The sequence below is a fragment of the Formosimonas limnophila genome (assembly GCF_014652675.1).
GTDB lineage: Bacteria > Pseudomonadota > Gammaproteobacteria > Burkholderiales > Burkholderiaceae > Hydromonas > Hydromonas limnophila.
In genome coordinates this window covers 1-57671 of the sequence record NZ_BMZG01000007.1, presented here as the reverse complement: position 1 = coordinate 57671, position 57671 = coordinate 1, and the positions used below count along the sequence as shown (strand labels likewise).

The window sequence follows — 57671 nt, the reverse complement described above, 5'->3', positions numbered from 1 at the left end:
CGGCTCTCGTCAAGTTCGCGCAAGACAACCAAATCACTTTAACAGTGGTCGGCCCCGAAGCCCCCTTATCAAAAGGTGTGGTGGATGCTTTTCGGGCAGCAGGCTTGACCATTTTTGGTCCGACTCAAGCCGCTGCACAACTTGAGTCTTCTAAATCCTTCGCCAAAGCCTTCATGGCACGGCACAACATTCCCACAGCCGCCTACGCTGACTTCACTGATGCAGCGCTTGCTCATGATTACGTCAATACCCACGGAGCGCCTATTGTGGTGAAAGCGGATGGTTTGGCAGCTGGTAAAGGCGTTGTGGTGGCCATGACTCTTGCCGAAGCCCATGAGGCGATTGACGACATGCTTGCTGATAATCGTTTAGGCGATGCTGGGGCGCGTGTCGTCATCGAAGAGTTCCTCGACGGTGAGGAAGCGAGTTTTATCGTGCTGTGCGATGGCGAACATGCCTTGCCTTTAGCCACTTCGCAAGACCACAAACGCTTACTTGATGGCGATGCAGGCCCAAACACTGGCGGCATGGGCGCATACTCACCAGCCCCCATTGTGACCCCAGAGGTTCACGAGCGCGCCCTGCGCGAAGTTATTTACCCAACGCTGGCGGGAATGAAAAAAGACGGCATCACCTACACTGGCTTTTTGTATGCGGGGCTGATGATTAAACCAGATGGCTCTATCAAAGTGCTTGAATTCAACTGCCGCATGGGCGATCCTGAAACCCAGCCGATTATGATGCGCCTGAACTCTGATTTATTTGAAGTACTCCGTCACGGTGCTCACGGCACATTGAATCAGGTGCAGCTTGACTGGGATAATCGTGTCGCACTGGGGGTAGTCGTCGCAGCACACAACTACCCAGCCACTCCGCGCGTCGGCGACGTCATCAGCACACCAGAAAATACCCTAAACTGCGTCATATTTCATGCAGGAACCACCGAACAATTCGGTCAAGTCATCACCAGTGGCGGGCGTGTACTCTGCGTTACCGCTTTGGGTCGCACCTTAAAAGAAGCGCAACAAACGGCGTACACGCAGATGACCAATGTTCAATTCGACGGTATGCAATATAGAAAAGACATAGGTTATCGTGCCGCTGAGCTTATTTAAAATTTTGTATTTCTGTGGGGCGCATTTGTCACATTGAGACAAGATGCGTTTATTGTTAAACACAATTTGAATCATCATGACCAATCCAAACCAACTCTACGATTATTTCACCAACTTGCAAAACGCCATAGTCTCTGAGCTTGAAGCTGCTGATGGACAAAGCTTTCGACGAGACGCATGGAAAAAAGAAGCCGACGCACCTCTACAGGGACATGGCATCACAGCCATTATTGAAGGCGGCAATGTGTTTGAGCGCGGCGGCGTGGCATTTTCTCGCGTCAGCGGTGCTTCACTGCCGCCATCGGCTTCACAACACCGACCTGAGCTGGCTGGCCGTGGTTTTGATGCCATGGGTGTTTCGCTGGTGTTGCACCCATGCAATCCATTCGTGCCCACCGTCCACATGAATGTGCGTGGGTTGGTGGCGAAAAAAGAAGGTGAAGCCGATGTCATGTGGTTCGGCGGCGGTATGGACTTAACGCCTTATTACGGCTTTATCGACGACTGCGTGCACTTCCACCAAACCTGCCACGATGCATTAGCACCTTTTGGTTCAGACAAATACCCCACCTTCAAAAAATGGTGTGATGAATATTTTTATTTGAAACACCGAGGTGAGGCGCGCGGTATTGGCGGTGTGTTTTTTGATGACCAGAGTGCCCCTGATATTGAGACCGCTTTTGCCATGACTCAGTCCGTGGGCAATGCTTTTTTAAAGGCCTATGTACCGATTGTCGAGAAACACCGCAATGACATTTACACAGATGCCCATAAAAACTGGCAAAACTACCGCCGCGGACGTTACGTTGAGTTCAATCTCGTTCTCGATCGAGGTACACATTTTGGCTTGCAAAGTGGTGGGCGAACCGAGTCGATTCTCATGTCCATGCCACCTGTCGCAAATTGGGCATACCAATACACACCAGACGCCAACTCAGAAGAAGCTCGTTTACTGACAGACTTTTTGCCCATCCGAGACTGGTTATAAGCGAAACATGAGTTCACCCATTGGCCTATTTGGCAGCAGTTTTAACCCACCGCACTTGGCACACTTTGCGTTGTTGCACGCAGCTCGTGAGCAACTCAAACTGTCCAGCATACAGGTGATTCCTGCGGGCCAGCCATGGCAAAAACCCCATGTGATTGCCTCAGTGCATCGCGTGGCCATGGTAAAAGCCGCATTAAATGACGACGCGCAAAACTGGGAAAAGCAAGCCCCCCCCCCCTATCCCATCACGCTAAATAGTATAGAAGCCTCGTTGTCTCAACCGAGTTACACCATTCAAACACTCAAGCAATTAAGCAGCTCGCACCCAACAAATACCCCTTTGGTTTGGATTATGGGCTCAGATCAACTCAGTAATCTGACCACATGGCATCGTTGGGACGAACTGCTCAACCTGTGCCACATCGCTGTCGCGCAAAGAGCGGGGCATGAAGTAACGGCAGATGACCTACACGAATCACTCAAAAGTTACTATCTAACTCATCTATCGCAAGCCGATGAATGGCAGAATCATCCAAACGGATATTTTGTGACCTTCAATTTACCAAAAATGCATATTTCATCAAGCGCTATACGTGCCGCACTGAAAACTCCCACAGCTGAAAATCAGGCTATTTTGTCGCAACTATCGCCATCAGTCGCGGCCTACATACAACAACATCAGTTGTATGGAGATAAAAAACAACCTCATCTCTGAGATAAGCACTGATAAGTACTTGATGCACCACCGAAAATGCTACAATGACGCCTATCTCTTACCCAACAACAAACGCAATGCGCCACACGGCGCCATTTTTATTCTCAGCGATGATCATTCGGTGAAACTCGCATTAAAGAATTTAAGAAAGTTTTTACATGGCACGCAAGCAAAATACCCTTACCACAGACAAATTACAAGCCATCATCATAGACGCACTCAATGATTTAAAGGCCACTGACGTCAAAATATTCAACACAGAAACCATCTCTGATGAATTCGACCGCGTCATCATCGCTACAGGCAGCAGTAACCGCCAAACACGCTCACTAGCAGGCCACGTTCACGAGAAAGTCAAAGAAAACGGCGGCGACATTCTTTCAACCGAGGGCGAAGAAACTGGTGAATGGGTACTGGTTGATTGTGCCGATATCGTGGTACACATCATGCAGGCACCGATTCGCGCCTACTATAACCTCGAAGAACTTTGGGATGTCGCGAGCTGAAAAACCTCATGCTTGATGTCATTGAAAATTTCAACCAAAAACACTTTTTCGACGGCTACCCCCCTAGACCTTGAGTCGCAAGAGAAAAACAACAAAACACCCGATTAAATATCGGGTGTTTTGTTGAATGAATCCAAGCGAAATTTGTTTTACGGTTTCCACGGATTGGCCGTGGTGAAGTCAGCATAGGATTTCTCAGCCAAACCAAACCATTGCATTTGATTGTGACGAAAAGTAATCCAGCTATCGAATACTTTCTTGAAGTTAGCATTCTTGGCAGACTCTTCGGCAAAGACCTCTTGAGTGGCTTTAAACGCAGCCATCATCACATCATCGGGGAATTTGTGCAATTTTGCACCGTTGCCCAGCAAGCTCGCCAAAGCCATTGGATTTTTGGCATCGTATTTGGCCTGCATGTCGGTATGCGCTTCGAGAGAGGCTGTCTCAACAATGACTTTATAGGCATCGGGCAGCTTGGCGTATTCTTCGGCATTGATATAAAATGACAAATTCGCACCACCCTCCCACCAACCAGGGTAGTAGTAGTTCGGCGCTACTTTATAAAAGCCGAGCTTTTCGTCGTCATAAGGACCAACCCACTCTGCACCATCAATCGTGCCTTTTTCCAACGCAGTGTAAATTTCACCACCAGGAATCTGCTGAGGCACCACGCCGAGTTTCGATAGCACTTTACCCGCAAAACCACCGATACGTAGTTTCAAGCCTTTAAGGTCCTCAACCGATTTGATTTCTTTTTTGAGCCAACCACCCATCTGGGTGCCCGTATTACCGCCCAAGAAGTTAACAATATTGTGCTGTTTAAAGAACTCGCGCATGACTTCCATACCACCGCCATGCATCATCCACGCGGTGTGTTGACGTGAGGTCAAACCAAATGGCACAGCGGTGTCAAATGCAAACGTCGCATCCGTCCCAAAGAAGTAGTACGACGCGGTGTGGCCGATTTGTACGGTTTTGTTTTTGACCGCGTTCATGACTTCAGGACCTGGGACAATTTCGCCAGCGGCTTTGACATTGATGATGAAGTTACCACCAGAGAGTTCTTTGACACGTTTGGCAAATACTTCTGCCGCGCCGTAAATGGTGTCTAAGTTTTTAGGGAAACTTGACGCCAACGTCCACTCTATCTTTGTACCTGATGCTGCCGCGCCCGCAGCTGCACCCGATTCAGTTTTACCACACGCGGCCAATACACCAGCGCCTGCGGCAACACCCGCTTTTTTTAAAAACGAACGACGTTCCATGTCTACTCCTTTGGTTGATTTAATTATGAGAGATCGTGCCTATAGGCATGACCATCGCCAACGATTGTGCCATATTTTTTTCCAAAACAAAATACTTATTATCCACGATGCGCTCATATTCCATCACGGCGTCTTGGCCGTTTTGGTACAATCATGCTTATTTTTTAAGCAATATTATAAATCAGGCCGCCCACTCTTTTTGGGCGGCTCATTTTTCCAAAATGCGCATCGGCCCACACCTTCTTCCAAACAATCTTTTCGTCGCCCCCATGGCTGGAGTGACGGACAGACCGTTTCGCCAACTCTGTAAAAAACTCGGCGCGGGCTACGCCGTGTCCGAAATGGCCGCCTCAAACCCGCAACTGTGGGCAACCGACAAAAGCACACGACGCTTGAACCACGAGGGCGAAACCGCGCCCATCGCCGTACAAATTGCAGGTTCAGATCCCGCCATGCTCGCGCACGCAGCATCTTTTAATGTGGACAAAGGCGCTCAAATCATCGACATCAACATGGGCTGCCCTGCCAAAAAAGTCTGTAACGTCGCCGCAGGCTCTGCATTATTGCGTGATGAAAAACTCGTGGCAGAGATTCTTGAGGCCGTCGTGAACGCCGTCAATGTCCCCGTGACACTAAAATTTCGTACAGGTTGGGACAGAGACAATAAAAACGCCTTATCCATCGCCCACATCGCTGAAAACACAGGCATCCAAATGCTCACACTGCATGGCCGCACCCGTGCTGATGGTTACAAAGGTGACGCTGAATACGACACCATCCGTGCAGTGAAAGCCTCCGTCAAGATTCCTGTGGTCGCCAATGGCGATATTGCCAGCCCCCAAAAGGCTCGTGACGTTCTAAAATACACAGGCGCAGACGCCATCATGATTGGCCGCGCGGCTCAAGGTCGTCCGTGGATATTTCGAGAAATCGCGGCGTTTTTAGACACGGGAACACACCTGCCCCCACCCACGGTCATTGAGGCAAAAAACGTCCTGCTCGAGCATCTCACGCACCATTATGATTTTTATGGCGAACGCACTGGTTTATTGACGGCACGCAAACACATCGGCTGGTACGTCAGTGATTTGGTGGGTGGCGAGACCTTTCGTCAGCAAATGAACACCCTGCTCGACACCCAAACACAGCACCGCGCTGTGGCTGATTTTTTTGATGATTTGGCCAGTCATCACGAACGACTGCCTTACTTATCATAAAAAATCGCACAAAATACCAAAAACACCAATAACTCTTAAAACCTCACACATCAGATAAAAACAATGAACAGCTTAAGCTTCCAACTCATCGACGAACTCACCCATGACGACATGGTCGACATCTCAGAATGCGTTCAGCACCATTTCAACGTCTATCTCACAGCACTGGATGATGCAGAACCACATAATCTACATGACATGATGCTTGCCGCGTGCGAAAAACCACTGCTTGAGCTGGTCATGGAAAAAACCCGTGGCAACCAAAGCCAAGCCAGCGCGTGGCTCGGCATGAACCGCGCCACGCTACGCAAAAAACTCGTTCAATATGATTTGCTGTAGCTAACACATCCCGTATCGATTTCCACCTCAACCCATGGCAACAACCCAACCCACAGGAACTCCCATGATTAAAACCGCATTATTGTCCGTCTCTGACAAAACAGGTGTACTCGAACTCGCGCAAGCCCTGCACGCACACAACGTCAAACTGCTCTCGACAGGCGGCACGGCCAAATTATTGAGTGACAACGGTTTACCCGTGGTGGAAGTCGCCAACCACACAGGCTTTCCTGAAATGCTGGATGGACGAGTGAAAACACTGCACCCGAAAATCCACGGTGGTTTGCTGGCACGACGTGATTTACCCGAACACATGGCGGCACTGGCTGAACACAGCATCGAAACCATAGACATGCTGGTGGTCAATCTCTACCCATTCGAGGCGACCGTTGCCAAAGCCGATTGCACACTCGAAGATGCCATCGAAAACATCGACATCGGCGGCCCCGCGATGGTGCGCTCAGCGGCGAAAAACTGGAAAGACGTGGTCGTGCTCACCGACGCGGCACAATACGAACAAGTACTGAGCGAACTCAAAGCCAGTGGCGATGTGTCTGATTCGACCAAATTCGCCTGCTCCGTCGCCGCGTTTAACCGCATCGCCCAATACGACGCCGCCATCAGCAACTATCTCTCAACCATCAACCCCGACACACGCGACGTCGCCACACGCGCCGCCTTCCCCGAACAACACAATGCCAACATGGTCAAAGTGCAGGACCTGCGCTACGGCGAAAACTCGCATCAATCGGCCGCGCTGTACCGCGACCTGTACCCAGCCCCTGGCTCACTCGTGACCTCAGTGCAGTTGCAAGGCAAAGAGCTCAGCTACAACAACATCGCCGACGCAGACGCGGCGTGGGAATGTGTGAAATCATTCGATGCGCCTGCCTGCGTCATCATCAAACACGCCAACCCATGCGGTGTGGCGGTCGGTGTCAATGCGCTTGAAGCCTACAGCAAAGCATTCAAAACCGACTCAACCTCAGCATTCGGCGGCATCATCGCGTTCAACGTGGTTTGTGACGCAGCAGCAGCCGAAGCAGTGTCTAAGCAGTTTGTTGAAGTATTAATCGCCCCTGACTACACACCCGAAGCACTCGCCATCTTTGAAGCGAAAAAGAACGTGCGCGTGCTCAAAATCGACATGAGCGGCGTGAAAAAATCAGGTACGAATTGGGAGCAAGGTCGCAACGCGCAAGACGTCAAGCGCGTCGGCTCAGGTTTACTCATTCAAACCTCAGACAATCATTTCCTCAAAAAAGAAGACCTCAAAATCGTCACCAAAATCGCACCGACCGACGCGCAAATTGACGACATGCTCTTCGCATGGCAAGTCGCACAATACGTCAAATCCAACGCCATCGTCTACTGTGCAAGCGGCATGACCCTTGGTGTCGGTGCCGGTCAAATGAGCCGTTTGGATTCCGCCAAAATCGCCTCCATCAAAGCCCAAGCCGCAGGTCTCTCACTCGCAGGCTCTTCAGTCGCCTCGGATGCGTTCTTCCCATTCCGTGATGGACTGGACGTGGTCATCGACTTCGGCGCCACCTGCGTGATTCAGCCTGGTGGCTCAATGCGTGACGACGAAGTGATTGCCGCAGCCGATGAGCGTGGGATTGCCATGGTGTTTACGGGTGTGAGACATTTTAGACACTAAAATACACTAGGAAAACAAACAGTTACATCATTCGGGCTATCAATAAGTAACTAACGAGTGACTGCTCTGAAGTGCTAATCACCCCAAAAATCAAGCTAAAGATTGCTGATTAATCGAATATATTTACTTATTACAGAACCCTCACATTTCTTTTGTAGAAGTTGGGTTTACTACAAAAACACCCGAAGAAAGAGCCTTAGATATAAGTCCTGCTACAGGTGTGATCAACATCCAAGAACATTTGAATCAAGAAGTGAGACGGCGCGAACACGTGATGCCTATATTCCCTAATCATCATGACGTTGTGTTCCGCTTAATCGGCGAGTTGTTTTCGCTGATATGAACGAGGATTGAATGGAGCGACTATACTTGGATTTAACAGAGTTTTATAATGCCATTTGTTGCGAGGCCTTTTCAAAACCTGAAAAGGCCTCGCCTACTCATAATCTCTCATTAAACCTGTGGGAAATTTACAGCAAATTTTGAATTTGACGTAAACTTCTTAACCGTATTCTCAGTAATTTATCGACGGCGAATCGGTGCGGTGCGCACTGCTGGAGTACGATTATTATTTATATTAGAATTAACTCTTTGTCTAGATTCAATTCTTTGTCTAGCTTCTGCCTTTCTTTCCGCCGAACTCATTGCCTCTATATTGCTTTTTTCAGCTGATTTATTAATCGAGTTAGTACGTTCGACATTAGTTTGACGAACCGAGTTGTTTCGCTCAACATTTAATGTATTATTGTCTTTACGAACAATTACATTATTTTGCTTATTAATGTTTACATTAACATCGTTATGATAAACACTTATTGGACGAACGCCCCATGGATGATAAATAGGTGGGTAATAGCCCCAATGCCAAGGTGAATACCAAGGTTGATAAGTAGCCGCCCAAAATAATGTGAAAAACACAGGCGGACTTACATATGTTGGAATATACACATACTCTGAACCGTAGATGCTAGTTTCCCCAACAATCCGCACTGATTTATTACTGGAGTTATTCTCCACTTCAATTGTGGCAACCGTCTGTTTTTTATCTTTTCCAATTGAAGCGTCGATATCCACATAATGGACATTAGTTCCCTTACGCTCAGAAACAATTAAGTAGTCAACTTGACCATCATTATTTAAATCCAAGTTAGACACTTTAGACTTAGGATCGTTCAAACGTCGCTCAAAATCTTCTAAATCTTTCGCTGCACCAAACTCTGCTGAGACTAATTCCAGATTTAAATTATCACCAACTTTATTGGTGGCCACAGCAACCGCTGTATCTTTTGAAAAAGCTGCAAAATTCAGCACCAACAAGGCACACGCGGTTAAAAACTTTATCTTCATTACACAATCCTTAGTATATTTTGATACATCAAATCTATTTTTTGAAGGTTAATATCAAGTTAATTTAATTTTTACGAGATAAGCTTAATACAACAAAACCTATTTGGTTGACAAATTTCTCTGTTTTCTCAAGGGAGCCTCTAAAAACCCCCTATCTTATCGTATCCAATGAATCCGCAGCACTTAAAAATGTGTTCCCTGTCAACTAAAGTGCACACTTGCCCAAGAGATGCTTAGGCTGCATTTGCATAAAAATTAGTTCAAACCTGAGCAGGCGTGGTGTTACCAATTTGAGTGTTCCTGGGTCAAGTCCAAAATTTACTGTAAACTTCCCTCAGGCTCAACGAGCAATCACGAGTTAAAAATCAAGCGATGACTCTTCGATTTTAGTCATCGGAACAAATCGCTTCATAAAACTCAGTCATATCCAAGTGTCGTTGCTCCATCCAAGCCTCATTCATATCTGCCAATACTGCTCCAATTAAACGGAACGCAGCGTCACCGTTAGGGAATATAAGCACCACACGCTCTCTCGCCTTCTCACCTCTTGCTCAATCTCTCCTGCATTTTGGTTGAGCGCCAGGGTTTTGCGATACTTGAGTGCTGAGCCTGCGTGGCGCTGTAGATGTCATGAGCATTCATTTAAACGACAAATGTAACAAAAACTTCATTTGCCAAATGGGTAATAGCACATTATTTGGATTCAGCCTCAATTCCAATTGCAACTGCCTCTGTAATAACAGCATTGACCTCATCCCCTACTTTAACTTTACCCAAATCAATTTGCTGGGGTACATCAATTGTAACCGTCTCATGAGCACCTCGTAAAGTGACTTTACGCTCTTTTCGATTTACAGCTTTAACAATTGCTCTTATTTCCGTTTGATGGGTTTCAAGTGCGCTAGGTTTTTGAGTTAACTCTGCCGTTGCAGCAGAAGAGTTATCAGCACGCTGAGGCATACCTGTACGTTGATTAACAGGCACTAAAGTCAAAACAATCCCTTTGATATAACGAATGACAAGATTATCACCTACTTTAATTTTGTCAAAATTTCTGATCTCTTCAGAGACGTTTAAATCGTACTTAGCACCATTTTCGGTTTGAACCGTCAAGTGACGTTTCTTTTTGTCGATTTTGATAACTTTAGCGCTTAATTTAACCTCTACCACTTCACCTTTGCTATTATCAGCTGATACTGTACTTTCAACTGCAGAGTTAGGTGTATTCTCGGCTTGCACGTAATTGAAAAAGCCTGTCATGAATAAAACAGCAAGCAAGGCAAGGGAACTTTTTTTCATAAAACATCTCCAATTTTTAAAAGGTAAAAATTACAATCAGCACTCGATCATATCACTCACAAAATAATCGACACTCAAAAACGACTCGTTCTAAAATTGTATCTCTATTTGAAAAATAGCGTATCGGAAAATGTAAATTTTTTGAGACCTCATCATATGCGCGCTGAACACACTTATCCAATGCGATATAGAGCACCATGCGATTGGATAGTTGACGCTTGAGCCAGTCATAACAGCCTCTGGGCGATATTGAATAGCCGACACAAGCGACGTTTAGGTAGGCTGCAATCCGCTTTTACAAAGACGTACCTAGCTACTTCATGCTGGCAAAGCACGCCTACTAACAGCAGTGCTGTTACCCTTTTTCAGAAGATCAATCCCCATTTTGCGCAATTCAAGTTCCTTGTGAGCAGCTTTGAATTGGCTTTCAAGTGCTTGATAATCAGGCTTACTTGGTTCTCCAGATTTATTCATTTTGGTTTGTGGCGGCTTGGGCTCGTTCATGGCACCGTAAATCCAGTTCTTTAAAGTCCCGTAGCTTATACCCAAATCTCGAGCCAATTTCGCGTAACTCAGCTTTCCTGATAATGCTAAACTTACCGCTTCTGACTTGAATGACTCATCGTAACTATTGCGTTTCATTTAACACCTCTTTTTTATGTTAATTGGTGTCCATAAATTTGAGGGCAGATCAGTTGTGTAGCAACTGGTCATTATGGAGCAAGACATAGTACGTAACTTTAGAAAGTCTATTTTGAAACCATTTCGCTACTATTTCCTCACTTATTTCAAACGCGTCCCCTCAGCTTGGTTGTTGTTGACACAGTTATCTATTTTGATTTCTTTGCCGTTGCTCAATGACAGTTTTGATGGTCAGGTGGTGTCGTGGGTGCTGGGGATGGTGGCTTTGATGATGGTGGCGTTGGTGATTCGCAACAGTCCGATTTTTACCAAAACAGGTATGGGTTTGGTTTTCATCTCACTATCATTGTCTGCTTGGGCGTTTATCAGCGGGCGTTCAGAGCTATTTGCGCTGGCGCATATTTTCGAGGCGGCGGCGTATTTCTATGCAGCAGCGGGCATGGTAATGTATATGTTCAAAGACCATGAGGTTTCGCGCGATGAGTTGTTTGCGGTGGCGGCGGTGTTTACTTTGCTCGTGTGGGGGTTTGCGTTTTTGTTCTCGGTTTGCCAGCAGTGGTATCCGCAAAGTTTCATTGCGTTTCAAAACGCGGATTCGCCGCGCTCGTGGTTAGAGTTGTTGTTTTTAAGTTTCGCCATTTTGAGTGGTGTAGGCATGACAGATATTTTACCGATTTCACCGCCTGCGCGCGTATTGGCGGCGATTGAGATGTTTGCGGGTGTGATGTATCTAACAATGGTGGTGACACGCTTGTTGGGTATGGTCGCGTCGCACAAGGTCAAACGATGAGTCAAACATTCACCCGTCTACTTGGCATCGATCCTGGTTTGCGGTTTACGGGATTCGGTGTGATTGATGTACATCAGCACACAATGCGTTATGTCGCGAGCGGCGTGATTAAGGTGGCGGGTGAGGGTTTACCTGAACGTTTGCGCTCATTGATTGATGGGATTCATCAAGTAGTAGATACTTATGCGCCGCAAGAGTCTGTGATTGAAAAAGTCTTTGTCAACGTGAACCCGCAATCAACTTTATTGCTTGGACAAGCTCGTGGCGCAGCCATCAGTGCCTTGGTTTTAAAAGATTTGCCCGTCCATGAGTACACCGCGCTGCAACTCAAAAAAGCCGTGGTCGGTCACGGCAAAGCGAAAAAAGAGCAGGTGCAAGAGATGGTGGCTCGTCTATTGAGCTTACCAGCGAATCCACAAGCCGACGCGGCCGATGCACTCGCAGCGGCGATTTGTCATGCACAAAACCGTGTGCAGATTGCACTGCTATCGCAAAATGGCGCGCTTGGCGGTCTGAGCAAAAAAGGCATGCGCATTAAAAACGGACGATTGGTGAGCCTATGAGCGTGGTTGCGAAAGACAAACCCATTTATATTTTAGACACGAATATTTGGCTCGATTGGTTGATTTTCACCAACGATAGCTTAGATGATTTAAAAGCGGCTCACGCCAGCGGTGAGATAAGCATCATTTATACTGCACCCATGAAAGCTGAGTTTGTCGACGTCATCAGCCGCCCACAGTTTAAACTCAGCGAGATGCAGCAACAAGCCGCATTGACCCAATTATCAGCAGTGGCAAAAGAGTCGGAGTGCTTAGATAAGCCGTCCATTCCCATTCGCTGCAAAGATAAAGATGACCAGGTATTCATCGATATGGCACTGGCGCACCGTGCGGATTGGTTAATCAGCAAAGACAAGCATCTTTTGACACTGAAAAACCGTGCGGCCAAGCAAAATCTTCGCATCGGCACGATTGATGACTGGCGAAAATCGCTAAAATAGTATTGGTCAGATTCAGTTTAGTACGGCTAATGAAGGCTTTATTAACCCTCACAAAATAATTTTGCATTTTTTTGTTTGGCATAGGAACTATGAAACAGCTCACCACCACCATTTTCACCACAATGAGCGCATTGGCCAATCAATCCAATGCGATTAACCTTGGTCAGGGCTTTCCGGACTTCGCCGCTGACCCTACGCTGCTACAAGCCGCATTTGATGCCATGACGCAAGACCACAATCAGTACGCGCCGATGATGGGAACGCTAGCTTTGCGCACAGAGATTGCGAATTTGGTCAAAAAGCACTACGGCTGTGATGTGCATGTGGATAAAGAAATTACCGTGACTGCAGGTGCGTCCGAGGCGTTGTTTTGCGCGATTCTGGCCATTGTTCAGCCTGCCGATGAAGTCATTATTTTAGAGCCCGCCTATGATTTGTATCGTCCTGCCATCGTCAACGGCGGCGGTGTGCCTGTTGCGGTCAACTTGAGTTTAGAATATGACAAATTCATCGTTGATTGGGATAAGGTTAAAACCGCCATCACATCGCGCACACGCGCCATCATTGTCAACACGCCCAACAACCCAACGGGCAATATTTTCACAGAGCGTGATGTCATCGAGCTTGAGCAGATTGCCGAGCAACACAATCTTTGGGTCATCAGCGACGAGGTATACGAGCACATGGTGTTTGATGGCGCTTTGCACCAATCTGCTTTACGTCGTCCCGCTTTGGCTGCGCGCACGATTCATGTGGCGAGTTTTGGTAAAACGCTGCATGTGACGGGTTGGAAAATTGGCTATGTCATTGCGCCAGAGAAGCTCACGAATGCGATTCGCGCCGTGCATCAATTCAACACATTCACCGTCGCGACGCCTTTGCAACTGGGCATTGCCTCCTACCTGAATACACAGCCGAATGCGACTGATGAGTTGCCTGGCTTTTATCAAGCAAAGCGCGACAAATTCAAGCAAGGCTTACAAAACACGCCATTAACCACATTGCCAACAGAGGGCACGTACTTTCAGTTGGTCGATTACAGCCACATCAGCACTTACGCCCACATGAGCGACACGGAGTTTGCCACACACTTGACCACGCAGATTGGCGTGGCGGCGATTCCTTTGTCGTCCTTTTATGGCACACCACCTTCGCATCAAAAAATCGTGCGCTTTTGTTTTGCCAAAAAAGACGGAACCCTCGAACAGGCCTTATCACGTTTACAAGAAGGTTTAGCAAAGTGAAGAGGTGGTGTGTCGCTTTACTCAGCGGTCTGTTAGCGGCCTGTGCCAATGTGCCGCTAACCAGCATCTCAACCGCCGAAAAAAGTCCCGAAATTGACACCACAGACACTGCCCTTGCCGTGATGACTCGACTCGCACAGCAGCGTGGTAAAGCGTCCATGCCTCAAATTGAGAAACTGAGCAAAGAGACCACCCCAATCTGTGAAGACGAAGTAGAATCTACCGCATATAAACGTACTGATGATGCCTCAACCCAATCGACACCCAATCCAGTGAAAAAGACAACCCCTTCAAAATATGATTTAGTCACAGCCACGGCGAATCTGTCGGATGAACAAGATGATGCCTCAGCATCCGGTGTTTACCCACTGGTTGATGGAGTCGAGGCGTTTGCCGTGCGCAATGCATTGATTAAAAATGCACAAAAAACACTGGATTTACAATACTACAGCCTGCAACGAGGTTTAAGTACGCGGATTTTGATTCGTGAATTGGTGTTTGCTGCGAATCGTGGGGTGCGCATTCGCATTTTGCTGGACGATATGGAGACATTGGGGCGCGACCAAGAAATGAGCTTACTCAACGCCCATGCCAATATCGAAGTTCGCGTGTTTAACCCCATTCGTCGTTGGCGCGGCACGCGAATCACGCGAGCCTTGATGTTTGTAGGTCATTTGCCGACAATGCACCGACGCATGCACAACAAACTGTGGTTGGCGGATGGCGTGCTCGGTATCACGGGTGGACGCAACTTGGGGGATCGCTATTTCAATGCCAGTGAGCACGATAACTTCTCTGACTTGGATGTGCTGCTCAGTGGGCAAGTAATTGAACCGATGAAGCAGATGTTTAACGACTATTGGCAATCGAGCAATACCCTACCCATCAGTCAGTTTGCAAAAGGTCCGACCGAGTTATCTCAAAATGCGCTCAAAAACCTCATCCTCAAAACCAACAAACTCACCAAAAAAGAACGGGTTCAGCATCACCCCTACCTCACTGCCTTGATACAAGCAGAAAGCCATATCCTACCCGATGTCCTGCCCAACATGCTTTGGGGGCAAGTCGAATTCGTCAGCGATGCTGACGACAAAATCAACCATAAGCCAATCAGCACGCAATTGGCTCTACCAAACCAGACAAGCAGTCATACCGACACCCCTGTGTTCAATGCATTGGTTAATGAAATCACACGAACACAAAAAGAATTGATACTCGTCAGCCCCTACTTCGTGCCAGGTACAGAGTTTACCAATCTACTCATCGACTTAGTCAAGCAGGGCCGTCAAGTCACCGTCATCACCAACTCGCTCGAATCAACCGACGTGCCACTTGTCAATGGTTCATATGAGCCATATCGCCAACGCTTACTCGAAGGTGGCATTAACCTGTATGAGTTGCGCGGTTTCCCAAACGCCGGCAAAAGCCCGCAGTGGCGCCATCCGATTTTCAGCTGGAAAGGTTCTCGCGCTGCACTACACAGCAAAGCAGCCATCATCGATGGACAAGTGAGCTTCGTCACCTCCATGAACATTGACCCACGTTCCGTGATTTGGAACACAGAGCTTGGCCTCACCATCCGCCAATCTCAGTTCGCGCAAAGACTGCGCAAAGACCTACTCACAGCCACAGACCCACGCTACAGCTACCATGTTAAACTCAATAAAAATGGCAAACCGGAATGGCAAAGCAGCTCATTAGAGGCTGGCAGCGAAAACCTCAGAACTCACATCCGAACCAGAGAATCAGGCAACTTATGGCGATGCTTACAAAAATGGATAGGCAGACACATTGTGCCTGAGCGTTATTTGTGAGTTTTCACCATGCGATTGATGGTTAATCGCAAATGAGAATGAGAGGCTTTGCGCAGCTGGGTCACACGAAATCTTGGGAAAAGGAAATAAATTCTGCCTTATAACATGAGGCCATTGGGTCAATCGACTAAAATCCATCCAAGTCGTTTATGCAAACCTCATAAAAAATCCCGCTGTCACCAGCGGGATTTTTTATCACAGATTCACGAAGTCACCACTCGTACCCACTCCAGCAAAATATTTTCCACCCGCACCAAACTTTGTTCACGCAACATTCGCCATTGCTGCAAATCATTCGCAGCCTTGCTAGCGATACCTGCTGCATAATTGGTGCAAACCGTCAATGCAGCATAAGGCAAACCCAGCTCACGAGCGAGGACGGCTTCTTGCATGAGCGTCATACCAACCACATCAGCACCATCATTGACCATTCGTCGCACTTCAGCACACGTCTCAAGACGTGGGCCATTCGTGCAACCATATACTGCTTCAGTGAGAAGTGTTTCATCCACTTGATTTGCCGCTTGTATGAGCGATTGACGCACATTGGCCGAAAATGGTTCAGCAACATCAGTATAAACAATCGGCTGATCAGGGCCTTCGTAATACGTACCATCGCGACCGCTGGTGTAGTCAATCGCATCGTGCGGTAAAATCAACCGACCAGGAGTGATATTGACCTGCAAACTCCCCGTACTGCCAATCGCACACACCGTGTTAACACCGATTTTTTGCAACGCCCAGACATTCGCTCGGTAGTTAATTTGATGAGGCGCCAAGGTATGACCATAGCCGTGGCGATTCACAAAGACCACATCAACATCGCCCATTTGACCAATGGTCAACGCACACGATGCCTCACCAAACGGCGTTCGCACAATCTCACGACGAACATTGGTCAAGTGAGTCAAGCGTTGTAACCCACTGCCTGCAATAATGCCCAACATAGGCTTCTCCAAAAATTTATAAATGATTCAGTAATTCCAGCATGGCCGTTTCGTCAATCACCGCCACACCCAATGCTTTTGCTTTTTCAAGTTTAGAACCAGCGGCTTCACCCGCCACCACATAATCGGTTTTTGCTGATACGCTGCCCGCGATTTTAGCGCCGGCATTTTCAAGCAATGCTTTGGCCTCGTCACGCCCCAATGTCGGCAATGTGCCCGTGAGCACCACAGTTTTACCTGAAAATGTGCCCGCTGTCACAGTCGTTTTGTCCACAACTGGCCAGTTCAGGCCAGATTGTAACAAACCTTCAATGACAGAACGATGACGGTCATCAGCAAAAAAGCCCACAATCGCTTGTGCGACCACTGGCCCAATGTCATCAATCATGCATAGCTCATCAAAGTCAGCATCAATAATCTGCGGTAAGTCGCCAAAATGCTTGGCAAGACTTTTTGCCGTTGCTTCGCCCACATGGCGAATACCGAGCGCATAGATAAATTTTGCGAGTGTTGTGCTTTTTGATTTGTGCAAACCATCGAGTAGGTTTTGTGCAGACTTCTCGGCCATTCGCTCCAAACCAATGAGCTGAGACAGACTTAACTTGTATAAATCATTCGGGGTGTGAACCAGTCCAGCATCGACCAATTGGTCAATTAGTTTTTCGCCCAAACCATCGATATTCATCGCGCGGCGCTGCGCAAAATGCCAAAGACTTTGCTTCACCTGCGCGGGGCAAATCATACCCCCTATGCAACGAGCCGCTGCCTCATCTTCTCTCACCACAGGTGAATGACATTCAGGACAATGTGTCGGCATGACGAACGGTGTTGTATCAGCAGGGCGCTTTTCGACAACCACCATCACCACTTCAGGAATCACATCTCCCGCACGACGTACAACCACAGTATCACCGACACGCACATCTTTACGCGCCACCTCATCCGCGTTGTGTAGCGTGGCACTGGTCACCACCACGCCACCCACCTCGACGGGGGCGAGTCGTGCCACTGGTGTCACAGCCCCCGTGCGACCAACTTGTACATCAATGCCTTGAACCATCGTGGTCATTTCTTGGGCTGGGAATTTATGTGCAATCGCCCAGCGCGGAGAGCGGGAAACAAAACCCAAAGCCTCTTGCTGAACCACAGAGTTGACTTTGTAAACCACACCGTCAATATCAAAAGGCAATTCGTCGCGCGTTTGCATCACCGTGTTATAAAACTTCAGTAGGCCATCCGCACCACGCACGACATTGTCTTGCGAATACACAGGCAAGCCGAGTTTGACCAACTGCACCACAGTGTCATGAAACGTGGTTTGCACAAAAGAACCATCCGCATCTGAGTTGTCCACCACACCAACTCCGTAGGAGTAAAAGGACAAACGGCGTTCTGCTGTGATGGTAGAGTCAAGCTGACGCAATCCACCTGCTGCTGCATTGCGTGGATTGGCAAATAGTTTTTCACCTTTGGAAAGTTGAGTTTGATTGAGTCGCTCAAAATCAGCACGCTTCATCAAAACTTCACCACGCACTTCAAGCACGGCAGGTGGATGCTTGGCCTCTAATCGCAATGGAATCGAGCGTATGGTACGCACATTGGCGGTCACATCCTCACCTTCCTGACCATCACCACGCGTTGCTGCCTGCGTCAATAAGCCGTGTTCGTAACGCAAACTAATCGCCAAGCCATCAAACTTCAGCTCAACCGCATACTCAACCAAATCACCAGTAGTAATCAAGCCTTGTGCCAATAACTCATCAAACATGCGCTGATCAAATGCACGAATATCGGCCTCATCAAACGCATTGGCCAATGACAACATCGGAATGCTGTGCTGTACTTTTCGAAAGCCATCAAGTGGTGCACCGCCAACACGCTGAGTGGGTGAGTCAAAGGTTGCCAATTTTGGGTATTGTTTTTCTAAAGAAAGCAACTCCTGGAACAACGCATCGTACTGAGCATCGCTAATCACTGGGGCATCATTGACATAATAAGCCGTATTGTGGCTGATTAATTCTTCACGCAAGGCATTCACTCGCGCCTCGACACCAGACGCTTGGGGGCTTGAGAACAAATCAAAATTATCAGAACTCACGACGCCACCCTTTCACGAACGAGTGGAGAGTAATCGACGCATGGTAACAGAACCAGCAGGCACGCCGATTTGCTCTAACTGAGCCAAATAAGCAGGCACATGCACTTCCGCATGTGCCAACAACGCTTCAGACAAAATCTCTTCACCCTGCCCATTGAGCCACTGCGCATCAAGTGATAATGCCATCTGCTGCGCATCATGGCACATCCGCATCATTGGTAGATACTCAGCGGATACGCGTGATACATCCAAACAAAAAGACAACGTGTGTGCATGCATGGTCGGTAACTGGTCGCGAAAAAAATCCTGCGCCCGGGGATTACCCAAATCATTGCCCACCTGATAAATCGTGCGTCCATCATCCGCGCGAGCAACATATTGCCCATGCTCACCCAGTGTCAAACCTTGTTGCGTCATGTGCTGATGCACTTCATAAGCAGGCCACAGACCTTGCTTTTTGTGCAATTGAATCATCAATGGGGCACTCAATCGCTTAGACAAATCGTGTAAATACATGGCATAGCTGCCCAATGCAGCAGGATCAGGCATCGCTTGCACCTGCGCGACCAAGCGTTTGGCCAGACGCTGCGCCAACAAAAACCAATCTTGAATCAAGTGTGGCTGCGCATACTCATCACGATTGGCGAGCTGGAGAGTCAATCGCAAACCGCTGTACAAGACACTCGGCTCCAATGACTGCCAATTTGGTACAGCGTCCATTGAACCTGATCGACGCCCATATAGCCGCAACGGCAAATCGGTATCTAAGCTCAAATCGTATAACGCTTTTTCAATATCCTGAGCATGTTTGGGTTGCGGCACGACCAAGTCAATCACGCCATCAAGTGCATGGATGGCCGATGGGTATGTCGTTTGCACCCATGTTGAAAAACGAATCAATGGTTCAAAAACGGCCAAACTAGCCTGTTCACGAAAGTCTTGAGGGGCATAGTGCACCACTGATTCAGGCGAATCAATAGATTTTTGACTGTACTCAGCCTCAGAAGAATTAAGCACAGCTTGAGGCGTAGACGGCTCGAACAAGTCAACAGGCGTGTCCGCCACGGGTTCTGAATGAAACACCACCTCATGCACTGTCTCGTGAACGCCTTCATCAACCGCTTTATGAGTCAAAGGCTCTGAGACTTCATCAGCCAAATGATAGTGCACATTACTCAACGGTTCGCCCGTGTGCACAACCACGGGAGGATGTGCACTCACTGGGGCAGCCACGGTAATCGAGTGGTGAACGGGCACGTAAGAGACAGCCGCATAATCGTTGGCTGCTTTACTCAAAGGGGAAGCGGAGGCAGCAGGGACAGAGACCTCAACGTCTCGCGCCGTTGGCTCTGTTTCAACCAGAGGTAATAAAGATGGTTCACTGTAATGCTCGTCATGCAACGAGACCTCATCGTCATAAGTCACTCGTAGGGCAGCTTGCTGCGCTCGTTGACGCCGACCTGCGCGGGCAATTTGCCAATAACTATAGGTGGCTAACCCAACCAACAATAACGCCAACACCACCAAAGTCGATAATTCAAACTCACTCATGTATTGCTCTCAAAATATTGCGTCCATAAATCATTTTATTTTTTTGCATGTCCAAGGCCTGTGAAGAAAGCTTCAGTACCGCTTAATTTTCAGATGACGGTTACAAGCCAGCCATCTCCAACGCAGACTCCATATCAACGGCCACCACACGCGAGACGCCCTGCTCTTGCATGGTCACACCGATGAGTTGTTGTGCCATTTCCATCGCGATTTTGTTGTGAGAAATAAACAAAAACTGTGTGTACTCTGACATTTTTTTCACAAGGTTGGCAAATCGTTCGGTATTGGCATCATCAAGCGGCGCATCAACCTCATCGAGCAAACAGAATGGCGCAGGATTCAAACGGAATAAGGCAAAAACCAGAGCAATCGCCGTCAATGCTTTCTCACCACCTGACAACAAATGAATCGTCGAATTACGCTTACCTGGTGGCTGTGCCATCACTTGCAAGCCTGAATCAAGAATTTCTTCACCCGTCATAATCAACTTTGCCTCACCGCCGCCAAACAACTCGGGGAACAACTCACCAAAGTTTTTATTCACGGTGTCAAAAGTACCTTGCAACAAATCGCGCGATTCTTTATCAATCTTGTTGATGGCGTCTTCTAATGTTGTCATCGCCTCAACCAAATCCGCGGTCTGTGCATTGAGAAAGCCTTGACGCTCTTCGGCTGCTTTGAGCTCATCCAACGCAGCCAAATTCACAGGGCCGAGCGCATTAATCTGATTGTTTAATCTTGTAATCTCGGCTTGCAGCGCACTGGCGCGCGTGCCGTCTTTGAGTACCTCTTCGAGACGAACACGCAAAGCATCTTTGTCTACTTCAGCTTCGGAGAGTTGCTCAGCGTATTGCTCTTGATTGAGTCGCGCCGCTTGCTCTTTGAGTTGCAGCTGTGTGATGGCTTCACGTAAAGGTTCAATACCACGCTCCAAAGTCAGACGTGCCTCATCAGCCATTCGCAACTCGTGCGTCAGGGCATCAGCGGCAGCACGAGCTTGCGCGAGTGCCTCCTCACGGGCAACACGCAAAGCCAAAGCCTCTTGTAGACCCTCGTGATGAGAAACATCCGCAAACTCTTCCAGCAGCATCACTTGCTCTTCAAGCGATGTCTGCAAAAATTCAAGTTGCTGAACACACGACTGCTGGTTATATTCAATGTCCGCGATACGCTGAGTCAAGGTTTGCACGCGATACTGCGCATCACGCACACGGTGCTCTGCTTCACGATGCTGCGCACGCATTTTTGCCAGTTGTTCATCCAACTGATTGTAAGCTTCTTGGGCATTTTGAAGCTTAGCTTGCTGCTCAACCAGATGTGCGTCACCTTCATCAAATAAGGCTTGCGCCGTCATTTTTTGCGCGAGAAACTCTTCTTCTTGCAGTGAGATTTCGGCCAACTCATCATCAATCTGTGCATGACGTGCCATCAACTGTTCACTGGCCAGCTTGACTTTCTGAGTCTGCATTTGCAAATCATGTACCAAATTTGTGCAGCTTTGAGCTTGTGCACGCGCTTGAGCTTGCTGCTGATTGAGCTGATCCACTTTTGATTGTAAACGAGCCAACTCACCTTGTGCTTCATCGGTGAGCAAGTCTTGTGCACGCAGCTGCGTTTGGATATTTTCGATTTCTTGCGCTCGAGCGAGCATACCTGCTTGCTCGCTCTCTGCGACATAAAAACGCAGGGCATTTTTGCTTAACTGATGCCCATCACGCGTCACAATCACGCCACCTACAGGCAGTTGTTCGCGCAGTTGATACGCTTCATCCAGAGTTGGCGCAACATAAACCTGATGCAGCCATTGTGGTAACAAGCTTTGCAGCGTGGCGTCATGGGTTTTAACCATGCGCATCATGGGGGTGAGGCCTGAAATATCTGCGGGTACGCTGTTCACTTCATTGGCATAAAAGCTCAATTTGGCAGGCGGTGCATCATTAAAGAAGTTCTTTGCCCAATCCATGCGACTCAACTCTAGCGCGCCCATGCGGTCGGCCAATACGGCTTCCAACGCACTTTCCCAACCTGATTCGATATGCACCTTTTGCCAAAGTCGTTGACGCGTCGCCAGATTGTGCTTTTCCAACCACGGCGTGAGTTGACCTTGAGCTTGAACCTTTTCTTGCAACTGGGTCAAGGCTTCTAAACGAGCGTTGAGCTGGGCAATGCGCTGCTGTTCTTTTTGGGCCAACTCTCGAGCTGAGCCCAGTTCATCTTGAGCCTGCGGTAGTCGCTCGTCAACGTCGAGTAGTTTGGCTTGCGCTTCTTCTTGACGATATGTCGCATCATTGAGCTGATGCTCCAACTCCATCAGCTCACGGGCATCAGCTTGACCAGGTGCAACTTTTTCAAGCTGTAGGCGTTCGCGACGCTGAATGAGCAAATTGATTTGTCGGTCCGCATTGCGCTGATCATCAGCTGCGCGTGCGACTTTTTGTTCGACTTGCACGTACTGTGCATGGGCGCTCTGCATGGCCGTCAATGCGTCACGGTGGCGAGCTTCTAACTCTGGCACTTCCTCAGAGTCCATGGTCAGTTGCTCAGCTTGTGCTGCGTGCTCTTGTTCGGCTAACTCACGCTCCGTTACTGCGTTATGAGCTTCATCTTCTAACTCTGATTGACGGTTTTGCCACTGAGACAACTGCGCTTTGATTTGCTCCATCTGCGCTTGCACACGGGCACGGCCCTCGGTGATGTATTTGATTTCAGCTTCAAAGCGACTCACTTCGGTATTGGCCTCGTACAAACTGCCTTGCGCCGCATGAACCGCATCTGATAGCTCATAATGACGTGCACGTTGAACTTCTAACTCTGCTTCGGCATGACGTAGGTTCGCAATATGCCCTTCAAGCTCATTGGTCGCAGCGGATATTTGTGTCGCAATTTTATTTTGTTCAGCTTGAGCCTCGTCATAACGCAGCAACCACAAGAAATGCAACTTATCTTGCGCAGCGTTTTGTAGCTCACGATACTCTTGAGCCACTGTCGCCTGTATTTGTAGGCGTTCGACATGAGAATTCAATTCGCGCAAAATATCCTCAACGCGAGTTAAATTCTCTCGTGTGTCATGCAAGCGATTTTCCGTTTCTCGACGACGCTCTTTGTATTTCGAAACACCAGCAGCTTCCTCAAGAAACACACGCAATTCTTCAGGTTTCGCCTCAATAATACGAGCAATCATGCCTTGCCCGATAATCGCATAAGCACGCGGCCCCAAACCTGTACCCATAAAGATGTCTTGCACGTCACGGCGGCGAACTTGTTGGTTATTGATGTAGTAACTCGAACCGCCGTCACGGGTCAGCACACGCTTGACAGCGATTTCAGCATACTGACTCCACTGACCCGCCACACGGCTGTCGTTGTTATCAAACACCAGCTCAACCGATGCACGTGCAGCGGGCTTTCGATTGCCCGAGCCATTAAAAATCACATCGTGCATCGACTCACCACGCAGTTCCGAAGCCTTTGATTCGCCCAGCACCCAGCGTGTCGCATCCATGATGTTTGACTTGCCGCAACCATTTGGGCCAACCACACCCACCAGTTGCCCAGGCACGTGAAAACTCACAGGGTCAACGAAGGATTTAAAACCAGCCAATTTAATTTGAGTCAAACGCACGGCACACCTTTTTTAGTATTGATTCATTGGCTGAAAAAACCAACGACTGACAAAATAAAACCGCGATTTGGCGCGGTATATGAGGCGTCATCATACCATTTTTAACCTTATTTTAGGTAAATTGCGGGTATTTTTCGCTCAGGCATTCTTTTGTATTTTTCAAACAAATCAACATGTTAGATGGTTAGTGCTCATTTTCACCCCACCAACTCGAAATCAACCCTGCACCAATAATCAAAAGCCCTCCCAACCAAGCTCGAGTCGTCATGACTTCATTGGCCAACAACCAGCTCGATACGGCACCAACCACCAACTCGAAGGGAAAGATCACCACCGCCTGATGCGTGCTTAAATATTTCATGCCAAACTGGTACATTCGATTCGTGAACAACAGCAAGCCACCCATGAGCAGCACCAGTAAAACAGCCCAACCAAAAACCTCAACCCTTGGCAAATGCGGGCCTTCTTCAAACGGCAACCACGCCAATCCCAAAATCACCCCGCCCAAGCTCAAAAAGAACGCTCGTGAATCCTGAGCCATTTGCGGCGTTTTTCGCACAGAAATATTCAAAACAGCAGAGCCCAAACCCGCCACCAAGCCCGCCCACTCTGCAGAAGATTTTGGAAAAGGCGCACCCAACTCAGGGTCATACAACATCAATGCCGCACCAATCAAACCAACCGATACACCCAGCCAACCCGCCCAATTGGTTCGCTCTTTCAAAATAAAATGGGCCATAATGCTCGACCAGACAGGCATCAGATAAAATAACAACATCACCCGCATCACCTCACCATGCACCATGCCCCACGTGAACCCCAAGCTGCTGATTGCAGAACCCGCCATCATCAAGAACAACAAAGATAAAGGCACGACTCTCCATGAACCCGTTCGCAATGATTGATAGCCCAGAATAAAAGCAAACGCAGCCGCAGCAATAGACGCCGCCACACCCGCACTCATTCCGCTCATGCCCATTTGGTGCAAACCACGATACCCAAACCAACTAAGCCCCCAAAATACGGCCACTTCAATCAATGCCCAACGTGCCAATGTTTGTTTCTTCATATATTTCCTAAAATAAAAATGCCCGTGGCACACGGGCTTTATAGTGGTCAACGTTCAGATGATGCGTCTCACCCCTTTGAGTTAGACCAATATTCAACAGCGCTAACCGCCCTTAGCCACTCATCCCGACGGTTGTTGACCAGTTCATTGGTGATTGAACGCTCAAAAACAGCGTCGACCTGCCAATGTTGCTTTAACTCATCAACGCCAGACCAAAAGCCTACCGCCAAGCCAGCCAAATACGCCACACCCAGTGCGGTGGTTTCCAGCATTTTGGGCCGAACGACACAGATGCCCAGCAAATCGGCTTGAGTCTGCATGAGCACGTTATTGGTTGAAGCACCACCATCCACACGCAGATTAGTCAATGGCACACCTGCGTCTTTTCTCATGGCGTCCAACACGTCAGTGACCTGATGTGCAATCGCATCCATGGCAGCGCGAGCGATATGCGCCCGTGTCGTGCCACGCGTTATCCCAAACATTGAGCCTCGCGCTTTGGGGTTCCACTGCGGTGCACCAAGCCCTGCGAATGCGGGCACAAGACACACACCATCACTGTCGGGCACACTGGCGGCCAAAGCTTCAATTTGACTCGCTGACTCAATCAGATTGATCCATCACACAACCACAGCACCAACGCACCAGCAATAAAAATACTGCCCTCTAAGGCATATTGCACTTGACCATCAATCTGCCATGCGATGGTGGCGAGTAACTGATTATTTGATTTAACGGGCACATCACCCGTATTCATCATCATAAAACAACCCGTACCGTAGGTGTTTTTCACCATCCCTGACTCAATACACATTTGCCCAAATAATGCAGCGTGCTGATCGCCCGCCACACCCGAAATAGGTATCGATGAGCCGAGCAATTGGGTATAACCGTAAATTTCACTGGATGATTTTACCGTCGGCAACATCGCACGCGGGATATCAAGCAGCACCAGTAGCTCATCATCCCACTGAAGGCTGTGAACATTAAACAACAATGTGCGAGAGGCATTGCTCACATCCGTCACATGCACTGAACCACCCGTCAGATGCCATATCAGCCACGAATCTATGGTGCCAAAAGCAAGTTCACCACGCTTTGCGTTCACGTGCACCCGCGACGTTATCAAGCAACCACTTAACTTTAGTACCCGAAAAATAGGCATCCAGCAGCAACCCAGTTTTATCTTGAAATGTGTTCAAGTGGCCTTGTTCTTTCAAATCATCACACATCCGAGCAGTTCGTCTGTCCTGCCAAACAATCGCATTGTGAATTGGCTCGCCCGTCACTCTGTCCCAAACCACTGTGGTCTCACGCTGATTGGTGATGCCAATACCCACAATATCAACGGCTTCCAAATTTACTCTGCGTAATGCCAAACGCGCCACCTCAATCTGTGACTTCCAGATGCTTGTCGCATCATGCTCAACCCAAGAGGGCTGAGGATAAATCTGTGCAAATTCCTGCTGCGCACTACTGACTGTGTTGCCTTTATGGTCAAAAACAATCGCGCGCGAGCTGGTTGTCCCCTGACCCAAGGCTAAAATATACTTACCCATGCGTGTGCTCCATCACTTGTTGCATATACGCAGTCAAACGTGCTGTTGAGATATCGTCGGCATACAAGCCAAGCTTGGTGCGACGCCACAAAACATCTTGCGCACTACGCGCCCACTCGTGTTTCATCAAGTAATCCACTTCGACTGCATACAGCCTCGGCGACAGCTCTTGCCCCAGTTCATTCATCTCACTCAAACCATCAAGAAAAACATCCATTCGCGTGCCATAAAGCCGTGCGTAATGCTTCACCAAAGATTCAGACAACCACGCATAGCGAGCAGTCTGTTGTCCGAGAAACATTGAAAAATCTGCATTGGGTATATCACCACCAGGCAGCGGCTTATTTGCGGTCCAGCACGTCTCAGAAATGGGCAGCACCTGTGCAATTTTACTCAACGCGTCTTCAGCCAGCCGACGAAATGTGGTGATTTTACCGCCAAACACAGACAGAACGGGTGCAGCATGCGTATCCAAATCGAGCAAATAATCACGCGTCACGGCGGCAGGATCGCCATGATTGTCCTCGAGAAATGGCCGCACACCAGCATAAGTAGCAACGATGTGGTCACGCGGCAACGGGTGCTTAAAATACTCATCCATCACATTAACGAGGTAACTTACCTCAGCATCATCAATTTCAACCTGCCCTATATCACCGTGATAATCAACATCTGTTGTGCCAATGAGCGTGAAATCATTTTCATAAGGAATGGCAAAAACAATCCGTTGATCCGTATGCTGAAAAATATAAGCATACGGATGGTCAAAGACTTTCTTCACAACGATGTGACTGCCTTTGACCTGACGCAATCGATGGGTTGAAGTTGTGTTCAGCGTGGTTTGCAGTAGTTCAGCAGCCCATGGCCCAGCCGCATTCACCACCACACGAGCACACACAGTACGCTCGATGGTTAGATGGTTTTCGGATGACTCATAAGTCAGCTGCCACAAATTTTCAGAACGCACAGCTTGCGTGACTTTCGTGCGGGTCATGATGGTGGCGCCATGCGCTTGTGCATCCATGGCATTAAGTACCACCAAACGCGCGTCATAAACCCAACCATCCGAATACTCAAAGCCTTTTTTAATGAACGTCTTCAGTGGTTTACCCGCAGGATGGCTTGCAAAATCGATACCTCTCGAAGCCGGTAATATAGTACGTCGAGCCAAATGGTCATAGAGAAACAAGCCCGCACGTATCATCCACGTCGGTCGCAAATGCTCAACATGCGGCATAACGAAACGCAACGGCCAAATAATATGTGGCGCAGCACGCAACAGCACTTCGCGTTCTTGCAAGGCTCTTCTCACCAAACCAAACTCATAGTGCTCTAAATAACGCAGTCCACCATGAATGAGTTTAGAGGAGGCCGATGAGGTGTGCTCTGCCAAATCATGCTGCTCGCACAACAAAACCTTCAATCCACGTCCTGCCGCATCACGCGCAATTCCCGTACCATTGATACCGCCACCGATGATGACCAAATCATAAGTTTCTATATAAGCAGTTTTTGGTTGTTGGTTTGTCATAAGTATTTTGGAGTATTTACATCACCCCAGAGTTGAGAGCCACCAGAGCCCCATACCGCAACCACTCGCTTCAGACAGACTGGTTTTGCATTCTGAATTTTTAGCACAGTTAATATCCTTTTCCTGACGTGATATTCACAGGCTTAGTCTTAGCCTACAAATCACAAAGCAACTCACTCGTACATGAGTCATTCTCAAAGTGTATCACAGCCCCAATCAACTAAAAATTGTAAAATTTTTCAATATCACCACACAGCATTTCACTCGACATCCGACTATAATGTCGGTTTATTGATCACAACCGAACCAAGGACAAAACATGAGCCAACTCGAACAATTCATTGACGCCGCATGGGAGCAACGCGCCGAATTCACCCCAAAAAACGCACCTGCCGACGTGCGCAACGCCGTCGCTGACGTCATCGCTCAGCTCGACAATGGCGCACTACGCGTCGCGAACAAAGTCGAAGGCACAGCAGGCGAATGGAACGTGAACCAATGGGTCAAAAAAGCCGTGCTTCTGTCATTCCGCCTCGAAGAAAACGCCGTCATGAGCGCAGGTGGCTACACCCAGTTTTACGACAAAGTGCCCTCAAAATTTGCTAACTACACCGAGGCCGACTTCGCCGCAGGTGGCTTTCGCGTCGTGCCAAATGCCATGGTACGCCGTGGTTCATACATCGCAAAAAACGTCGTCCTCATGCCCTCATATGTGAATATCGGCGCGTATGTCGATGAAGGCGCAATGATTGACACATGGGCGACTGTCGGCTCATGTGCTCAAATCGGTAAAAACGTTCATCTCTCCGGTGGCGTCGGCATCGGCGGCGTGCTCGAACCCATGCAAGCAAACCCCACCATCATCGGTGACAACTGCTTCATCGGCGCACGCTCAGAAGTCGTCGAAGGCGTCATTGTCGAAGACAACTCCGTCATCTCTATGGGCGTCTATATCGGCCAATCCACCAAAATCCTCGACCGCGAAACAGGTGAAATCACCTACGGCCGTATCCCCGCTGGCTCCGTCGTCGTCTCTGGCAATCTGCCCTCGAAAGATGGCACATACAGCCTATACTGCGCCGTCATCGTTAAAAAAGTCGATGCCCAAACCCGCAGCAAAACCAGCATCAACGAACTACTACGCGGTGTTTAATTTCACCCCTCACCCTACCCCTCTCACAACGTAATAGGGGTAGGGTGAGAGGAACGCACATTCAAATCATCAACCAACAACATGCAGACAAAAAAATCATCGCGTTATTCGTATCCGCAACACTATTCATCAGCTGCTCGTCATTGTCCGCCACCTCAAATCAGACAAATGATTTAATCTTGGGGAAATGGGACTGTTTGACCACCATGCAAATAGCCGATGAAGAGCTTGCTGTCACAATGACGTTTAAGCATAAAGACATACTCACGAAAACCGACTGGCTAAGTAACGCAGAGGGTGTCATTCTAGTAAGTACAGCCACAGAGTAAGAGTCACTACATATTCGAGAGTTTGCAACAAAAAGCAGCTATCGAGCCAAGAACCAACTCATACATAGCACACTCCAAGAGCTCAATCCAACATTAAGCAGTATATCCGAGCCAAAAACGGAGCTGGGCTTTTTGCTCAATACAGTACTTTCCTTAACAAACTTATCCTTACTACAAGACATCGAAAAGCAAACCATAGAGACTTACGAGGTCACAGAAATCACCAGCACAGCACTAAAAATAAAATCCGCCGACAAAGAACTGCAACCCACTGAACAAACTCAAACCACCTGCACACGAATCAAATGATTACTATATACGGCATCCCCAACTGCAACTCCGTCAAAAAAACCCGCACGTGGTTAGACGAACACCAAATCGACTATGTCTTTCACGATTTCAAAAAACAAGGGATTGATGAAAAAACCTTAACAAGCTGGCTCACTGTCATACCTTTAGATGTTCTCATTAATAAAAAAGGCACGACATGGCGCGGCTTATCACCAGAGAGCCAAGCGAAAGCCACTCAAGCCAAAACCGCCATCGAACTCATGATGAACCACACGTCCGTCATCAAACGCCCAGTTGTGGTCAGTGACAAAGGTCTATTTGTCGGTCATGATGAAGTCGCTTTACGCAAAGAGTTCGTTGCCGCAACAGATGAGAACCATTAAATTCATCTTCTTTTAGGCAAAGTCCCAACCTTCTCTCCATACAAACGCAACACGCAAAAAGGGCGGTTCTAAAACCGCCCTCTGACTTGTATTCAAAACACACTTCTTGCTCAAGCTGTCAGCCCCTCGCTTTTTGATAAGCTGAGTATATCCGATAACCAAACAACACAGATAATGCGACCGCGAACACAACAGGCCAGAACACATCTGACTTCACAATCATATAAAAGTGCACGACGCCACCAATGGCGATGAGATAGATGAGCTTGTGCAGTTTAAGCCAGCGTTTCGCGCCGATACGGCGCAGCATTTTGTCTGCTGAAGTGACTGCGAGCGGTATCAAAAGCAAAAAGCTCACCATGCCAACAGCAATGAATGGACGTTTAATGACATCAGCCACCGTGCCGCTGATGCTCCAGCTTCGATCGAAACCCATATAAGTAAGCAAGTGCAAACAGCCGTAAAAAAACGCAAATAATCCGAGCATGCGGCGGTATTTAATCAAAAAGCCCCAGCCGAAGAGCTTGCGCATGGGCGTGACGCACAATGTGAGCAATAAAAATATCAGAGTCAACACACCAAATGTGCGAATCGACAGCTCGACGGGATTCACGCCAATCTGACCATGCGCAAAATCCCACAGCATGATGAGCAAAGGGATGAGCGCATTAAAAAAAATCAGGGTTTTATAAAACTGAATATCAGACGCTGTGGGTTTCATGATGAATGACCTTTAGAAAAATGCTTTTAAATCCATGCCTCGATACAACGAGGCCACTTCATCTGCATAGCCATTAAACATCAGCGTAGGACGACGGGAGAACTCACCAATGCGCTGCTCATCAGCCTGAGACCAACGCGGGTGATCAACCGTCGGGTTCACATTTGAGTAAAAACCGTACTCATTGGGCGCGGCTTTGTTCCATGTGGTGGGCGGCACTTGATTGGTTAAGGTGATTTTGACGATAGACTTGATGCTTTTAAAACCGTATTTCCACGGGACGACCAATCGAATCGGCGCACCGTTTTGATTCGGCATCGGCTGACCGTACAAACCTGTCGCCAATAGAGTCAACGGATGCACCGCCTCATCCAATCGCAACCCCTCAACATAAGGCAGTTCAATGCCCGCGAACCGCCCATTGGGCATTTGCCGTTTGTCATAGTAGCTTTCAAAAGCAACATAACTCGCGCCGCTCTGCGGCTCAACCAACTCAAGCAATTTCGCCAACGGAAAGCCCATCCATGGAATCACCATTGACCACCCCTCCACACAACGAAAGCGATAAATGCGCTCCTCCTGACCCAACGCCAACAACTCCTCCAAACCAAATGCCCGTGGTTTGGCCACCATCCCACCCACCTCAATAGACCAAGGCTGCGTCACAAACTCTGAAGCCTCAACCGCCACAGCCGTTTTGTTGGTCGAGAACTCATAAAAATTGTTGTACCGCGTGATTTGGGCAAAAGTATTGGGTTTATCAGCCATCGCAGCAGCCGTATCAGTAGGACTGGGTGAAACGACCGTTTGTATCGGCTCAGATGAAGCAAGTGGCTCTGGCACAACGGCAGGGTTAAAGTAACGATAAACTCCCGCTGTCGCCGCACCAGTGGCTGCCACTAAGCCAGCCCTCATAAATAAGCGACGGTTTTTATAAACATCTTCTGGGGTGATTTCGCTGGGTTTCAATTGTTGGCTCATAGTGAATGCTCCACGGTTTTGGGTCATGTTGACAATGTATGTTAGACGTTATCACCACAAGAAAATGACACATTCGCGTCAGATTTATCGAAAAAGGCGCATTTTTTGCCGTTTTTGGTATAATGTCTCACTTTTTTCGGTCTGACACAGACTAGAAAATCACGAACGCGACCCACATCCTATACTTATAACAGAGACTATCGCGTTTCACCTCTTAGCCGAAGGCCGAGACAGCGCGATAATGCGCGCGCAGGGAATCACGCGAAGCACTCAATGAGTGCGAACAAAAAGGATGTCTATGCAACACAAACACCTAAGTTCAAAGAAAAAAAATCAATCCCGTAATGCCACCGTTATGGTGATTGACGGTAACAAACCCATGACTTCGTTCGAGATGAACAAATGGGTCTTGCGTCATGGCAAAAAAGTATTTTTTGGCTTGGCAGCCACCACCGTTGTACTCGCTGTCAGCGTTGCCTCGCTCAGTCTCAAACAACTTTCAACAGCCCAAGAAAACATCGCATTAAGCGAGCAAGTCAAAGCGTTGGAGAACTTCACCTCAGCCGAAGCAGCAGCTAAAATCAACGAGCTGAAAAAAACCGAATCAACGGTCAATGCACTGCAAAACTACTTATTAGAGCGTGGCATCAATCCTGACGGCACACTGCCAAACAGCACCAAACCTCAAGACACTAAACAAGACAATCAGCCATTGCCGATTGGCGGCGCTTATCGCCCCATCAGCGTCCAAACACCTTATGGCAATCAGTTTAACCAACGCGCGACTTCGATTTTTGACAGCATCAAAAATGTGCCGCTTGGACTGCCTCACACGGGGGTTATCACATCAACTTTCGGCAACCGCAGCAATCCATTCGGTGGCGGTGGTGGTGAAGACCACAGCGGCATTGATTTTCGTGGCACAATTGGCGAACCCATTCAATCGACCGCTGACGGTGTCGTGGTGCAAGCTGGTGCAGCCAGTGGTTATGGTTATGCGGTAAAAATCGCGCATGGCTATCAATTTGAAACGCTTTATGGCCATCTGTCTGCCGTAGATGTCTCTGTGGGTCAAAAGGTCAAAGCAGGTGATGTGATTGGTAAACTGGGAAACACAGGACGCTCGACTGGCCCACACCTGCACTACGAAGTTCGCCAAGCAGGCATCCCGATAGACCCTGCGAACTTTCTACAACTCAAATAAATACAGCCCTCACAAAAATTTCGCGGTCATCCCGCGAAATTTTTTGCGTGCACTCTAACCCAACGTGGAAATACATTTATGTTCGGCAACAAAAGCACCTCAGAAAACCTCAACCACAGCCTCACACTCATTGGCGAATCTGCAACGATTGATGGAAACCTGTCTACCAAAGCCTCCATCAAGGTGGATGGTCGCATCAATGGTGACGTCAAAGTCGAGGGACGTGTGATTTTGAGCGAAAGCGGTCATATTCAGGGCAACGTCAACGCCTCAGAGGTCGAAATTTACGGCAAACTCGATGGCAATGTGACCGCCAAAACACTCAGTCTACGCTCTGGCGGCTACATCACAGGCAACATTTCGGTCAAAGACCTCGAAATCGAATCGGGCGCAAACTACCAAGGCCACGTACAAATGCAAGCGAGTGTGACCACCACTGTCTAACCACTCGGCTTTGTGCGGCCTAATTGTCATTCAGGCCGCTTCTAGCGTATAATAGCGGCTTTCGGCACACTTTTTGACACGAGAACATCATGCCTATTTACGCTTATCGTTGTGCACACTGTGGACACACCAAAGACGTTTTGCAAAAAATCAGCGATACACCGCTGACGAGCTGCCCTGCCTGTGGACAAGAGACGTTTTCCAAGCAAATCACCGCAGCGGGTTTTCAACTCAAAGGTTCAGGTTGGTATGTCACCGACTTTCGTGGCGGCTCGGGTGGCTCGGAAACCAGCAGCACCAGTGTCGGCGGTGAAACGGCAGTGAGCACTAGCACATCGGCAACCGAATCAACCACAAGCGCAGCCTCCAGCAGTGCCAGCTGCGCCCCTGGCTGTGGTTGCCATTAATCCTTATTTATAAAGTCCGCCATGCGTCGTCATTTCACCAGTGCCAAAATCCGCAACTATCTTGTGACAGGGATATTTGTTTGGGTACCCATCATCATCACCGTGGCAGTCATTGGTTGGGGTGTTGGTGTTTTGCAAGGTATTTTTACCAGTGTGGTCGATGCGATTGCCAGTGTGTTGCCTGCGGCCATGCAGGATGAGTTTTTAAACATTAAAAACATTCCTGGCTTGGGTGTGATTTTGGTCATACTTTTATTGTTCACCACGGGCATGATGGCGGCTAACTTCCTCGGCCAGTGGTTTTTAAAGGTACTTGATCAACTGCTCTCGCGCATTCCGATTGTCAAAAGTGTTTACGGCAGTGTCAAACAAGTGTCGGACACCCTATTTTCCAGCAACGGACAGGCATTTCGCCAAGCCCTTTTGGTGCAATACCCGCGCGCAGGTGTTTGGACAGTAGCATTCCAGACTGGCTCGCCGAGCGGCGATGTCGCGGCGAAACTACCCGAAGACTGCTTAAGTGTCTATGTACCGACCACGCCGAATCCAACCTCTGGCTTTTTTCTCATCATGAAAAAGACCGACGTGGTTGAGCTGGACATGAGCGTGGACGAAGCGCTCAAATACATCATCTCTATGGGTGTGGTCTCGCCCAATGATGGTGAGGCAAATATCAACGCAAAAGCCCCACCAAAAATCAATTCAGTGAAACCAAACGAAGCATTGAACGACTAAAACACACCGCTCACTCAGCGTGAGACAACCATTAACCAAACTTTATCGAAACAACAGAGAGAAACTTATGAGCATGCGCAGTCATTTTTGCGGTCTTTTGACCACAGCACAATTAGAGCAAACCGTCACCGTCTGCGGCTGGGTCAATACCCGTCGTGACCACGGCGGCGTGATTTTTATCGACGTGCGTGACAAAGAAGGCATTGTGCAAGCGGTATTTAACCCAGACCAAGATACCATGTTCAAGCTCGCAGGCACACTGCGCAACGAGTTTTGTATCAAAGTGGTTGGTCGTGTGGTTAAACGAGATGACAAACTCATCAACCCAAAGCTCAAAACAGGCGAAATCGAAATCGTCGCGCAAGAACTCGAAATCCTCAACGCCTCGATCACGCCGCCGTTCCAACTCGATGAAGAAAACTTATCAGAAACCACACGCTTGACCCACCGCGTTCTCGATTTGCGCCGCCCGCAAATGCAGCACAACATGAAACTGCGATATAAAACTGCAATGGCAATTCGTAAATTCCTCGACGCGAACGACTTCATCGACATCGAAACACCAATGCTTACAAAATCCACACCCGAAGGCGCACGCGATTACCTCGTGCCTTCACGTGTGCACGATGGTCAATTTTTCGCCCTGCCACAATCGCCACAGTTATTCAAACAGATGTTGATGGTTGCTGGTTTTGACCGCTACTACCAAATCGTTAAATGCTTCCGTGACGAAGACTTACGCGCTGACCGTCAACCCGAATTCACACAGGTGGATATTGAAACCTCATTCATGTCAGAAGAGGACATTCGCGGCGTATTTGAGGGCATGATCCGTGGCGTGTTCAAAGAGGTTTTGGATGTTGAATTGGCCAATCCGTTCCCAGTGATGACTTACGCGGACGCGATGGCGCTGTACGGCTCAGATAAACCTGACTTACGCGTCAACTTGCAATTCACCGAACTCACCGACGTGATGAAAAACGTTGAATTCAAAGTATTCAACTCAGCCGCCAACCTCGAAGACGGCCGTGTCGTCGCTCTGCGCGTACCGAACGGCGCAGAACTCTCTCGCTCAGAAATCGACGCCTACACCCAATTCGTCGGCATCTACGGTGCGAAAGGCCTCGCTTACATCAAGATCAACGAAATCGAAAAAGGTCGTGACGGTCTGCAATCACCGATTGTGAAAAACATCGACGACGCGACTTTAACCGAAGTGTTGAATCGCACTGGCGCTCAGAACGGTGACATCATTTTCTTCGGCGCTGACCGTGCCAAAATCGTCAATGACGCCATTGGTGCGCTGCGCATCAAAGTCGGCCACGAAAAAGGTCACGCATCCAAAGATTGGCAACCACTCTGGGTCATTGATTTCCCAATGTTCGAATACGACGACGAAGCCAAACGCTACGTTGCCTGCCACCACCCCTTCACCGCTCCGAAAGACGGCCACGAAGACCATTTGAGCACCAATCCAGCTCTGTGCACCGCAAAAGCCTACGACATGGTATTGAACGGCTGGGAAATCGGTGGCGGCTCAGTGCGTATCCACCGTGAAGAAGTTCAATCCAAAGTATTCCGCGCACTCAACATTGGTGCAGAAGAAGCCCAAGAAAAATTCGGCTTCCTCCTCGATGCTCTCCAGTACGGCGCGCCGCCACACGGTGGTATCGCATTTGGCCTCGACCGCATCGTCACCATGATGGCAGGCGCAGAGTCCATCCGCGACGTTATCGCGTTCCCAAAAACGCAACGCGCGCAATGCCTGCTCACGCAAGCACCATCGCCAGTGGACGAGAAGCAACTGCGCGAACTGCACATCCGCCTGCGCAACAACCCTGCACAACTCGCCGAAGTCAAACGCGACGAAGCATAAAAGAGAAAGCAGCCGAAAGGCTGCTTTTTTGATCGTTCGGCGATTTAGACTCACACAGAATTCTCACTCAACCTACGTGTTTATACTGATCAAATCTCGTCAACAATCGCAAAGTCAGGTTTCACTCTGCGGTAGACCACAGAATCACCACTTAATGATGCCGCGCACCACCTTAATTAAACCACCCACGGTAGAACCCCCGTTATCCTTGGCCAAACGGATGAGCGCATCATGAAAGCCGAGATTAGGGAATGCCGCCTCAACCGCTTTGATATTCGCGCGGCTCATGCCTTTACGAACCATCCCTTTATTGGCATCAATCCAGTCCGCTTTGCGGCACGCTTCAATCACCGCCTCATGCGGCCCACGATACGCTGTGATTTTGTGATGCCAGTGAATCGCACCTTGCAGCGCCTCAGGGTTCAGACCCCAGCCATACTTGGCATTGTCCGCCAAAGCAACTGCCTCGGATGGCTCTAAGTACGCCAAGGCATGATTCGTCCACAAAGCAATATCATGATAGACAAAAGCTGTCTCAACCAGCTGCTCATGCTCTGGCGAATTACCCAAAAAATGCATGGCATAAGTCACCGCACGATACACGTGATTGCGGTAACCGGGTAAATCCCCACCAATTTGAGCAGCATAAGGTGCCAAAAGCTCATCAATACGGGTGCGGTTTTGTTGAATAATGATATCTGACATGGTGACGGTACTCTCCAAAAACAATGAATATCGCCCATTATAGATAATGACTGCGCCCAAAACCATTGCATATTGAACGTTCTAACGGCATTTTGCGCACAACTTGAAAAGACTTTATCTTTTAACTGCACTACGCCGTCAACTACACCGCGGATTTAACCCGAAAAACGTATCTTTCATTTCTCTGCGTGCAGTGGTTTTGCCCTATTTTAAAGCGTACAAGAAGAGTCGCAGTTGCAATAAGCTCTCACACATCATCCACATAAAACCATTCCAGTTCTTTGTGAGGCTGCTGACTTTTGAGCTGTTTTTCGTAAGCATCCACTTCTTTTTGCCATTGTTCAGGGTCTAAGCTCAAACTCGCGCGTGTGCGCTCAATCCGCACGGGGCGGTCATCGTAGCTGTGTACCAAATACTTTTGCACACTGAGAATCACCTCTGGGTTAATCGCTGTACCCTCGGCGATTTTTTGCTCCAGTATGTTTAACTGTTTGTGGATGGCATTTTGTCTGGTTTCATCCAACACCTGCGCACGCTCGGTATAAGAATCGAGGATCAAATACTCAGGCTCAATCCCCGTCAGCAACGACGCATACAAACGATCATGCCCATCGAGCAAGACAAACGCATCCAATCCCGACATAAACCACAGCAACAGCGGTGGCAAAGTGCCGCCTTGGTCAGTCGCCTGCATCTCGCGCGCCACTTTACACCAGTACTTCACCCGCCCCGATTCAGCCGCATCCACCAACCAATCAAAAGGCGCGGCAAATAAAGGGATGATGCTGCCATTGCCGCACATCGCCCAATCGATGTAACACAACGGCGCGCCGAAAAACTCAGCGGCTTGTCGCTTATCGTCGTATAAATTGCGCCAATGCCGCTGTAAACCACGGTGCGGCGTATAAGTCCGCTCATCATCACGGTCGCTGTACTCCAAAGCCCACAAACCTTGCGCCAATGGCGTATGCGGCGAATCCATCAACCCGCGCGCAAACCATTTCGCCCAATACTGTCGGCGCTCTAAAGGTGACAAATGCTTTTGTGCCTGAACCTGCGCTGAGTGGATGTGCGGCAGCAATGCCACATCCGTACTGCGAGGCAAACTACGCCACAAATACACCCCGTAATAACCATCCTCAATCTCTGCCCAAAACAGCGTTTGAGCACCCACACTGAGCTTCGTGCGACAGCCGCGCCCGCTTTGCAAAATCAAGGCGGGTTTGCGCGTGGTCTGAACGCTCATTAATAGACCCTGCCATTGGTCAAGATCGTTGCGGGAGTCTTGGAAATAAATTGCAGCCATGATTTTTTTATGAAAACTTTAGCCAAAGTAGTAGGGGCAGCTCATAGCCGCCCCTACTAGCGCCGTCATTAAGTCAACGCCTCCTTTGATGAAATTCACGTGCTATTGAATAGCAAACAACCTAATATTATCGACACTATATGGCTGAACTATAACATCTTGACTTTGTAATTCCATGCTAATTTCATTGATGGCGTCTTTATGTGTATTGCCATCGATTGCAAACAATGTTTGTTTCGGTAATCGATGACGGATGCGCTTTATTTTCCCCACCCAAACATCACCATGGCTGTACACTTCACTGATCTTTTCCTGACCTAAGTACATGGGTTTGATGATTTTATAAGGTTCATCATCTCGAACATTCACAAAAGGAAAAGCGACGCTCAAACCGTGTTCACTAATAGTACGTGTCGTAAAACTTCGGCCTGTCGTTTTAATGATGGCTTTTACATCGTTTTCAACTCGCTTCTCAGCGCTGAGGCGAGCATCAAAATTTTGTCTCACATAGTGTTCAAAAAGACGGCTCAATTCATTACTCGGATCATCTGACATGACAACACGGTAAGCGCTCATTGTGATGCTGGCTTCACGTGGATGCACAAAGGCTTGGAATAATAAGCGTTTACCAGCACCGTCTAAATTCAATCCTTTGAAGACTAAATCTTTAAGTGTTTCTTTAAACTCGCTAATGATTGTACGATAACGCGCTTTATCAAATCGGTCAAAAAACAATGGAACTCGGTTTGCTGCGGGAGACACTATTTTGAAATCAATAAAATTCAAACTTGGGCAGCACGCAAGAACCCCTACGTTTGCAAACTCTTCAGTTTCTGCAAAAGGACGAAAACGCACCAGTGAATACAATACGGGCGCTTCTTGATTATATGGATTGCCAAAATTCTGATTTTTCATAATGGTTCAGTATAGCATCTATATGCTGACGGCTCAATCTTTGAGCAGGTAGATCCTGCTCATCATTTGCCCATTGCCATTCATGAGGCAACGAGTTCCAAGCGCTGTCAAAAGTTTTTAAGGCTTGCTTCATTCGATGCGTGTAACTGTCTCGCTCGACCCAATCATTACAAAAGTATTGCCATTGGTCTCCAAATAAATGCATCTCCAAGAATGTATTAACACTATATTCAGGGTCAAATGCTAAATTGTGGTCAATCACAAATAATTCAAAATCAGAGCTATTAAAAATGAGATTGTGATTGCCAATTGTTCTATCTGTGTTATTTATCCATTTATCAAACACCAAGATATCACGTTTAAGATTATTAGGTAATCGTGCTATTTGATGAGACTCTAACCATTCTATGCCTCTGCGCTCTTGCGACCCGAAAGAATAGCCGACGCCGATAGTTTGGTGATGGGGTGGTAATTCAACATGTAGGGTCTCATCAACGTACAACAAACAAAAAGTGGGAATCGGCAAACCAAAAGATTGTGCCAAATGTGCACATAACCACTCGTTTACTTGACTTTGTCGATTGGCTTGCAAACCTTTGACGAAGTATTTTTGACCGTCGCTCGCGGTGCAGTAAAATGGTGCAGTCATACCCTGTATTGCTTGGGAGTGAATTGATTTAATTTTTATCAAAGTATCACCATGTTTTAATATTATCAATAAGTGTATTGCCCAAATCAAACTACGCACTTTATCAGCACGTAGGGTGCATATATTAAATTCTCTCAATGCCCCCTATGTTTTGAATGATAAATCAATTTCCCAACTTACTCAAATCCCGCACCGCCCCCTTATCCGCACTCGTCGCGAGCATTGCATAGGCTTTCAACGCAGCCGATACCTTACGTGGGCGTGAATTAGCGGGTTTCCAGCCTTTGGCGTCTTGCGCGGCGCGGCGTTTGGTTAATTCTTCATCACTCACTTTGAGGTGAATGGTGCGCGCTGGGATGTTGATTTCGATGATGTCGCCGTTTTCAACGAGGCCAATCGTGCCGCCTGCTGCAGCTTCGGGTGAGGCGTGGCCGATGGAGAGGCCTGAGGTGCCGCCCGAGAATCGTCCGTCAGTGAGGAGGGCGCAGGCTTTGCCCAAGCCTTTTGATTTAATGTAGCTGGTTGGGTAGAGCATTTCTTGCATACCGGGGCCGCCGCGTGGGCCTTCGTAGCGGACGATGACGACGTCGCCTGCTTGGACGCGGTCGTTGAGGATGTCGTCAACGGCTTGCTCTTGCGATTCGGTGACATGCGCTTTACCGCTGAACACGTGGATGGATTCGTCCACGCCTGAGGTTTTGACGACGCAGCCGTTTTCGGCGATGTTGCCGAACAGTACCGCGAGGCCGCCCTCGGTGGAGTAAGCGTTTTCGAGTGAGCGGATGCAGCCCTCTTTGCGGTCGTCGTCCACGCTGTCCCAGCGGGTGGATTGAGAGAACGCGGTTTGCGTGGGGATGCCCGCAGGACCTGCGCGGAAGAAAGTGTGGACGGCTTCGTCTTTGGTCAATGTGATATCCCATTTCGCCAATGCGTCGGCCATGGTGTCTGAGTGGACGGTGCGCACGTCTTTGTGCAGCAAGCCTGCGCGGGAGAGTTCGCCCAAAATGCCGAATACGCCACCTGCGCGGTGCACGTCCTCCATGTGGTATTTTTGGGTGTTCGGCGCGACTTTGCACAGTTGCGGTACTTTGCGTGAGAGCTGGTCGATGTTGGATAAGTCAAACGGCACGCCTGCTTCTTGCGCAGCGGCGAGTAAGTGCAGAATCGTGTTGGTCGAGCCGCCCATGGCGATGTCGAGTGCCATGGCGTTTTCAAACGCTTTAAAGTTGGCGATATTGCGTGGCAGCACTGACTCGTCATCTTGTTCATAGTATTTTTTGCACAATTCAACGATGGTGCGGCCAGCGGTGAGGAATAATTGCTCACGATCGGCGTGGGTGGCCAGTGTTGAGCCATTACCTGGCAATGACAAGCCAAGTGCTTCGGTCAAGCAGTTCATGGAGTTCGCTGTGAACATGCCTGAGCATGAGCCGCAAGTTGGGCAGGCGCTGCGCTCGACTTGGGCGACGGTTTCGTCATCGACTTTGCTGTCGGCAGCCATGACCATCGCGTCAACCAAATCTAATTTTTTAATCTGAATGGTTTGTGTGTTTGGCACCGCCAGACGAACCTTGCCCGCTTCCATCGGGCCACCTGAGACGAAAATCACAGGGATGTTCAGACGCAATGCTGCGTTAAGCATACCGGGGGTAATTTTGTCACAGTTGCTGATGCACACGAGCGCGTCGGCGCAATGCGCGTTGACCATGTACTCGACCGAATCGGCGATTAAGTCGCGGCTGGGCAATGAGTAGAGCATACCGTCGTGCCCCATGGCGATGCCATCATCCACCGCGATGGTGTTGAATTCTTTCGCCACGCCGCCTGCACGCTCAATCTCACGCGCGACCAGTTGACCCATGTCTTTGAGGTGGACGTGACCAGGGACGAACTGGGTGAATGAGTTGGCGATGGCAATAATCGGCTTGCTGAAATCATCATCTTTCATGCCCGTGGCGCGCCATAAGGCACGAGCACCAGCCATATTGCGACCTGCGGTGGATGTTTTTGAACGGTATGCGGGCATGTGAATCACCTTTTAAAATGAGCTGTAAAAGCATAAGGATAGCACAAAGCCCCGAACTTTCGGGGCTTGGGCATCTGTCGTGGCTGCAAATATCTGCTTAGTACAAAAATGACTTGGCCAGCACCAATTCTCCTTGTTTGAGCAGCTGGACGGTGTAGCTCTGCTGCTTTTCACGCGGGGTGTTTTCGTCCGTGATGACGGTCAGGCGACCCGTGATATGGTCTTTCTTTCCGCTGTTGTAATAATAATTGATGTACACCTGATACGTGCCGCGCATGCCGCTGTGCGTGGCGAAAATCTGTGGGGCGCTGCCGTCGTTGGCCGCGTCTTGGTCAATCGCTCCGCCGCTGGGGATGACGCGTTGGCCGTACCATGCGTGCTCGCCGTTGCGCGTGATGACGTGCAGGTCGATGACTGTACAAAAAAACTTTGGATAGCAAAATAAACAACACGAGATAATCGATGAATCAAAACCTTGCCCCATCATAAACTCATTAAAATAGCAGCTCTTATTCATGACGCCTTATTTTGAGGCACATTTCCACTCTATCTTTAATCCTATGACGCCCAAAATTCCCATCTCTGTACTCGTTATTGTTTACACGCCTGATTTACAAGTCTTAATGATGAAGCGCACCCAAAAAGCCCATACAGGCGACTTTGAGAAAGACTTCTGGCAATGCATCACAGGCAGCTTAGATACACCAAACGAGTCACCACGAGATGCAGCGGTCAGAGAGTTGTTTGAAGAAACGGGCTTAATCGCCAGCGAACATGAGTTACAAGACTGGCAACACACATCCGAATACGAAATTTTCCCGCAGTGGCGACACCGATATGCCAGCGGCGTGACACAGAATACCGAACATTGGTTTGGCCTGCTTGTACCAAACACATCGGTACAAATTACCCTCGCACCACTCGAACACACACACCATCAATGGTTGCCTTACAGACAGGCCGCTGATTTATGCTTTTCTTGGAACAATGCAGACGCGATACGAACCCTGCCTGAGCGACTAACGATGACTACTAAGGATAAAGAGTCCTAGACAAGCAACAAAAAAGCCACCGCAATCGCGGTGGCTTTTTGTATTGGCACTCCCAAGGGGATTCGAACCCCTGTAACCACCGTGAAAGGGTGGTGTCCTAGGCCTCTAGACGATGGGAGCTTAGAACTTTTTGCATATTAGCAATTTTTACAGCAGCGAAAAAGCGATTTAATGCTCTTTCGTCAAAATACTTGGCACTCCCAAGGGGATTCGAACCCCTGTAACCACCGTGAAAGGGTGGTGTCCTAGGCCTCTAGACGATGGGAGCCTAAAACTATCACGTTTGGTGGAGATAAGCAGGATCGAACTGCTGACCTCTTGCATGCCATGCAAGCGCTCTCCCAGCTGAGCTATACCCCCGATACGCACAAAAAAAACAAGCTTTTCGTGCACACAAATGCGAAGAAACGAGATTATGCAGGACTTCTGGCTTTTTCGCAAGTCATTTTTATCAATTATCCATTGACAACCCAACTTACGCAGTCCAATCCAAAATTACTTTGCCACTACTCCCCGAGTTCATCGCAGCAAACCCCTGCTCAAAATCATCAACCTTAAAATGATGCGTGATGAGTGGGCTTATATCAAGTCCCGATTGAATCAATGCCACCATTTTGTACCACGTTTCAAACATTTCTCGGCCATACACACCTTTTAATTCAAGCCCTTTAAAAATCACTTGATTCCAATCTATCGCCGTTTCTTCGGGCGGAATGCCAAGTAAGGCAATTTTGCCACCATGATTCATCTGCGTCAGCATCTGGCGAAAGGCAGAAGGATTGCCCGACATCTCTAAACCGACATCAAAGCCCTCGTGCATGTCTAGCTCTTTCATGACGGTGGGCAAATCTTCTCGCAAGACATTCACCGCACGAGTCGCGCCCATTTGCCTTGCCAAATCCAAACGGTAGTCATTCACATCAGTGATCACCACGTGACGGGCAGCGACATGCTTGGCAATCGCAACAGCCATGATACCAATCGGCCCAGCGCCTGTGATGAGCACATCTTCTCCCGTGAGGTTGAAAGACAAGGCCGTATGCACCGCATTACCAAATGGATCAAAAATCGCCGCCAAGTCATCAGAAATATTATCAGGAATCGGGAACGCATTAAATGCGGGAATCACCAAATACTCTGCAAACGCTCCTGCACGATTGACACCCACACCAACGGTATTGCGACACAAATGACGTCGCCCAGCGCGACAATTACGGCAATAACCACAGGTGATGTGTCCCTCACCTGAAACTCTTTGGCCAATCGTAAACCCTGAAACCTCTTGCCCCATACCCGCAACGACGCCAATGTACTCGTGTCCGACTTGCATCGGTACAGGAATGGTTTTTTGCGCCCATTCATCCCAGTTCCAAATGTGCATGTCTGTGCCACAAATGGCGGTTTTGGTGATTTTAATCAGCAGGTCATTGTGACCGACTTCTGGCATGGGCAAATCCGTGAGGGTTAATCCTTTGTCTCTGGTCAGTTTGGCGAGCGCTTTCATGGTGGACTCCTGTTGTACGGGGCAACGATAAATGGTAAATAACAGTGTGCTTTAAATATTGAGAATCAAAACACATTAAAACGACTAAAACTATTGGCCAGATGATATGACACCAAGCTTATATCCCTCAGCGATAAACGCCGCCACTACTTCGTCTATTTGCGCCGAAGTGTGGGCCGCCGACATTTGAGTTCTGATGCGCGCACGTCCTTTGGGGACGACGGGGAACGAAAAGCCCACGACATAAATGCCCAATTGCATCAGCTGCGCGGCCATCAAGCCAGCCAACTTCGCATCCCCCAACATCACAGGGATAATCGGATGCTCGCCTGGTAGCAATTCAAAGCCTGCCTCTGTCATTGCCGAACGGAACTGATTGGCATTGCGTGTCAATTTGGCACGCAGCGCCGCCCCCTCATCTGAGCCAATAATATCCAACACAGCCAAACTAGCCGCCGCAATTGCAGGCATGAGTGAATTCGAGAAAAGATAAGGACGCGAACGTTGACGCAGCAGCTTAACCACAGCAGCATTCGCCGCCACATAGCCACCCGAAGCACCGCCCAAGGCTTTGCCTAATGTCCCTGTATAAATATCCACTTTATCCGACACACCGCAATACTCAGGCGTCCCAGCCCCCGTCGCGCCAATGAAACCAACCGCGTGCGAGTCATCCACCATGAGTAATGCACCATAGCGCTCAGTTAATTCGCTAATGCCTTTCAAATTCGCAATCGTGCCATCCATCGAAAACACACCATCGGTCACTACCAATATAAACCGCGCACCCGCTGCCTGTGCGGCTTGCAACTGAAGCTCTAAATCGGCGACGTCGTTGTTTTTATAACGATAGCGTGCCGCCTTACACAGCCGTACACCGTCAATAATCGACGCATGATTGAGCTCATCCGAAATCACTGCATCTTGCTCACTGAACAACGTCTCGAACACACCGCCATTGGCATCAAAACAGCTAGAGTACAAAATCGCGTCCTCCGTACCCAGTAACTTTGAAATTGCCGCTTCAAGCTGCTTGTGTACCGACTGTGTGCCACAGATAAAGCGCACTGATGCACAACCATAACCATACTCATCCATCCCTTGCTTCGCCGCTGCAATAACGCGCGGGTCATTGGCCAAACCAAGGTAGTTGTTTGCGCAAAAATTCAGTACTTCATTGCCATCCGCCAATACAACTTCAGCACTTTGTGATGTACGGATAATGTGCTCAGGCTTTTCAAAACCATCCGCACTAATTTGATGCAATGTTTTCAGCAAATGAGCGAGGTACCGATTGTTCATGAAACACTCCTAATTCAAAATGGGTTGTGATAGTAAAAAATCGATGTGTGCAAGCAAACTGAGACATTCACGTGGCCACCATCAATGCCGCCGATGATAGGGTAAACACAACCGAACGCACATCAATATTAGATACCGCAATAACTTTCTGACATCTTGATAACGCAATCTAAACCAACAGCGTTTCTGAGCGCAACAGCGACTTCTAGAAGTACACGCCAATTTGGCGGCATACTCCTTCCACAGAATGACCCATATCTTGATGCAGCGCAAAGGCGATTTGTTCCTCCGTAAACTTGCTGGTCTTCATGAGCTTCTCCTCTTCGTTTGGCTCAGTTTAACCGCTTTTTTTTAATTATTAGTGATGCACTTTTTTGGGAGGACGTCAGTCACCGACTGTCAGCGAAAGATAAACATTCAGCAGGTTATGCTGAATGAATCCTCACGATAAGGCTTGTTGGTGAAACTTGCAATATAAATCTGATAATGCCCCTCTGAACATACAGAGAACTTAACACTCAGGGAGAAAAACTACTTTTGGCATGACATCATTTCTGACTTAGCAGACAGAAAACGAATCACAGCTTCGTAGTTAAAAAAATAGGGGTTAAATTTCCCCTATCTTTTGCTAGATTAAAAAACTGCACTGCGTCAAAAATCATAGTAGACACTCATGCAAAATTCAGCACCTTTTTCCCACCCATATATGGCTGCAATGCTGCGGGAATATGCACAGAACCATCGGCTTGCTGGTGATTTTCTACAAGCGCCGCCAAAGCACGCCCTACAGCCAAACCAGAGCCATTTAGGGTATGTACCAATTCAATCTTGTCATCGGCGTTGCGAAAACGCGCCTGCATCCGACGCGCTTGAAATGACTCGCAATTAGACACACTGGAGATTTCACGATAAGCGTTTTGCGAAGGTATCCAAACTTCTAAGTCATAAGTTTTAGCTGAACTAAAGCCCATATCACCAGTACACAGCGCTACGACACGATAAGGCAGCTCAAGTAGCTGCAGAATTTTTTCAGCATGACCACGCATTTCTTCAAGCGTTTCATAAGATTTTTCAGGATGCACGATTTGCACCATCTCAACCTTATCAAACTGATGCTGACGAATCAAACCACGAGTATCTCGACCGGCACTGCCTGCCTCAGACCTAAAGCATGGCGTATGGGCTGTCAATTTGATGGGCAAATCGCCTGCAGACACAATCGTGTCACGAACGGTATTAGTCAACGGAATTTCGGAAGTAGAAATCAAATAAAGCTCTCGTTGATCTTCGCCACCGCCTTTGCCTACCCAAAACATGTCATCCTTGAATTTAGGCAACTGTCCTGTACCCAAAAGGCTTTCAGAATTAACAATGTAAGGCGTATAGCACTCAACATAGCCGTGCTGCTCCGTTTGAGTATCCAACATCATTTGCGCCAATGCACGATGCAGCTTAGCCACCGAACCACGCAAAAAAATAAATCGAGAACCAACCACTTTCGAAGCCGCATTAAGATCCAAGCCACCTAATGCCTCTCCAAGCGACACATGATCTTGTATGTCAAAATCATAAGTCTTGGGCGTACCCCATCGTGACACCTCAACATTACCACTCTCGTCATGACCTACGGGAACCGATGCGTGAGGTAAGTTTGGAGTTCGCATCAAAATATCACTCAACGTCAATTGAATCTCATCCAAACGAGCAGATGAAGCTTTGAGTTCCTCTCCAATACCTGCAACATCGGCCATAATGTCATCTATTGATTCTTTTTTGGCTTTGCGATTACCGATTTCTTTCGAGAGCCTGTTGCGCTGCGACTGCAATTCTTCGGTACGAACCTGAATCGCTTTGCGCTGGGTTTCTAAATCGTTGAATACTGTGGTATTAAGCTCAAAACCACGCGCTTTCAAACGTGCGGCAGTGGCTTGAAGGTCTTTTCGGAGTAATTGGATATCTAACATGGATGGACATTCTAAAAGTTAAGGTAATACGCTAAAGATAGCATACAAGATTTGCATGGTTATTTATTTTTCAGGCTTCGTTCGGCCTCCTCATCCAAAGCTCGCAATGCACGCAATTTTTCAGCTATTTTACCTTCTAAGCCGCGCTCTGTGGGCTGATACCACAACGGTTTTGGCATATTGTCAGGAAAATAATTCTCGCCTGCCGCATATGCACCCTCCTCGTCGTGGGCATAACGGTAATCTTTGCCATAGCCCAAATCTTTCATGAGGCGCGTCGGCGCGTTGCGCAAATGCTCAGGTACGGGGCGCGAGCCATCTTGTTTGATGAACGCACGCGCCGCGTTGTAGGCGTTATAACCCGCGTTCGATTTTGCTGCAATCGCCAGATAAATCACCGCTTGGGCTAAGGCCAGCTCACCCTCTGGCGAGCCAAGCCTCTCGTAAGTCAACACAGCTTCGTTGGTGATTTGCATCGCGCGCGGATCAGCCAAGCCGATGTCTTCCCACGCCATGCGCACAATTCGTCTCGCCAAGTAGCGCGGGTCTGTACCGCCATCGAGCATACGGCAAAACCAATACAACGCCGCATCGGGATTGCTGCCTCGCACCGATTTATGCAAAGCAGAGATTTGGTCATAAAACGCATCGCCGCCATTGTCAAACCGTCGCAAAGTCGCGCCCAAGCTGGTTTTAACGTGCGCCTCGGTCAAAACCTCACCATCCTGAATCAACTGCGCCGCCACTTCAATTTGATTGAGCAGTCGCCGCGCGTCGCCATCGGCTGCCGCGATCAGCCGCTCACGCGCCACAGCCTCGACCGTGATGTGCAAATGCTGCTCAGCACGTGCCACCAATTCATCCAACTCCTCAACCGATAAGGGCTGTAACACATACACCGCCGCGCGTGAGAGCAGCGCATTGTTCACTTCAAATGAGGGATTTTCCGTCGTCGCGCCAATGAACGTCAACAAGCCTGATTCAACGTGCGGTAAAAACGCATCCTGCTGCGACTTATTAAACCGATGCACCTCATCGACAAACAGCACTGTCTTGCGCCCCTGCGCTTGCAGCACCTGCGCCAACTCCACCGCCTCGCGAATCTCTTTCACACCAGAAAGTACAGCCGACAGGGCAATAAAATGCGCATCAAACGCATCAGCGACGAGACGCGCCAACGTGGTTTTGCCCACACCAGGCGGCCCCCAAAAAATCATCGAATGCAGCCGCCGCGTCGCAAATGCAACGGCCAGAGGCTGACCATCTCCGAGCAAATGCCTTTGCCCCACGACTTGCCCAATATCCTGGGGACGCAAACGTTCGGGCAGCGGTGCGTTGATGTCAACGCCACCATCCATACCCTGATCAAATAAATCGCTCATGAATCTCTTTTTCGTCTATCGTGGATTGGGTTAGAGCGGCTGCGCTCTGCTCAAATCAGGCTTGTCTTAAGGCATAACTTTAATCAATAATCGATATTTTTGACGACCATGTCGCCAGCGAACCACCTAAAAGCATTTAACTGAGTTTGGACGTAATAACCATATGCATCCGAATCAACCACTTTTTGGCCAAGATTAGCTGGGGACAAGCTATGTTTTGCAACTCTAATGACTTCTCCTTTTGAAACTCCATTTTTTTTATCTTCTCGAGCTTTGGTGATAGCTTCAAACTCCCTGTAATCATTTTTAGTGGATGAAAATGAAAGAAACATGTTATCAACAGGAGGGAAATATCTACCCACATCTACCTTAGCTATGGCATCTTTTTTCTCAGTATCCACACAGTAAAGCTTATAATCAAACTCCCCTAACAGTAGAATTAATTTCCCTTGATTATGAGTACAGTACGCCTCAAATGTTCCATATATAAAGGAAAATGGATAGTATCCCTTAAAAACTCTCCGCTTTACACCTGAATCGCGCTCAATTGTCGCTCCAGATTGCATGCCCGATCCCCACTTAGCCCTAGGGAACCAAAGCTTACCAAATGAATTAAAGTCATCAGAGAGATTGCTTTTTAACTCGGAGAGCGTTTTAATTTCTTGCCCCGTCTTCAGTGACTCAACGGGAAAAATATCTGACAAATCATTGATCATAGGAGCAACTCTTTTATCATTAGGTTGTATGGCCACTTGTTTTGTATCGCTATATATCTTAAGAATAACACCTTCAAACAATCCATTAGTAACATACTGACCAACCTTCCATGGGATGGCTTCTCTGTTTATTTTTTCGGTCAAAATACCATAAAGCGCCATAGAATTTTTTCCAGAAAAATGTCTTATTGTATATTTTCCAATCTTTTTACCATAAGCCATTCTTCCAATTACTTTGTTGGGTGTTGCTGTTTCACATGTCATCTGTGACGATGATTCAAATGGCTTGAAATAACCACTACGCTCAGTTAAAAGAATATTCATCGGTATTTTATCTTCCAAAATAAAACCTTTATGGTAACTACAATATGCGCGAAAAGTATCTTCTACCTCTTTTATGTTAATTAAATCCTCAGCAAATTTAAATGAAGCTCCAATATGACTAACATCGTAATACTTTGCGTTACCCATACGCTCCCCCAGAGAAACCATCATCCATTTATTAACAAAAGTCTGATATTCGTTATCAATCACATCCTGCAATTCCTCTAACTTCAGAGGAGCTGTTTCATGCTCTCTTGCGTAACTATTACATGTTATTGAAGATATGAAACAAAAAAAGAGAGCCTTCAAAATGATAATTTTCATAACTTTTCTATCTTTAATTAAAAAATGCTTTACTCTGAATCTGCCTAGACACATTAAATTGGTTATTTAGTGACGTTTATCGGCTTTATACATACATCCCACCATTAACAGCCAACACATGCCCCGTGATGTAAGCAGCCTCGGGCGAAGCGAGGAAAGCCACCGCATTGGCAATATCTTGTGGTTGCCCCAAGCGCGCGAGCGGGATCTGGCTTGACAGTGCGTTGATAGCATCCTCGCCGAGTGCGGCGGTCATGTCGGTTTCGATGAAGCCTGGGGCGACGCAGTTGACGGTGATGTTGCGCGAGCCGAGTTCTTTGGCGAGTGCGCGCGCCATGCCTTCGACGCCTGCTTTGGCTGCGGCGTAGTTGGCTTGGCCTGCGTTGCCCATTTGGGCAATCACAGAAGTGACGTTGATGATGCGACCTGAACGTGCTTTCATCATGCCGCGCATGACACCGCGTGAGAGGCGAAACACACCGCGTAGATTGGTTGCGATAACTGCATCAAAATCTTCGTCTTTCATACGCACGGCGAGGTTGTCACGGGTGATGCCTGCGTTGTTGACGAGGATGGTCAATGCGCCGATGTCTTTTTCAACCTGCACAAGCACTGCATCGGTTTGCTCAGCATCTGCGACGTTGAGCACCAAACCGGTATTTTTGGGGTTGTACTGTTGTAAATCCTTGGCAATCTCAGCTGCACCCGCTTCGCTGGTGGCGGTACCAATCACGATGGCACCGCGTTGAGCGAGGGTTTGGGCAATGGCGCGGCCAATGCCACGAGATGCGCCCGTGACGAGAGCGATTTGATTGTCTAATGAGTTCATGAGTGTCCTTTTTCTCTTGTTTTTTCAATCATCAATGATGCATGTCTTTGTGAATCGAGTTTATTTAAGCAATTCTTTCACCGCCGCCAAACTGGCTTGGTCAACCAGTGCATGACCCGCGACACGCGCATCAATGCGTTTGGCCAATCCAGCCAATACTTTACCGGGACCACATTCAACGAGGTCTGTCACGCCTTGGTCAGCCATGAAGCGCACGCATTCTACCCAGCGCACAGGATGCCATGCTTGGCGCACGAGGGCGTCGCGGATGTTGGCTAACTGAGTTTCGACTTTGACATCAACGTTGTTGACCAGAGGAATTTGCGGCGCTTTCATCTCAACATTGACCAATGCTTGAGCGAGCACTTCCGCCGCAGGTTCGAGCAACGTTGAGTGAAATGGTGCGGAGACTGGTAGAACCAGTGCGCGTTTCGCACCAGCTTCTTTTGCTAATTCACAGGCTTTTTCGACCGCGCCTTTGTGGCCTGCGATGACAACCTGACCTGGGGAGTTGAAATTAACAGCCTGCACCACTTCACCCGTCGCCTGTGCTGCGTTGTCGCACACAGTTTTGACCACGTCATCGTCAATGCCGAGAATCGCCGCCATACCGCCGACACCGACAGGCACGGCATTTTGCATCGCTTGCGCACGCACGCGAACGAGTTTGACGGCATCGGCTAAATCAAACACACCCGCAGCGGTGAGCGCAGAGTATTCACCAAGGCTGTGACCCGCCACCATGGCAGGCGCAGCACCACCAATATCCAACCAAGCACGATAGGCCGCAACACTGGCGGTGAGCATAACGGGTTGCGTGTTCACCGTGAGGTTTAGATCTTCAATCGGCCCTTCTTTCATCATTTTGAGTAAATCGAGATTGAGCGCATCAGAGGCTTCTTTGATGGTATTTTGCACAACGGGCAAATCGGCCAAATCACCCAACATGCCAATGCTTTGCGAGCCTTGCCCAGGAAATACGAATGCGTACATGATCGTCCTTATATAAAAACACGGTAAAAGTAAAAAGCTACTTTTACCGCAATCATTTCTAGAAACCTTAAAATAAAACCAAACTGAGCAGTTGTTCGCTTTATTTAGACTTGGTGGTTTTAAAACTTAAACAAATTCGCGCCCCACGTGAAGCCACCACCGACACCTTGCATCAGGACGTGGTGTCCTTTTTGGATACGGCCATCGCGCACCGCCACATCCAGCGCCATCGGCACCGATGCCGCAGACGTATTGCCATGTAAATCAACCGTGGTAATCACTTTGTCCATCGAAACACCCAGACGTTTGGCAGTGGCTTGCAAAATTCGGATGTTCGCTTGGTGAGGAATCAGCCAATCAATTTGATCTGCAGTCATGTGAGCCCCGTCTAAAACCTCATTCGCCACCTCACCCAAAACAGTGACCGCCTGCTTAAATACCGCTTGACCATCCATGTATAAAAACGGATGCCCCTGCACCACACCATGCGAGACCGTGCCTGTCGCACAGAGAATATTGGACAAATCACCGCGTGCATGCAAGCGATTGGCCAAGATACCGGGTTCATCTGATGCTTGTAACACCACCGCACCCGCGCCGTCACCAAACAAAACGCAAGTGGTTCGGTCTGTCCAGTCCAGCAAACGTGAAAACACCTCGGCACCAACCACCAGTGCCGTGCGCGCCTGACCAGCTTTAATCAAAGCATCCGCCGTCGCCAACGCGTAAACAAAGCCACTACACACCGCCTGCACATCAAAAGCCGCACAACCAGTCGCACCAATTTTTGCTTGCAGCAAACACGCCGTACTCGGAAACGTCATATCAGGCGTAGAAGTGGCCACAATGATTAAATCAATTTCAGTGGCCTCAACACCAGCCATCTCAAGTGCCGCACGTGCCGCATGTGCACCTAACTCGCTGGTGGTTTGGTCAGAGTTGGCAATATAACGCTGCGCAATGCCTGTGCGCTCACGTATCCATGCATCGGAGGTTTCGATATTGCTTTTCGCCAATCGTGCGGCGAGTTCGTCATTTGAGACGGGAGAGTTGGGCAAAAAACGACCAGTGCCAATGATTTTTGAATAACGCTGCGTCATGAGAGATTCGTGTCCTTTTGTTCAAGCCGAGCTAAGCATTGTACGCCAAAATTTCAGCACTGTGAACCGTGGCAAAACCCTTTGCGCCGCACGATCGTGCGATTTGAGCGTCATTTATAAGGTAATAAAAAAGCGAAAAACACATGTTTTTCGCTTCATCCACAACCACATTATCTAACGCATCACTCAGCCGTGGCTCCATGAGACGACAAATCACTCAAACCTTTGGTGACCAACTCCAGCATCCCGTGCGCCACCGCATCGTGTGCACGCTGTAAGGCAGATGAAAAAGCGAATGCATCTGCCCCGCCATGACTTTTAACCACCACACCACGCAATCCCAACAAAGCTGCACCATTGTGACGACGACCATCAACCTCATGTCGAAAAGCGTTGATAGAAGGCAAAGCGAAAATAGCACCGATGCGGCGAAGCCAGTTTTTCTTGAAGTGGTGCATGAGCTTCGTGCGCACCATAGACGAAAGACCTTCGGCAGTCTTTAACAAAACATTACCAACGAACCCGTCACAAACCACCACATGCACATCGCCTGTGAATATTTGATTGCCTTCCACATTACCGATGTAATTAATCGGGGTATTTTTCAGCAATGCAGCAGCAGCTTTGACCGCTTCATTGCCCTTAATATCTTCATGACCGATATTCAACAACCCAACGCTTGGCAAAACGTCAGAACCATAATCAAAAGTCGCTTGCGCTAAAGCCGATCCCATCAAAGCAAACTGCTGCAAATGCTCCGCAGTGCAGTCAACGTTCGCACCCAAATCAAGCACCAGAGTACCTGTGCCCAATTGATTGGGTAAAATAGACGCAATCGCAGGGCGATCAATTCCATCTAAAGTTTTCAAAACGAACCGAGCTATCGCCATTAAAGCACCCGTATTACCAGCAGAAACCGCCGCTTGGGCCCGATTGTCTTTGACACAATTAATCGAGACACGCATGGATGAGTCTTTCTTGCGACGCAATGCCACCTCGAGCGCATCATCCATCGTTACCAACTCAGACGCATGCTGCACAGTCACACGTGTCGTCGACAAATCCAAACCATGATGTGGACTGCTGGCACGTATCAATGCCTCATCCCCCACCAATATCAATTGTGCCTTGGGATTGGCCGCCAAAAACTGTACGCATGCAGGCAACGTCACAGACAAACCCGTGTCACCGCCCATGACATCAACCGCCAAAGTAATCGGGCTTTTTAAAGAAGAAGTATTCATATCGTCTATCAAAAGAGGAATGGCGCGAAAAAAGCAAAAGCTGGCATAAATACCAGCTTTGCTTTAGATATGAGTCACCGAACGAATTACTCGTCGTTTTTGGTTTTCATGACTTTTTTGCCACGATAAAAACCATTTGGGCTCACGTGGTGGCGCAAATGAACTTCACCTGTGACTGGCTCAACAGCGATCGAAGGGCCTGTCAAAAAGTCATGTGAGCGGTGCATACCGCGTTTTGAAGGGGATTTTTTATTTTGTTGAACAGCCATGTTAAAGCTCCTAAATCAGTGAATTCGGTATCTTGCGATGAGATTAAAAAAGGTTCTTGCGCGTATAAATCCACGATATTGATAATCTGTAGATACTGCACAGGCCATCAGCCATGATACCTTCGCAAGAGAATTCGAGATTATAGCGAAGTTAAGGCATCTTGCCAAGCAAAAACCGCAATCAAATCCTCTCCACGAACGAATTATCTGCTAACTGTGACAAAAATCTGACGTTGCGTGTGATTATTTGGGCTTGAGTTTAAGCAACGCGTCAAATGGTGATGCTTTTTCGCCCACAGACATAGGCAGCTGCTTGTCACAAATATCATGCGTGACTGACATCGGCAAACTCAAAATCACTTCATCCTCAAGCAAATCAAAAATATTGAACTCTTTGGCTCCAACAATCTTCTCTGGTGAATTATCACCCGCCAAAATAGCGGCCAACTCCTCTTCTTCATTATCCAGCTCATCTTCTGACTCAACCAGTTGCAATGTGTTGTCCACCGCAACCAATTGACTCACAGGCTCTAAACAACGTTGGCACACCATATTCATCGAACCATCTATGGTGATATCGATAAATAAATTGGTCTTATCACCCACACGGCCAACCACGCGATACGTCAATACCCCCGTTTGATCAGATAAATCACGGTGCAATCGCGTTAGTGATGCCACAGAAACTTGCCCGGTTAATTGCGTTTCATTACGCGCCAAAGAAAACACATCTTGTATGATTGACTGATTACTCATTTCGTCCTCTTTCATGCAGCGTACAACACGCCACGTAAGCCACTAAACTTTGCGATAATACAGGCTTTTAAACACCTGCACAACGCAATGAACAATCCAACACTCATTCTGGGCTCCTCATCACCCTACCGACGCGAATTACTCGAACGTCTACGTCTGCCATTTTTGGTTGCGACGCCGAGCATTGATGAAACGCCCCGCACCGACGAGTTACCTCAAGAAACCGCATTGCGTCTGTCCATCGAGAAAGCAGCCCACATAGCCAAAACCCATACCGACGCCCTCATCATCGGCGCGGACCAAGTCGCTACCGTGGACAACGTTCAGCTTGGCAAAGCAGGCAACTTTGACAACGCACTCAAACAACTACAAATGATGCGCGGCAAAACCGTTTTGTTTCACAGCGCGCTTTGTCTTCTTGACGCACGCACACAGCAACACCAAGCCCAAAATATCGTGACGCGCGCCACAGTGAGAAACCTATCGGACGATGAGCTCGCGGCGTATTTGCGCATCGAGCAACCCTACGATTGCGCAGGCAGTGCCAAAGTTGAGGCTTTGGGCATAACCATCCTTGAAAAAGTGGAGTCAGACGATCCAACAGCCCTCATCGGTTTGCCTCTGATTACATTAACCAACATGTTACGCCAAGCAGGCGTGACCTTTTATCAAGCCTAAAAAAAATAACTTTTAGAAAATCAATCAATATGAAAAAAACAGGCACCTTATACCTCATTCCCAACACACTGGGCGACGACACCACACTACCCGCAGTTTTACCCACCGAGGTCATACAGCAGGCTACTCGCCTGCAGCACTTTATCGTGGAGAATGCCAAACCAGCCAGGCAATTTCTCAAGGCCATCGGCATTCGAACACCACTGCAACAAATTAGCATGGCCGAACTCAACATCAACACACCCGACAAAGACATTGATCAACTGCTCGCACCACTACTCAATGGTCACGATGTGGGGCTTATTTCTGATGCTGGCTGCCCTGCTGTGGCAGACCCAGGCTCACGCGCTGTTTTGGCTGCGCACAAGCACCATATCCCAGTACGCCCGCTCGTTGGACCTTCGTCTATCTTATTAGCACTGATGGCCAGCGGCTTGAACGGGCAAAAATTCACCTTCCACGGCTACCTGCCCATTGACACGAACGCACGAATCAGCACACTCAAAAAACTAGAGCAGGAATCTCGCCAACACCAACAAACACAGATGTTCATTGAAACACCCTACCGCAACACCGCATTGTTTGAAGGACTGTGTAAATCACTCGCGCCACAAACACAACTTTGCATCGCCACAGACATTACACTCCCGACCGAAGCCATCACAACCTTGCCCATCAAACACTGGCAGAATTTGTTCAACCAAAAGCAAGCGCCAGAGTTGCACAAGCATCCTTCATTGTTTCTGTTTTTGGCTTGATTTGGTTTTATCGCCGTGTTGTTTTGAGCG

At 48.4% G+C, this 57671-nt stretch carries 55 protein-coding genes, 3 tRNA genes and 2 pseudogenes (1 of these 60 running past the window's edge); 24 read left to right on the top strand and 36 right to left on the bottom strand.

What is annotated here, in order from left to right:
* The 4 genes and pseudogenes from purD to rsfS form a co-directional block, all read left to right on the top strand.
* Positions 1-1115, top strand: partial view of a phosphoribosylamine--glycine ligase gene (gene purD / locus IE082_RS07475; RefSeq protein WP_189493294.1) — the 3' portion only. It extends 154 nt beyond the left edge of the window; 1115 of the gene's 1269 nt are visible here — the last part of the coding sequence; its start codon lies beyond the left edge, outside the window; it ends in the stop codon at positions 1113-1115.
* 76 nt (positions 1116-1191) lie between these two features.
* Entirely contained in the window at positions 1192-2103 is a 912-nt protein-coding gene (hemF, locus tag IE082_RS07470; RefSeq protein WP_189493293.1) for an oxygen-dependent coproporphyrinogen oxidase, read from the top strand.
* A 7-nt stretch (positions 2104-2110) separates the two neighbouring features.
* On the top strand, positions 2111-2818 hold the full coding sequence (nadD, locus tag IE082_RS07465; RefSeq protein WP_189493292.1) for a nicotinate (nicotinamide) nucleotide adenylyltransferase: 708 nt from the start codon (positions 2111-2113) through the stop codon (positions 2816-2818).
* Positions 2819-2976: 158 nt separating this feature from the next.
* Positions 2977-3309: pseudogene (gene rsfS / locus IE082_RS07460) on the top strand (ribosome silencing factor); the annotation flags it as partial.
* 164 nt (positions 3310-3473) lie between these two features.
* Here rsfS and IE082_RS07455 read toward each other — a convergent pair.
* A complete protein-coding gene (locus IE082_RS07455) occupies positions 3474-4589 on the bottom strand; it encodes a TRAP transporter substrate-binding protein (RefSeq protein ID WP_189493290.1) in 1116 nt (371 codons plus the stop codon).
* Positions 4590-4810: 221 nt separating this feature from the next.
* Here IE082_RS07455 and dusB point away from each other — a divergent pair, with 221 nt between their 5' ends.
* From dusB to IE082_RS11480, 4 genes are all read left to right on the top strand, one after another.
* Positions 4811-5806 carry a tRNA dihydrouridine synthase DusB gene (dusB, locus tag IE082_RS07450; RefSeq protein ID WP_189493289.1) on the top strand — a complete coding sequence of 332 codons (996 nt, stop codon included), beginning with the start codon at positions 4811-4813 and terminating at the stop codon, positions 5804-5806.
* 63 nt (positions 5807-5869) lie between these two features.
* Positions 5870-6145, top strand: coding sequence for a helix-turn-helix domain-containing protein (locus IE082_RS07445; RefSeq protein ID WP_229809764.1), 276 nt, complete (start codon positions 5870-5872; stop codon positions 6143-6145).
* Positions 6146-6209: 64 nt separating this feature from the next.
* Entirely contained in the window at positions 6210-7805 is a 1596-nt protein-coding gene (gene purH, locus IE082_RS07440) for a bifunctional phosphoribosylaminoimidazolecarboxamide formyltransferase/IMP cyclohydrolase (protein WP_189493288.1), read from the top strand.
* 220 nt (positions 7806-8025) lie between these two features.
* Positions 8026-8148 (top strand): transposase, encoded by a 123-nt coding sequence (locus IE082_RS11480; RefSeq protein ID WP_189493287.1) that lies wholly within the window; start codon positions 8026-8028, stop codon positions 8146-8148.
* Between the two features lie 179 nt (positions 8149-8327).
* Here the strand turns inward: IE082_RS11480 and IE082_RS07430 are convergent, their stop codons facing one another.
* The 4 genes and pseudogenes from IE082_RS07430 to IE082_RS07415 all read right to left on the bottom strand — a co-directional run bounded on the left by IE082_RS07430 (position 8328) and on the right by IE082_RS07415 (position 11093).
* A complete protein-coding gene (locus IE082_RS07430) occupies positions 8328-9152 on the bottom strand; it encodes a hypothetical protein (RefSeq protein WP_189493286.1) in 825 nt (274 codons plus the stop codon).
* A gap of 428 nt (positions 9153-9580) precedes the next feature.
* Positions 9581-9691 (bottom strand): annotated as a pseudogene (locus IE082_RS11275) (transposase); the annotation flags it as partial.
* A gap of 154 nt (positions 9692-9845) precedes the next feature.
* Positions 9846-10451 carry a hypothetical protein gene (locus IE082_RS07420; RefSeq protein ID WP_189493284.1) on the bottom strand — a complete coding sequence of 202 codons (606 nt, stop codon included), beginning with the start codon at positions 10449-10451 and terminating at the stop codon, positions 9846-9848.
* A 318-nt stretch (positions 10452-10769) separates the two neighbouring features.
* A complete protein-coding gene (locus IE082_RS07415; RefSeq protein WP_189493283.1) occupies positions 10770-11093 on the bottom strand; it encodes a transposase in 324 nt (107 codons plus the stop codon).
* Positions 11094-11205: 112 nt separating this feature from the next.
* On the opposite strand from IE082_RS07415, the gene IE082_RS07410 reads away from it, so the two are divergent.
* From IE082_RS07410 to IE082_RS07390, 5 genes are all read left to right on the top strand, one after another.
* A complete protein-coding gene (locus IE082_RS07410) occupies positions 11206-11883 on the top strand; it encodes an ion channel (protein WP_229809763.1) in 678 nt (225 codons plus the stop codon).
* Positions 11880-12446 (top strand): crossover junction endodeoxyribonuclease RuvC, encoded by a 567-nt coding sequence (gene ruvC / locus IE082_RS07405; RefSeq protein WP_189493281.1) that lies wholly within the window; start codon positions 11880-11882, stop codon positions 12444-12446. Before IE082_RS07410 ends, ruvC begins: the two co-directional genes overlap by 4 nt.
* Positions 12443-12886, top strand: coding sequence for a putative toxin-antitoxin system toxin component, PIN family (locus IE082_RS07400; protein WP_189493280.1), 444 nt, complete (start codon positions 12443-12445; stop codon positions 12884-12886). The genes ruvC and IE082_RS07400 overlap by 4 nt, the downstream gene beginning before the upstream one ends.
* An 89-nt stretch (positions 12887-12975) precedes the next feature.
* Entirely contained in the window at positions 12976-14130 is a 1155-nt protein-coding gene (locus IE082_RS07395; protein ID WP_189493279.1) for a methionine aminotransferase, read from the top strand.
* Positions 14127-15944: a phospholipase D family protein gene (locus IE082_RS07390; RefSeq protein ID WP_189493278.1), complete on the top strand. Its 1818-nt coding sequence runs from the start codon at positions 14127-14129 to the stop codon at positions 15942-15944. Before IE082_RS07395 ends, IE082_RS07390 begins: the two co-directional genes overlap by 4 nt.
* A gap of 203 nt (positions 15945-16147) precedes the next feature.
* Here the strand turns inward: IE082_RS07390 and IE082_RS07385 are convergent, their stop codons facing one another.
* The 9 genes from IE082_RS07385 to glpD form a co-directional block, all read right to left on the bottom strand.
* On the bottom strand, positions 16148-16891 hold the full coding sequence (locus IE082_RS07385) for an S-methyl-5'-thioinosine phosphorylase (RefSeq protein ID WP_189493277.1): 744 nt from the start codon (positions 16889-16891) through the stop codon (positions 16148-16150).
* A 16-nt stretch (positions 16892-16907) separates the two neighbouring features.
* The gene (gene ligA / locus IE082_RS07380) at positions 16908-18989 is read right to left on the bottom strand and encodes an NAD-dependent DNA ligase LigA (RefSeq protein ID WP_373295080.1); all 2082 of its coding nucleotides are present in this window, start codon (positions 18987-18989) and stop codon (positions 16908-16910) included.
* Between the two features lie 12 nt (positions 18990-19001).
* Positions 19002-20540 carry a cell division protein ZipA C-terminal FtsZ-binding domain-containing protein gene (locus IE082_RS07375; protein WP_189493276.1) on the bottom strand — a complete coding sequence of 513 codons (1539 nt, stop codon included), beginning with the start codon at positions 20538-20540 and terminating at the stop codon, positions 19002-19004.
* Positions 20541-20640: 100 nt separating this feature from the next.
* Positions 20641-24162: a chromosome segregation protein SMC gene (gene smc, locus IE082_RS07370; protein WP_189493275.1), complete on the bottom strand. Its 3522-nt coding sequence runs from the start codon at positions 24160-24162 to the stop codon at positions 20641-20643.
* Positions 24163-24346: 184 nt separating this feature from the next.
* On the bottom strand, positions 24347-25231 hold the full coding sequence (locus tag IE082_RS07365) for a DMT family transporter (RefSeq protein WP_189493274.1): 885 nt from the start codon (positions 25229-25231) through the stop codon (positions 24347-24349).
* Positions 25232-25299: 68 nt separating this feature from the next.
* Complete coding sequence (locus tag IE082_RS11360) at positions 25300-25812, bottom strand: FGGY-family carbohydrate kinase (RefSeq protein ID WP_373295079.1); 513 nt, start codon at positions 25810-25812, stop codon at positions 25300-25302.
* Positions 25813-25838: 26 nt separating this feature from the next.
* Positions 25839-26396 (bottom strand): FGGY family carbohydrate kinase, encoded by a 558-nt coding sequence (locus IE082_RS11355; RefSeq protein ID WP_268244687.1) that lies wholly within the window; start codon positions 26394-26396, stop codon positions 25839-25841.
* Positions 26320-26790: an FGGY family carbohydrate kinase gene (locus IE082_RS11350; RefSeq protein ID WP_268244686.1), complete on the bottom strand. Its 471-nt coding sequence runs from the start codon at positions 26788-26790 to the stop codon at positions 26320-26322. The genes IE082_RS11355 and IE082_RS11350 overlap by 77 nt, the downstream gene beginning before the upstream one ends.
* A complete protein-coding gene (gene glpD, locus IE082_RS07355; protein ID WP_189493273.1) occupies positions 26783-28321 on the bottom strand; it encodes a glycerol-3-phosphate dehydrogenase in 1539 nt (512 codons plus the stop codon). Before glpD ends, IE082_RS11350 begins: the two co-directional genes overlap by 8 nt.
* 319 nt (positions 28322-28640) lie before the next feature.
* On the opposite strand from glpD, the gene dapD reads away from it, so the two are divergent.
* The 3 genes from dapD (at position 28641) to IE082_RS07340 (ending at position 30477) form a co-directional block, all read left to right on the top strand.
* Complete coding sequence (dapD, locus tag IE082_RS07350; protein WP_189493272.1) at positions 28641-29474, top strand: 2,3,4,5-tetrahydropyridine-2,6-dicarboxylate N-succinyltransferase; 834 nt, start codon at positions 28641-28643, stop codon at positions 29472-29474.
* 461 nt (positions 29475-29935) lie between these two features.
* On the top strand, positions 29936-30112 hold the full coding sequence (locus tag IE082_RS07345) for a hypothetical protein (RefSeq protein ID WP_189493271.1): 177 nt from the start codon (positions 29936-29938) through the stop codon (positions 30110-30112).
* Positions 30109-30477, top strand: coding sequence for an arsenate reductase (locus IE082_RS07340; RefSeq protein WP_189493270.1), 369 nt, complete (start codon positions 30109-30111; stop codon positions 30475-30477). Before IE082_RS07345 ends, IE082_RS07340 begins: the two co-directional genes overlap by 4 nt.
* 118 nt (positions 30478-30595) lie before the next feature.
* Here IE082_RS07340 and msrQ read toward each other — a convergent pair whose 3' ends face one another.
* Together msrQ and msrP are read right to left on the bottom strand one after the other, a co-directional pair.
* Entirely contained in the window at positions 30596-31198 is a 603-nt protein-coding gene (msrQ, locus tag IE082_RS07335) for a protein-methionine-sulfoxide reductase heme-binding subunit MsrQ (protein ID WP_189493269.1), read from the bottom strand.
* A gap of 12 nt (positions 31199-31210) precedes the next feature.
* The gene (msrP, locus tag IE082_RS07330; protein ID WP_189493268.1) at positions 31211-32179 is read right to left on the bottom strand and encodes a protein-methionine-sulfoxide reductase catalytic subunit MsrP; all 969 of its coding nucleotides are present in this window, start codon (positions 32177-32179) and stop codon (positions 31211-31213) included.
* A 298-nt stretch (positions 32180-32477) separates the two neighbouring features.
* On the opposite strand from msrP, the gene IE082_RS07325 reads away from it, so the two are divergent.
* From IE082_RS07325 to aspS, 5 genes are all read left to right on the top strand, one after another.
* On the top strand, positions 32478-33383 hold the full coding sequence (locus IE082_RS07325; RefSeq protein WP_189493267.1) for a M23 family metallopeptidase: 906 nt from the start codon (positions 32478-32480) through the stop codon (positions 33381-33383).
* Between the two features lie 78 nt (positions 33384-33461).
* Entirely contained in the window at positions 33462-33827 is a 366-nt protein-coding gene (locus IE082_RS07320; RefSeq protein ID WP_189493266.1) for a bactofilin family protein, read from the top strand.
* Positions 33828-33916: 89 nt separating this feature from the next.
* Positions 33917-34234, top strand: a complete 318-nt coding sequence (locus IE082_RS07315; protein ID WP_189493265.1) for an FmdB family zinc ribbon protein — start codon at positions 33917-33919, stop codon at positions 34232-34234.
* Positions 34235-34255: 21 nt separating this feature from the next.
* Positions 34256-34969, top strand: coding sequence for a DUF502 domain-containing protein (locus IE082_RS07310; RefSeq protein WP_229809762.1), 714 nt, complete (start codon positions 34256-34258; stop codon positions 34967-34969).
* 67 nt (positions 34970-35036) lie between these two features.
* On the top strand, positions 35037-36845 hold the full coding sequence (gene aspS / locus IE082_RS07305; protein WP_189493264.1) for an aspartate--tRNA ligase: 1809 nt from the start codon (positions 35037-35039) through the stop codon (positions 36843-36845).
* 144 nt (positions 36846-36989) lie between these two features.
* Here the strand turns inward: aspS and IE082_RS07300 are convergent, their stop codons facing one another.
* From IE082_RS07300 to IE082_RS07275, 6 genes are all read right to left on the bottom strand, one after another.
* Complete coding sequence (locus IE082_RS07300; RefSeq protein WP_189493263.1) at positions 36990-37550, bottom strand: phosphohydrolase; 561 nt, start codon at positions 37548-37550, stop codon at positions 36990-36992.
* A gap of 247 nt (positions 37551-37797) precedes the next feature.
* Positions 37798-38856: a hypothetical protein gene (locus IE082_RS07295; protein ID WP_189493262.1), complete on the bottom strand. Its 1059-nt coding sequence runs from the start codon at positions 38854-38856 to the stop codon at positions 37798-37800.
* A gap of 102 nt (positions 38857-38958) precedes the next feature.
* Positions 38959-39771 (bottom strand): DUF3037 domain-containing protein, encoded by an 813-nt coding sequence (locus IE082_RS07290; protein WP_189493261.1) that lies wholly within the window; start codon positions 39769-39771, stop codon positions 38959-38961.
* A complete protein-coding gene (locus IE082_RS07285) occupies positions 39740-40420 on the bottom strand; it encodes a HipA family kinase (RefSeq protein WP_189493260.1) in 681 nt (226 codons plus the stop codon). The genes IE082_RS07290 and IE082_RS07285 overlap by 32 nt, the downstream gene beginning before the upstream one ends.
* Positions 40421-40583: 163 nt before the next feature.
* On the bottom strand, positions 40584-42446 hold the full coding sequence (ilvD, locus tag IE082_RS07280; protein WP_189493259.1) for a dihydroxy-acid dehydratase: 1863 nt from the start codon (positions 42444-42446) through the stop codon (positions 40584-40586).
* Between the two features lie 97 nt (positions 42447-42543).
* Positions 42544-42963 (bottom strand): YfaP family protein, encoded by a 420-nt coding sequence (locus tag IE082_RS07275; RefSeq protein ID WP_189493258.1) that lies wholly within the window; start codon positions 42961-42963, stop codon positions 42544-42546.
* Between the two features lie 43 nt (positions 42964-43006).
* On the opposite strand from IE082_RS07275, the gene nudB reads away from it, so the two are divergent.
* Positions 43007-43498 (top strand): dihydroneopterin triphosphate diphosphatase, encoded by a 492-nt coding sequence (gene nudB, locus IE082_RS07270; RefSeq protein ID WP_189493422.1) that lies wholly within the window; start codon positions 43007-43009, stop codon positions 43496-43498.
* A gap of 44 nt (positions 43499-43542) precedes the next feature.
* On the opposite strand, the gene IE082_RS07265 is transcribed toward nudB, so the two are convergent.
* The 14 genes from IE082_RS07265 to IE082_RS07200 form a co-directional block, all read right to left on the bottom strand.
* A tRNA-Glu gene (locus tag IE082_RS07265) sits at positions 43543-43618 on the bottom strand.
* A 72-nt stretch (positions 43619-43690) separates the two neighbouring features.
* Positions 43691-43766: transfer RNA gene (locus tag IE082_RS07260), tRNA-Glu, on the bottom strand.
* A gap of 16 nt (positions 43767-43782) precedes the next feature.
* Positions 43783-43858: transfer RNA gene (locus tag IE082_RS07255), tRNA-Ala, on the bottom strand.
* Between the two features lie 115 nt (positions 43859-43973).
* Positions 43974-45002 (bottom strand): L-threonine 3-dehydrogenase, encoded by a 1029-nt coding sequence (gene tdh, locus IE082_RS07250; protein WP_189493257.1) that lies wholly within the window; start codon positions 45000-45002, stop codon positions 43974-43976.
* Positions 45003-45092: 90 nt separating this feature from the next.
* Positions 45093-46304 (bottom strand): glycine C-acetyltransferase, encoded by a 1212-nt coding sequence (locus IE082_RS07245; RefSeq protein WP_189493256.1) that lies wholly within the window; start codon positions 46302-46304, stop codon positions 45093-45095.
* 671 nt (positions 46305-46975) lie between these two features.
* Complete coding sequence (gene serS, locus IE082_RS07240) at positions 46976-48268, bottom strand: serine--tRNA ligase (protein WP_189493255.1); 1293 nt, start codon at positions 48266-48268, stop codon at positions 46976-46978.
* A 59-nt stretch (positions 48269-48327) separates the two neighbouring features.
* Positions 48328-49650 (bottom strand): replication-associated recombination protein A, encoded by a 1323-nt coding sequence (locus IE082_RS07235; RefSeq protein ID WP_189493254.1) that lies wholly within the window; start codon positions 49648-49650, stop codon positions 48328-48330.
* Positions 49651-49733: 83 nt separating this feature from the next.
* Complete coding sequence (locus IE082_RS07230) at positions 49734-51014, bottom strand: hypothetical protein (RefSeq protein WP_189493253.1); 1281 nt, start codon at positions 51012-51014, stop codon at positions 49734-49736.
* Positions 51015-51099: 85 nt separating this feature from the next.
* Positions 51100-51843, bottom strand: a complete 744-nt coding sequence (fabG, locus tag IE082_RS07225; RefSeq protein WP_189493252.1) for a 3-oxoacyl-ACP reductase FabG — start codon at positions 51841-51843, stop codon at positions 51100-51102.
* A 60-nt stretch (positions 51844-51903) separates the two neighbouring features.
* A complete protein-coding gene (gene fabD / locus IE082_RS07220) occupies positions 51904-52839 on the bottom strand; it encodes an ACP S-malonyltransferase (protein WP_308429018.1) in 936 nt (311 codons plus the stop codon).
* A gap of 116 nt (positions 52840-52955) precedes the next feature.
* A complete protein-coding gene (locus IE082_RS07215; protein WP_189493250.1) occupies positions 52956-53936 on the bottom strand; it encodes a beta-ketoacyl-ACP synthase III in 981 nt (326 codons plus the stop codon).
* A 182-nt stretch (positions 53937-54118) separates the two neighbouring features.
* A complete protein-coding gene (gene plsX / locus IE082_RS07210) occupies positions 54119-55180 on the bottom strand; it encodes a phosphate acyltransferase PlsX (RefSeq protein ID WP_189493249.1) in 1062 nt (353 codons plus the stop codon).
* Between the two features lie 86 nt (positions 55181-55266).
* A complete protein-coding gene (rpmF, locus tag IE082_RS07205) occupies positions 55267-55449 on the bottom strand; it encodes a 50S ribosomal protein L32 (RefSeq protein ID WP_189493248.1) in 183 nt (60 codons plus the stop codon).
* A gap of 243 nt (positions 55450-55692) precedes the next feature.
* The gene (locus IE082_RS07200) at positions 55693-56205 is read right to left on the bottom strand and encodes a YceD family protein (protein WP_189493247.1); all 513 of its coding nucleotides are present in this window, start codon (positions 56203-56205) and stop codon (positions 55693-55695) included.
* Between the two features lie 87 nt (positions 56206-56292).
* Here IE082_RS07200 and IE082_RS07195 point away from each other — a divergent pair, with 87 nt between their 5' ends.
* On the top strand, positions 56293-56883 hold the full coding sequence (locus IE082_RS07195) for a Maf family nucleotide pyrophosphatase (RefSeq protein ID WP_189493246.1): 591 nt from the start codon (positions 56293-56295) through the stop codon (positions 56881-56883).
* Between the two features lie 29 nt (positions 56884-56912).
* Entirely contained in the window at positions 56913-57641 is a 729-nt protein-coding gene (locus tag IE082_RS07190) for an SAM-dependent methyltransferase (RefSeq protein WP_189493245.1), read from the top strand.
* The last annotated feature ends 30 nt before the right edge of the window (positions 57642-57671 follow it).

Coding starts and splice junctions, on each gene's coding strand:
- IE082_RS07395 (WP_189493279.1), top strand. CDS start 12,976: ATGAAACAGCTCACCACCACCATTTTCACCACAATGAGCGCATTGGCC.
- IE082_RS07295 (WP_189493262.1), bottom strand. CDS start 38,856: ATGGCTGCAATTTATTTCCAAGACTCCCGCAACGATCTTGACCAATGG.
- IE082_RS07290 (WP_189493261.1), bottom strand. CDS start 39,771: ATGAAAAATCAGAATTTTGGCAATCCATATAATCAAGAAGCGCCCGTA.
- IE082_RS07320 (WP_189493266.1), top strand. CDS start 33,462: ATGTTCGGCAACAAAAGCACCTCAGAAAACCTCAACCACAGCCTCACA.
- IE082_RS07300 (WP_189493263.1), bottom strand. CDS start 37,550: ATGTCAGATATCATTATTCAACAAAACCGCACCCGTATTGATGAGCTT.
- dapD (WP_189493272.1), top strand. CDS start 28,641: ATGAGCCAACTCGAACAATTCATTGACGCCGCATGGGAGCAACGCGCC.
- IE082_RS07195 (WP_189493246.1), top strand. CDS start 56,293: ATGAACAATCCAACACTCATTCTGGGCTCCTCATCACCCTACCGACGC.
- nadD (WP_189493292.1), top strand. CDS start 2,111: ATGAGTTCACCCATTGGCCTATTTGGCAGCAGTTTTAACCCACCGCAC.
- msrQ (WP_189493269.1), bottom strand. CDS start 31,198: ATGAAACCCACAGCGTCTGATATTCAGTTTTATAAAACCCTGATTTTT.
- msrP (WP_189493268.1), bottom strand. CDS start 32,179: ATGAGCCAACAATTGAAACCCAGCGAAATCACCCCAGAAGATGTTTAT.
- IE082_RS07415 (WP_189493283.1), bottom strand. CDS start 11,093: ATGAAACGCAATAGTTACGATGAGTCATTCAAGTCAGAAGCGGTAAGT.
- purH (WP_189493288.1), top strand. CDS start 6,210: ATGATTAAAACCGCATTATTGTCCGTCTCTGACAAAACAGGTGTACTC.
- dusB (WP_189493289.1), top strand. CDS start 4,811: ATGCGCATCGGCCCACACCTTCTTCCAAACAATCTTTTCGTCGCCCCC.
- plsX (WP_189493249.1), bottom strand. CDS start 55,180: ATGAATACTTCTTCTTTAAAAAGCCCGATTACTTTGGCGGTTGATGTC.
- IE082_RS07455 (WP_189493290.1), bottom strand. CDS start 4,589: ATGGAACGTCGTTCGTTTTTAAAAAAAGCGGGTGTTGCCGCAGGCGCT.
- IE082_RS07285 (WP_189493260.1), bottom strand. CDS start 40,420: ATGACTGCACCATTTTACTGCACCGCGAGCGACGGTCAAAAATACTTC.
- IE082_RS07445 (WP_229809764.1), top strand. CDS start 5,870: ATGAACAGCTTAAGCTTCCAACTCATCGACGAACTCACCCATGACGAC.
- nudB (WP_189493422.1), top strand. CDS start 43,007: ATGACGCCCAAAATTCCCATCTCTGTACTCGTTATTGTTTACACGCCT.
- IE082_RS07430 (WP_189493286.1), bottom strand. CDS start 9,152: ATGAAGATAAAGTTTTTAACCGCGTGTGCCTTGTTGGTGCTGAATTTT.
- IE082_RS07245 (WP_189493256.1), bottom strand. CDS start 46,304: ATGAACAATCGGTACCTCGCTCATTTGCTGAAAACATTGCATCAAATT.
- IE082_RS07310 (WP_229809762.1), top strand. CDS start 34,256: ATGCGTCGTCATTTCACCAGTGCCAAAATCCGCAACTATCTTGTGACA.
- IE082_RS07235 (WP_189493254.1), bottom strand. CDS start 49,650: ATGAGCGATTTATTTGATCAGGGTATGGATGGTGGCGTTGACATCAAC.
- IE082_RS11355 (WP_268244687.1), bottom strand. CDS start 26,396: ATGCCTATTTTTCGGGTACTAAAGTTAAGTGGTTGCTTGATAACGTCG.
- IE082_RS07315 (WP_189493265.1), top strand. CDS start 33,917: ATGCCTATTTACGCTTATCGTTGTGCACACTGTGGACACACCAAAGAC.
- IE082_RS07375 (WP_189493276.1), bottom strand. CDS start 20,540: ATGAGTGAGTTTGAATTATCGACTTTGGTGGTGTTGGCGTTATTGTTG.
- IE082_RS07275 (WP_189493258.1), bottom strand. CDS start 42,963: ATGAATAAGAGCTGCTATTTTAATGAGTTTATGATGGGGCAAGGTTTT.
- IE082_RS07230 (WP_189493253.1), bottom strand. CDS start 51,014: ATGAAAATTATCATTTTGAAGGCTCTCTTTTTTTGTTTCATATCTTCA.
- IE082_RS07385 (WP_189493277.1), bottom strand. CDS start 16,891: ATGTTGGGCATTATTGCAGGCAGTGGGTTACAACGCTTGACTCACTTG.
- ruvC (WP_189493281.1), top strand. CDS start 11,880: ATGAGTCAAACATTCACCCGTCTACTTGGCATCGATCCTGGTTTGCGG.
- ilvD (WP_189493259.1), bottom strand. CDS start 42,446: ATGCCCGCATACCGTTCAAAAACATCCACCGCAGGTCGCAATATGGCT.
- IE082_RS07340 (WP_189493270.1), top strand. CDS start 30,109: ATGATTACTATATACGGCATCCCCAACTGCAACTCCGTCAAAAAAACC.
- rpmF (WP_189493248.1), bottom strand. CDS start 55,449: ATGGCTGTTCAACAAAATAAAAAATCCCCTTCAAAACGCGGTATGCAC.
- hemF (WP_189493293.1), top strand. CDS start 1,192: ATGACCAATCCAAACCAACTCTACGATTATTTCACCAACTTGCAAAAC.
- IE082_RS07215 (WP_189493250.1), bottom strand. CDS start 53,936: ATGACGCAGCGTTATTCAAAAATCATTGGCACTGGTCGTTTTTTGCCC.
- serS (WP_189493255.1), bottom strand. CDS start 48,268: ATGTTAGATATCCAATTACTCCGAAAAGACCTTCAAGCCACTGCCGCA.
- tdh (WP_189493257.1), bottom strand. CDS start 45,002: ATGAAAGCGCTCGCCAAACTGACCAGAGACAAAGGATTAACCCTCACG.
- IE082_RS07400 (WP_189493280.1), top strand. CDS start 12,443: ATGAGCGTGGTTGCGAAAGACAAACCCATTTATATTTTAGACACGAAT.
- glpD (WP_189493273.1), bottom strand. CDS start 28,321: ATGACAAACCAACAACCAAAAACTGCTTATATAGAAACTTATGATTTG.
- IE082_RS11350 (WP_268244686.1), bottom strand. CDS start 26,790: ATGGGTAAGTATATTTTAGCCTTGGGTCAGGGGACAACCAGCTCGCGC.
- IE082_RS07325 (WP_189493267.1), top strand. CDS start 32,478: ATGCAACACAAACACCTAAGTTCAAAGAAAAAAAATCAATCCCGTAAT.
- IE082_RS07420 (WP_189493284.1), bottom strand. CDS start 10,451: ATGAAAAAAAGTTCCCTTGCCTTGCTTGCTGTTTTATTCATGACAGGC.
- aspS (WP_189493264.1), top strand. CDS start 35,037: ATGAGCATGCGCAGTCATTTTTGCGGTCTTTTGACCACAGCACAATTA.
- fabG (WP_189493252.1), bottom strand. CDS start 51,843: ATGAACTCATTAGACAATCAAATCGCTCTCGTCACGGGCGCATCTCGT.
- IE082_RS07200 (WP_189493247.1), bottom strand. CDS start 56,205: ATGAGTAATCAGTCAATCATACAAGATGTGTTTTCTTTGGCGCGTAAT.
- IE082_RS07190 (WP_189493245.1), top strand. CDS start 56,913: ATGAAAAAAACAGGCACCTTATACCTCATTCCCAACACACTGGGCGAC.
- IE082_RS07365 (WP_189493274.1), bottom strand. CDS start 25,231: ATGAAGAAACAAACATTGGCACGTTGGGCATTGATTGAAGTGGCCGTA.